The organism is Bifidobacterium catenulatum DSM 16992 = JCM 1194 = LMG 11043 (assembly GCF_001025195.1).
Taxonomy (GTDB): Bacteria; Actinomycetota; Actinomycetes; order Actinomycetales; family Bifidobacteriaceae; genus Bifidobacterium; species Bifidobacterium catenulatum.
Map to the genome: position 1 here is coordinate 1,265,024 of NZ_AP012325.1, position 57,671 is coordinate 1,322,694.

47 protein-coding genes and 3 pseudogenes (2 of these 50 running past the window's edge) are annotated in these 57,671 nt (G+C 54.7%); 19 read left to right on the forward strand and 31 right to left on the reverse strand.

What is annotated here, in order from left to right; genetic code table 11:
- Window positions 1–1,194: the 5' portion of a C1 family peptidase gene (locus BBCT_RS05445; RefSeq protein ID WP_003834554.1), read on the reverse strand. It extends 222 nt beyond the left edge of the window; only the first 1,194 of its 1,416 coding nucleotides appear in the window; the start codon lies at window positions 1,192–1,194; the stop codon falls past the left edge of the window.
- Window positions 1,195–1,490: 296 nt separating this feature from the next.
- Between BBCT_RS05445 and BBCT_RS05450 the strand changes: the two genes are divergently transcribed.
- Window positions 1,491–2,468: a GmrSD restriction endonuclease domain-containing protein gene (locus BBCT_RS05450; protein ID WP_003834553.1), complete on the forward strand. Its 978-nt coding sequence runs from the start codon at window positions 1,491–1,493 to the stop codon at window positions 2,466–2,468.
- A 136-nt stretch (window positions 2,469–2,604) separates the two neighbouring features.
- Here BBCT_RS05450 and BBCT_RS05455 read toward each other — a convergent pair whose 3' ends face one another.
- The 4 genes from BBCT_RS05455 to BBCT_RS05470 form a co-directional block, all read right to left on the reverse strand.
- Window positions 2,605–3,330: a potassium channel family protein gene (locus BBCT_RS05455; protein ID WP_033513389.1), complete on the reverse strand. Its 726-nt coding sequence runs from the start codon at window positions 3,328–3,330 to the stop codon at window positions 2,605–2,607.
- 65 nt (window positions 3,331–3,395) lie between these two features.
- Window positions 3,396–4,388, reverse strand: coding sequence for a D-2-hydroxyacid dehydrogenase (locus BBCT_RS05460; RefSeq protein ID WP_003834549.1), 993 nt, complete (start codon window positions 4,386–4,388; stop codon window positions 3,396–3,398).
- A 53-nt stretch (window positions 4,389–4,441) separates the two neighbouring features.
- Window positions 4,442–4,921 (reverse strand): D-aminoacyl-tRNA deacylase, encoded by a 480-nt coding sequence (gene dtd, locus BBCT_RS05465; protein ID WP_003834547.1) that lies wholly within the window; start codon window positions 4,919–4,921, stop codon window positions 4,442–4,444.
- 17 nt (window positions 4,922–4,938) lie between these two features.
- Window positions 4,939–5,598, reverse strand: coding sequence for a hypothetical protein (locus BBCT_RS05470; RefSeq protein WP_407921698.1), 660 nt, complete (start codon window positions 5,596–5,598; stop codon window positions 4,939–4,941).
- Between the two features lie 131 nt (window positions 5,599–5,729).
- On the opposite strand from BBCT_RS05470, the pseudogene BBCT_RS09325 reads away from it, so the two are divergent.
- A pseudogene (locus BBCT_RS09325) lies at window positions 5,730–5,807 on the forward strand (RarD protein); the annotation flags it as partial.
- Window positions 5,808–6,068: 261 nt separating this feature from the next.
- Here BBCT_RS09325 and BBCT_RS05475 read toward each other — a convergent pair.
- From BBCT_RS05475 to BBCT_RS05485, 3 genes are all read right to left on the reverse strand, one after another.
- On the reverse strand, window positions 6,069–6,266 hold the full coding sequence (locus BBCT_RS05475) for a hypothetical protein (RefSeq protein WP_033513455.1): 198 nt from the start codon (window positions 6,264–6,266) through the stop codon (window positions 6,069–6,071).
- A 282-nt stretch (window positions 6,267–6,548) separates the two neighbouring features.
- Entirely contained in the window at window positions 6,549–7,040 is a 492-nt protein-coding gene (locus BBCT_RS05480; protein WP_033513453.1) for a HEPN domain-containing protein, read from the reverse strand.
- Window positions 7,041–7,058: 18 nt separating this feature from the next.
- Window positions 7,059–8,192: a DUF262 domain-containing protein gene (locus tag BBCT_RS05485; protein ID WP_003834536.1), complete on the reverse strand. Its 1,134-nt coding sequence runs from the start codon at window positions 8,190–8,192 to the stop codon at window positions 7,059–7,061.
- 115 nt (window positions 8,193–8,307) lie between these two features.
- Between BBCT_RS05485 and BBCT_RS05490 the strand changes: the two genes are divergently transcribed.
- From BBCT_RS05490 to BBCT_RS05500, 3 genes are read left to right on the forward strand one after another with little or no spacing between them, the layout of a single operon-like run.
- A complete protein-coding gene (locus tag BBCT_RS05490; protein WP_033513451.1) occupies window positions 8,308–9,285 on the forward strand; it encodes a hypothetical protein in 978 nt (325 codons plus the stop codon).
- Window positions 9,282–10,247: an Eco57I restriction-modification methylase domain-containing protein gene (locus BBCT_RS05495; protein WP_003834532.1), complete on the forward strand. Its 966-nt coding sequence runs from the start codon at window positions 9,282–9,284 to the stop codon at window positions 10,245–10,247. The genes BBCT_RS05490 and BBCT_RS05495 overlap by 4 nt, the downstream gene beginning before the upstream one ends.
- Complete coding sequence (locus tag BBCT_RS05500; RefSeq protein ID WP_003834531.1) at window positions 10,247–13,606, forward strand: DEAD/DEAH box helicase family protein; 3,360 nt, start codon at window positions 10,247–10,249, stop codon at window positions 13,604–13,606. The genes BBCT_RS05495 and BBCT_RS05500 overlap by 1 nt, the downstream gene beginning before the upstream one ends.
- Window positions 13,607–13,690: 84 nt before the next feature.
- On the opposite strand, the gene BBCT_RS05505 is transcribed toward BBCT_RS05500, so the two are convergent.
- Window positions 13,691–14,515 carry a hypothetical protein gene (locus BBCT_RS05505; protein WP_033513461.1) on the reverse strand — a complete coding sequence of 275 codons (825 nt, stop codon included), beginning with the start codon at window positions 14,513–14,515 and terminating at the stop codon, window positions 13,691–13,693.
- A gap of 510 nt (window positions 14,516–15,025) precedes the next feature.
- Here BBCT_RS05505 and BBCT_RS05510 point away from each other — a divergent pair.
- The 3 genes from BBCT_RS05510 to BBCT_RS05520 all read left to right on the forward strand — a co-directional run bounded on the left by BBCT_RS05510 (window position 15,026) and on the right by BBCT_RS05520 (window position 17,977).
- Complete coding sequence (locus BBCT_RS05510; RefSeq protein ID WP_003834526.1) at window positions 15,026–15,472, forward strand: hypothetical protein; 447 nt, start codon at window positions 15,026–15,028, stop codon at window positions 15,470–15,472.
- A gap of 102 nt (window positions 15,473–15,574) precedes the next feature.
- Window positions 15,575–17,041 (forward strand): hypothetical protein, encoded by a 1,467-nt coding sequence (locus BBCT_RS05515; RefSeq protein ID WP_003834525.1) that lies wholly within the window; start codon window positions 15,575–15,577, stop codon window positions 17,039–17,041.
- 180 nt (window positions 17,042–17,221) lie between these two features.
- Complete coding sequence (locus BBCT_RS05520) at window positions 17,222–17,977, forward strand: hypothetical protein (protein ID WP_047750645.1); 756 nt, start codon at window positions 17,222–17,224, stop codon at window positions 17,975–17,977.
- A 425-nt stretch (window positions 17,978–18,402) separates the two neighbouring features.
- Here BBCT_RS05520 and BBCT_RS05525 read toward each other — a convergent pair whose 3' ends face one another.
- A complete protein-coding gene (locus BBCT_RS05525) occupies window positions 18,403–18,810 on the reverse strand; it encodes a cupin domain-containing protein (RefSeq protein ID WP_033513358.1) in 408 nt (135 codons plus the stop codon).
- Window positions 18,811–19,156: 346 nt separating this feature from the next.
- Window positions 19,157–19,870: a GNAT family N-acetyltransferase gene (locus tag BBCT_RS05530; protein WP_033513357.1), complete on the reverse strand. Its 714-nt coding sequence runs from the start codon at window positions 19,868–19,870 to the stop codon at window positions 19,157–19,159.
- A gap of 185 nt (window positions 19,871–20,055) precedes the next feature.
- Here BBCT_RS05530 and BBCT_RS05535 point away from each other — a divergent pair, with 185 nt between their 5' ends.
- Window positions 20,056–20,805: a YdcF family protein gene (locus BBCT_RS05535; RefSeq protein WP_033513361.1), complete on the forward strand. Its 750-nt coding sequence runs from the start codon at window positions 20,056–20,058 to the stop codon at window positions 20,803–20,805.
- 134 nt (window positions 20,806–20,939) lie between these two features.
- On the opposite strand, the gene tig is transcribed toward BBCT_RS05535, so the two are convergent.
- From tig to BBCT_RS05575, 8 genes are all read right to left on the reverse strand, one after another.
- The gene (tig, locus tag BBCT_RS05540) at window positions 20,940–22,301 is read right to left on the reverse strand and encodes a trigger factor (RefSeq protein ID WP_003834513.1); all 1,362 of its coding nucleotides are present in this window, start codon (window positions 22,299–22,301) and stop codon (window positions 20,940–20,942) included.
- A gap of 52 nt (window positions 22,302–22,353) precedes the next feature.
- Entirely contained in the window at window positions 22,354–23,649 is a 1,296-nt protein-coding gene (locus BBCT_RS05545; protein WP_003834511.1) for an HRDC domain-containing protein, read from the reverse strand.
- Window positions 23,642–24,274: a DUF3000 family protein gene (locus BBCT_RS05550; RefSeq protein WP_033513355.1), complete on the reverse strand. Its 633-nt coding sequence runs from the start codon at window positions 24,272–24,274 to the stop codon at window positions 23,642–23,644. Before BBCT_RS05550 ends, BBCT_RS05545 begins: the two co-directional genes overlap by 8 nt.
- A gap of 194 nt (window positions 24,275–24,468) precedes the next feature.
- The gene (pflA, locus tag BBCT_RS05555; RefSeq protein ID WP_033513353.1) at window positions 24,469–25,350 is read right to left on the reverse strand and encodes a pyruvate formate-lyase-activating protein; all 882 of its coding nucleotides are present in this window, start codon (window positions 25,348–25,350) and stop codon (window positions 24,469–24,471) included.
- Between the two features lie 119 nt (window positions 25,351–25,469).
- Complete coding sequence (gene pflB, locus BBCT_RS05560; RefSeq protein WP_003834505.1) at window positions 25,470–27,845, reverse strand: formate C-acetyltransferase; 2,376 nt, start codon at window positions 27,843–27,845, stop codon at window positions 25,470–25,472.
- Between the two features lie 189 nt (window positions 27,846–28,034).
- On the reverse strand, window positions 28,035–28,229 hold the full coding sequence (locus tag BBCT_RS05565; protein WP_003834504.1) for a hypothetical protein: 195 nt from the start codon (window positions 28,227–28,229) through the stop codon (window positions 28,035–28,037).
- Window positions 28,230–28,275: 46 nt separating this feature from the next.
- Window positions 28,276–29,973 (reverse strand): NAD+ synthase, encoded by a 1,698-nt coding sequence (locus BBCT_RS05570; RefSeq protein ID WP_003834503.1) that lies wholly within the window; start codon window positions 29,971–29,973, stop codon window positions 28,276–28,278.
- Between the two features lie 77 nt (window positions 29,974–30,050).
- Window positions 30,051–31,199: a M20 metallopeptidase family protein gene (locus BBCT_RS05575; protein WP_003834501.1), complete on the reverse strand. Its 1,149-nt coding sequence runs from the start codon at window positions 31,197–31,199 to the stop codon at window positions 30,051–30,053.
- A gap of 132 nt (window positions 31,200–31,331) precedes the next feature.
- On the opposite strand from BBCT_RS05575, the gene BBCT_RS05580 reads away from it, so the two are divergent.
- From BBCT_RS05580 to BBCT_RS09270, 6 genes are all read left to right on the forward strand, one after another.
- Window positions 31,332–32,132, forward strand: a complete 801-nt coding sequence (locus tag BBCT_RS05580) for a Cof-type HAD-IIB family hydrolase (RefSeq protein WP_003834499.1) — start codon at window positions 31,332–31,334, stop codon at window positions 32,130–32,132.
- Between the two features lie 195 nt (window positions 32,133–32,327).
- Window positions 32,328–33,173: a MetQ/NlpA family ABC transporter substrate-binding protein gene (locus BBCT_RS05585; RefSeq protein ID WP_003834498.1), complete on the forward strand. Its 846-nt coding sequence runs from the start codon at window positions 32,328–32,330 to the stop codon at window positions 33,171–33,173.
- Window positions 33,174–33,260: 87 nt separating this feature from the next.
- Complete coding sequence (locus BBCT_RS05590; RefSeq protein WP_003834496.1) at window positions 33,261–34,079, forward strand: methionine ABC transporter ATP-binding protein; 819 nt, start codon at window positions 33,261–33,263, stop codon at window positions 34,077–34,079.
- 1 nt (window position 34,080) lies between these two features.
- Window positions 34,081–34,761: a methionine ABC transporter permease gene (locus BBCT_RS05595; RefSeq protein WP_003834493.1), complete on the forward strand. Its 681-nt coding sequence runs from the start codon at window positions 34,081–34,083 to the stop codon at window positions 34,759–34,761.
- A gap of 204 nt (window positions 34,762–34,965) precedes the next feature.
- Window positions 34,966–35,376 carry a hypothetical protein gene (locus tag BBCT_RS05600; RefSeq protein ID WP_003834491.1) on the forward strand — a complete coding sequence of 137 codons (411 nt, stop codon included), beginning with the start codon at window positions 34,966–34,968 and terminating at the stop codon, window positions 35,374–35,376.
- A gap of 77 nt (window positions 35,377–35,453) precedes the next feature.
- Entirely contained in the window at window positions 35,454–35,591 is a 138-nt protein-coding gene (locus BBCT_RS09270) for a hypothetical protein (protein WP_167335213.1), read from the forward strand.
- 30 nt (window positions 35,592–35,621) lie between these two features.
- Here the strand turns inward: BBCT_RS09270 and BBCT_RS09460 are convergent, their stop codons facing one another.
- The 5 genes and pseudogenes from BBCT_RS09460 to BBCT_RS05615 form a co-directional block, all read right to left on the reverse strand.
- The gene (locus BBCT_RS09460) at window positions 35,622–36,182 is read right to left on the reverse strand and encodes an Abi family protein (protein ID WP_231858044.1); all 561 of its coding nucleotides are present in this window, start codon (window positions 36,180–36,182) and stop codon (window positions 35,622–35,624) included.
- Window positions 36,183–36,701 carry an Abi family protein gene (locus BBCT_RS09465; RefSeq protein WP_231858045.1) on the reverse strand — a complete coding sequence of 173 codons (519 nt, stop codon included), beginning with the start codon at window positions 36,699–36,701 and terminating at the stop codon, window positions 36,183–36,185. It lies immediately after the preceding gene.
- 304 nt (window positions 36,702–37,005) lie between these two features.
- A pseudogene (locus tag BBCT_RS05610) lies at window positions 37,006–37,709 on the reverse strand (IS3 family transposase); the annotation flags it as partial.
- Window positions 37,702–37,923, reverse strand: a pseudogene (locus tag BBCT_RS09470) (helix-turn-helix domain-containing protein); the annotation flags it as partial. The pseudogenes BBCT_RS09470 and BBCT_RS05610, both read right to left, overlap by 8 nt.
- Before the next feature lie 563 nt (window positions 37,924–38,486).
- Window positions 38,487–38,900 (reverse strand): hypothetical protein, encoded by a 414-nt coding sequence (locus tag BBCT_RS05615; protein ID WP_003834480.1) that lies wholly within the window; start codon window positions 38,898–38,900, stop codon window positions 38,487–38,489.
- Between the two features lie 336 nt (window positions 38,901–39,236).
- Between BBCT_RS05615 and BBCT_RS05620 the strand changes: the two genes are divergently transcribed.
- On the forward strand, window positions 39,237–41,888 hold the full coding sequence (locus BBCT_RS05620; RefSeq protein ID WP_231858046.1) for a X2-like carbohydrate binding domain-containing protein: 2,652 nt from the start codon (window positions 39,237–39,239) through the stop codon (window positions 41,886–41,888).
- 146 nt (window positions 41,889–42,034) lie between these two features.
- Here the strand turns inward: BBCT_RS05620 and BBCT_RS05625 are convergent, their stop codons facing one another.
- Window positions 42,035–43,414 carry an MATE family efflux transporter gene (locus BBCT_RS05625; RefSeq protein ID WP_003834477.1) on the reverse strand — a complete coding sequence of 460 codons (1,380 nt, stop codon included), beginning with the start codon at window positions 43,412–43,414 and terminating at the stop codon, window positions 42,035–42,037.
- A gap of 342 nt (window positions 43,415–43,756) precedes the next feature.
- Here BBCT_RS05625 and BBCT_RS05630 point away from each other — a divergent pair, with 342 nt between their 5' ends.
- Window positions 43,757–44,296: a peptidylprolyl isomerase gene (locus BBCT_RS05630; RefSeq protein WP_003834472.1), complete on the forward strand. Its 540-nt coding sequence runs from the start codon at window positions 43,757–43,759 to the stop codon at window positions 44,294–44,296.
- Between the two features lie 119 nt (window positions 44,297–44,415).
- On the opposite strand, the gene BBCT_RS05635 is transcribed toward BBCT_RS05630, so the two are convergent.
- The 3 genes from BBCT_RS05635 to BBCT_RS05645 all read right to left on the reverse strand — a co-directional run bounded on the left by BBCT_RS05635 (window position 44,416) and on the right by BBCT_RS05645 (window position 47,662).
- Window positions 44,416–46,737: a RelA/SpoT family protein gene (locus BBCT_RS05635; protein ID WP_003834470.1), complete on the reverse strand. Its 2,322-nt coding sequence runs from the start codon at window positions 46,735–46,737 to the stop codon at window positions 44,416–44,418.
- Window positions 46,738–46,892: 155 nt separating this feature from the next.
- Window positions 46,893–47,369 carry a dUTP diphosphatase gene (gene dut / locus BBCT_RS05640; protein ID WP_003834468.1) on the reverse strand — a complete coding sequence of 159 codons (477 nt, stop codon included), beginning with the start codon at window positions 47,367–47,369 and terminating at the stop codon, window positions 46,893–46,895.
- The gene (locus BBCT_RS05645) at window positions 47,369–47,662 is read right to left on the reverse strand and encodes a DUF4193 domain-containing protein (protein WP_022245122.1); all 294 of its coding nucleotides are present in this window, start codon (window positions 47,660–47,662) and stop codon (window positions 47,369–47,371) included. Before BBCT_RS05645 ends, dut begins: the two co-directional genes overlap by 1 nt.
- A 149-nt stretch (window positions 47,663–47,811) precedes the next feature.
- On the opposite strand from BBCT_RS05645, the gene sepH reads away from it, so the two are divergent.
- Window positions 47,812–48,849 (forward strand): septation protein SepH, encoded by a 1,038-nt coding sequence (sepH, locus tag BBCT_RS05650; protein WP_003834463.1) that lies wholly within the window; start codon window positions 47,812–47,814, stop codon window positions 48,847–48,849.
- Between the two features lie 15 nt (window positions 48,850–48,864).
- On the opposite strand, the gene BBCT_RS05655 is transcribed toward sepH, so the two are convergent.
- Window positions 48,865–50,091 carry an alkaline phosphatase family protein gene (locus BBCT_RS05655; protein WP_003834462.1) on the reverse strand — a complete coding sequence of 409 codons (1,227 nt, stop codon included), beginning with the start codon at window positions 50,089–50,091 and terminating at the stop codon, window positions 48,865–48,867.
- 85 nt (window positions 50,092–50,176) lie between these two features.
- Between BBCT_RS05655 and BBCT_RS05660 the strand changes: the two genes are divergently transcribed.
- The gene (locus BBCT_RS05660; protein ID WP_003834461.1) at window positions 50,177–52,864 is read left to right on the forward strand and encodes a DNA gyrase/topoisomerase IV subunit A; all 2,688 of its coding nucleotides are present in this window, start codon (window positions 50,177–50,179) and stop codon (window positions 52,862–52,864) included.
- Between the two features lie 151 nt (window positions 52,865–53,015).
- Here the strand turns inward: BBCT_RS05660 and BBCT_RS05665 are convergent, their stop codons facing one another.
- Window positions 53,016–57,632: a DEAD/DEAH box helicase gene (locus BBCT_RS05665; protein WP_033513260.1), complete on the reverse strand. Its 4,617-nt coding sequence runs from the start codon at window positions 57,630–57,632 to the stop codon at window positions 53,016–53,018.
- A gap of 29 nt (window positions 57,633–57,661) precedes the next feature.
- On the reverse strand, window positions 57,662–57,671 hold the 3' end of the coding sequence (locus tag BBCT_RS05670; protein ID WP_003834459.1) for a helix-turn-helix domain-containing protein. It continues 179 nt past the right edge of the window; the window shows 10 of its 189 coding nt (coding positions 180–189); its start codon lies beyond the right edge, outside the window — the gene reads right to left on this strand; the stop codon is at window positions 57,662–57,664.

A 57,671-nucleotide genomic window follows, 5' to 3' on the forward strand; every position in this document is an offset into this window, starting at 1 on the left:
GTTTACGCCGGTAATGGTCATGGCATGGTTGCTCGGGCTGTCACCGTATTCGAGGCCGTGCACCTTGTCGAAATCGAAATCGGTGCCGAACAGCTGGTCCACGCGCACGCTGTCGCAGTCGAAATAGCCGGCCGCGCGTAGCGAGAATTGGGTGCAGTCGCAGGCGAACCAGATCGGATGGCCGGCGCTGATCTGGTCGACGGCGGCCTTCTTGAACACGTCGAGCGGCACGTTGATGAATTCCATATCCTCCGCTTCGGCGACATTGGCAGTGTAGCGGATGCGGTAGCGTTTGTTGAACGGACGGGATTTCATCGGCACGTTGCACAGCGTCACCAGATCATCGACGTCCACCGGCACGTATTTCCTGTAGAATTCCATCGGCGTGATGCCGGTCTCACGGATCTGCCTGCGCTCGTCCTTGCCGGTCTTTGGATTGTCGGACTTGCCTTCGTCGGCTTTCTTGTCGTTTTTCTTGTCATCGTCGCTCACGCGGGCCAAGAAGTCGAACCTCTCCGGCGGCTCACCAAGCGAGATGGCGCACATGCGGTACACGGTGGACATGTCGTCTTCCTTGACAGACCGCAACTCTTCAATCGAAGCTCCAGCGGCATGGCGTTCGCGCAAATCCGCCGCGAACTGACGCAGCCTGCTGTTGAGATACTGTTTGAATGCGTCGGAATCCTTGGAATTGGCGGATTCCGGATATGCGTTCTTCGGCACAAGACCGTACTTGTCAACAAGGGCGGCGAACATCTGCCACCAACCGCCATCGTCGGCCGGACCATAGTTGATCTCCTGGAACAGGCGGCTGTCGGTCGGCTCGTCGAGCGTGGAAAGCACGTTCTCAAGATATGCGTTGGATTTCTCCATCGCATCCCAGAAAAACAGGTAGGTTTCGGAGAATTCGAAATCGTCAAGTCCCCATTTGTGCATGAGCTCATAACGCAGGGTGTTGAGGGACGCGAACATCCAGCAGCGGCCCGATCTACGTTGGTTGGTGATGGAGCCCTGCTTCAGTTCTATGGAGAAGTCGCGCGGCAGCGAGCGCTGACCCTTGTAATCAGTGGCAGCTTCGAGCACGCCCGCAGATATCGCCGCGTTGGCCGCCACGAGATTGGCGCGGTCTGCGTTGAAGTCCTTGGCGTATTGCATGAGACGTTCCGATTTGATTGCCTTGTTACTGTTTGTCATATCGCCGATATTCGCCGTATGCCTTGACAGAAAGGCACGTTTCAGCCCCCATTTCGTCCTGTCCCAATTCCATTTCGCTTATATGTGGCACTTTCTTTCACGCCAGCACCTCCATAACCTCGGAAAAATACCCCCTTGTACGGTTTTTCCCAAAAGCATCTGCCACATATAAGCGAAATGACATCAGGCGGAATGGGAAATCTGCCACATATAAGTGATTTGACTTCGATTTGCGGGTACGCTGATAGCGTGTGAGAGTTTGGAGATGAGGAGATATCATGCGTCGTCACAATTCGATGATGTCCGTATTGTCCGGATTGCTGGCCGTGGGGTTGGTTGTCGGCTTATCGGTTGGATCCGCGTTGGCCGTGGAACCGACCGATAATACCGGTGCCGGCCAGAGTGCCACTCAAATGCTGGATTCATTGGAGGTCAAAGGCCGCGCCCCGAAGACGGGGTATAAGCGCACGCAATTCGGCAAGGCATGGGCCGATGTGGATCGCAACGGTTGCGATACGCGCAACGACATCCTCAACCGTGATCTGACTGACGTGAAGCATAAGGTGCGTACGCACGATTGCGTGGTGGAATCCGGCCAACTGCATGATCCGTATACCGGCAAGGACATCGCGTTCAAGAAGGGATGGAAGACTTCCACAGCGGTACAGATCGACCATGTGGTGGCGTTGAGCGACGCATGGCAGAAGGGCGCGCAGAAACTCAGCCAGACGAAGCGTACCGAACTGGCGAATGATCCGTATAATCTGCTGGCAGTACAGGGAAAGGCCAACCAGAAGAAGTCGGATGGCGATGCGGCCACGTGGTTGCCGTCCAACAAAAGTTTCCGTTGCGAATATGTGGCACGTCAGATTGGTGTGAAGCACAAATATTCGCTGTGGATCACGCAGGCCGAGAAAGAGGCCATATCCAAGGTATTGTCCTCCTGCCCGACGCAGACCGTGCCCGATTACACGGGAGTCAAGGATTCTACAGTCGAGAAGACCACCGAATCCGAGCAGACAGAACAGACGCAGACCGAACAGCAGACCGAACAATCAGCTGAGCAGGCCCAGCAGAATCAGCAAACGACACAGGCACCTGCACCCGAACCCGCTCCGGCTCCAGCTCCCGCGCCCCAGCCAGCGCCACAGCAGGACGTCTACTACCAGAACTGTGCCGCGGCACGAGCCGCTGGCGTCGCGCCTATCTATCAGGGACAGCCGGGCTACCGTTCACAACTGGATCGCGACCATGACGGAGTCGCCTGCGAATAAATCCAATACAGTGTCTCCACCTTCCGGTTGCGAGACGTATGGTGCTGAGGCATAGGAAAAGCGCCGGATTATTCATCTGGCGCTTTTCCTATGCCTCAGCATTTTCCGTATTTCCGCAGTGCAGGCATGAGAACCGCTATATCCTGCGCAGCTGCGCGATATCATCGCGCAGCTGGTTGACGGTGTCTGTCAGTTCCCGCACATTGTGACGCAACTGTTCCGTTTCCGATTCCGCCTCATCCGCACGCTTGTCGGTCTCGTCACGAACACGGTCGACGATCCATGAAGCCAGCGTCGCGGTGACGATGCCAATCAGGGCAACGCCGGTTATCATCAGTCCGATGGCGATGCATCTTCCCTGCCATGTCACCGGGGACAAATCGCCATAGCCGACTGTGGTGACGGTCACGAACGACCACCATATCGCTTCACCGAAATCGGTGATGGAAGCGCCTGGAACCCCACGTTCCACATCCAATTCGGCAAGGGCGCCGATATACATCAGTAGTGTCACGCTGCAGCATGTGTACAGTGTGATGCGCCCACGCACCGCCATGCCACCGGTACGATTGAGCACGTTGAGCACTGCCACCAGACGCAGCAGTCTCAATGGCCTGAAGACGGGCAATGCGATGGACACCAGCATCAGCAGATTGTCTTTGAACCAGGTTTTCTTGTCTTCCGCCAGCAGGATCGAAACGACGTAGTCGACGATGAACGCCATCCAGATGATGTTGATCACCATTTCACACAGCAGGATATGCGTCCTCGCCAGCACTTCCCACGAATACGCGAACAGGAACATCAATGCCAATGCCGTCATGAACCATTCCGTCGCACGACGCCATTTGTTCAATGTCATACCCTTTCCTTTCTTTCCGACTGCCATCGACTGCCATCATGCGGATCTCCCCGCACGCGTGGCCGTCAGCCTTTAAGAGGCATGCGATTGTCAAGCGACTGACCGTTGGCGTAGCAGCGGACATTGCCCAATGCGATGGAAATGATGCGGCGCTCGGTGATCTCAAGATGATTGCCTCCCGCCACATGTGGTGTGATGAGGCATTTCGGCTCGCGCCACAGCGGCGAGTCGGCCGGCAACGGCTCCGGTTCGGTCACGTCGAGCGCGGCGCCACGGATTCGTCCTTCCGCGAGCGCGTCGGCAAGTGCCTGGCTGTTGATGGCGTTGCCGCGGCCAGCGTTGATGATGATGGAGTCAGGTTTGAGAGATGCAATGCGTTCCGCATTGAGCAGGTGGCGTGTTGCCGGAGTGGATGGCACGCTCATGGCGATCACATCGGCATATTGCAGCACGTCGTCGAGGGAATCGAAACCGACCATATGATCGACGCCCGGCGCTTCGACGGCGGGATTACGGCGAATACCGATGGTTGTCATTCCGACGTTTTTGCAGAGTCGTGCGAAGTGTGATCCGATGTCGCCGGTTCCGATGACAAGCGCCGTTTTTCCGTTGGGGCTGATGGCGCGGCCCGCGTCCTGCCACATGGCGTTCGGATTGCTTGCCGCGTAGATGTGCAGGTTCTTCATGATGGCCCACATCATGGCGAACATGTGTTCGGAGACGCTTTGTCCGTAGGCTCCGGTGGCATTGGTGAGCATGGATCCGGGCTGTAGAATGCCGGGTCGCTGGTATTTGTCGACGCCGGCACTCCAAGTTTGAAGCCATTCGAGTTTAGGGCATTGCGCGCATTCCTCGGGCGCGATGTTGCCGATGACCGCGGTGGCTTTGGCTTTGAGTTCCTCCGGTACTGCGGCGGTCCAGCTCATGCTTCCCCGTTGGGTCGAATCGCCGACGAATTTCTGTGGTATGTCTTTTGCGGCACGTATGAATTGTGCACGTTCGGATTCGGTCAACGGCAGGCAGTTGACGATCAGTTTGCGGTCGTTCCATATTCCCATGCGTTTTACCCTATGGCAATCGTCGGATATAGGGTTTCACGTTGGGTTTTGGGTCAGACGCCGAGTTCGTCGGTGTCAAGGATGATGGTGACCGGACCGTCGTTGGCGAGCCGCACGCGCATGTGGGAGCCGAATCGTCCTTCTTTTACTTCGAGTCCTTGCGCGCGCAGGGCGTCGTTGAATCCGTGCCATGCTTGTTCGGCGTGCGCGGGCGCTCCGGCTTTCACGAAGCTTGGGCGGTTGCCTTTGCGCACGTCCGCGTATAGCGTGAATTGGGAGATGGACAGCACACTGCCGTTCACGTCGTGGATGGAACGGTTCATTTTGCCGTTCTCGTCTTCGAAGACGCGCAGGTTGGCGATTTTGCGGGCGAGCCAGTCGATTTGTTTCGCTCCGTCCGTGTCTTCCACTCCGACAAGCAGCACATAGCCGATGCCTATATGCTGTGGTTCGAATGTGGTGTCGACTTCTCCGCTTGTCTCGTCGACCACGTCGACGGATCCTTCGCTGACCTTCTGCAATACGATGCGCATATTCCGTCCCGTTCTTTTCAGCCGGCGTAGTCGACGATGGCCTGCGTGACCTGTTTCAGGTAGTCGAGTGACGTCTGCCAATCGTCCGGCACTTCGATGGAATGGTTGGCACCAGCGTACGTGCGCACATGGTCGGTGAGCAGATGCGCTTTGGCGTCATCGTAGTATGGGTCGGCGTCACCTGCGCAGATTAGCGGCATCGGGCTGCCGGCGGTTCCCGGCAGCGGCGCGGGAATGACCGACTTGTGCTTGTCGAATGGCGGCGGGTTGAGTACCGGGGTGAGCAGCACCACGCGCAATCCTAGTTTTGCGGAATGCGGATATGAGAGTGTGGAGAGCGATTTGGTGACGACCAGCAACTGCGGCTCCTCACCCGATTCGGCAGCATGTTCGAGCGCCGCCTTGTGCCATTCGTCGACCACGCGTTCCATGCAGGCGATCATTTCCGGAAACTCGACGCTTTCCGTCAGTTTCAGGTCGAGACGGTCCACGAACCAGCCATTGGTGGCGAGCGCTTGCGCGGCCCAGTACAGCAGCGGTCGGTCTACGGTGTATCCAATGCCCGGCATGATGAGCACGTGCTTGCCGGTTTCGGTGTTCTTCACACGGTTCTTACCCCATGGTGTGACTGCTGGTGTGACGTTTTTCGTTGTTGGTTGCGTGCCGTTCTTGCCCATGCTGTGTTTGATTCGCCTTTTCGTGTGTTCCGTCCGTCTTGGCCGGTCGTTGTGGCCGGCGTCGTTTCCCATATTGCATGCTAGGCGGCGCCGGCTACAATCGTTTCCGTCAGTTCACCACGCATTGGTTGCCGAACTACGGACCGACCTATTACGCCGCTTTCGTGCACGATCCGGAAGGCAACAACATTGAGGCCATGCTCGCCTGAGTGTCCGACAGCTCAACAGCGACAAAACCAGATCCCGCCATACGTAATGTTCTCATGGCGGGACCTGTCATATTCCCAGAGAATCAAACATCTCAGCAGCCGTATGGAAACGCGGGCCGTTCTCCGCTGAATATTCATGGACTTCCCGCAAGGCAGAAAACGTATCAGTAGGAACGGCGCTCTGTTGAGGAAGGTCTAATGAAAGTCGGAACTCGTACGTGCCTGGATTGGAACACATGTGATTTCCCCCTTTAGCCCTAGTTACTTGAACAGGTCGAACAGGCTGAACGTGGTCTTCTTGTAGATGGTGTTGTACAGCTTGCGCTTGGGGCGCAGCCAACCCATGCCCTTCTTCCCGTAGCCAGGGATCAACGCTTTCTTGACCGCACGGGTGGCACGCCCCTTCGTGCGCGCGGACAGGCTCTTCTTCCAGCTGGGTTTTCTCATTCCGTATTTCATGGCGGCCTCTTTTCGGATGACTACGTTCATTCTATAGGTGACCGCACCTACTCAAGCCTGCACCGTTAAAGGACGGCAAGAACGGTCTAGCGAATTGAACAGAACAGCTCTTAGTTTCCAACTTGGAGTAGATAATAAATATTGGAAGTCATGCAAGCCGATGTGTAGCCATCGTGATGATGTGGCTGATTTTCACCCCGCATTCACTCTAAATCAATAAGGAATAATAGCACCAAATAATTTCGATATTTTATCAATATACGAAACACAGAATTTAATTAATTAAAAAAAATTATTTAAAAACCAATCACCTATTTTTATAGCCAATTTCCCTTGCTCAATCGACCGTCTTTTAGTGCAATTATCACTACCCCCGTGGGCAATTTTATTCCGACTCTTCACCAAGCTATCTAAATCGTCACCATCTCCCAACAATTCTAAAAAATCATCACACAATTTAGAATCTAACGTCTTTAAAATTTCTTTTACCTTCTCACGCTTTGGATTAAGTCCCCTTGCAAATCGAGCGTTGTCAACCAGTTCACGAACCCCGACTCCAGCTTTTCTTTCCACGTAAAAACAAACTGACCGTCTGAAAACATGCTCTACATAGCCACACGCTCTAAGCATAAGAAAACGAGTGAGACAATTCTCAACAGCATCGTCAGATTCACCATAATTTTTGAAATTATCAACTGTTTCAATTAACTCATTAAGAGACCTTCTTTTATCCTCCAGTTCCCTCTTCACATCGCTTTCAACAACAGATTCCATTTTATTCACCATTACTGCTCAGCTTTGAGAAGAGTAATCATTAATCACATTCCAAGCTTCTTGGAGTCTTGCACGAACTTTTCCTTCATTCGTTGTACTTTCTGCGCATGAATTAACGTATGTTTCGGAAGACATTAGTTTTTCAGCAGCAGGAAACAACGTATCAACAGAACAGTCTCTCCCCGCCTTACGGAGATGCATTACTGAAACAATGAAAGACTCCATAACCGCAGTGCTTACCCTTGGGTTATTACTTTTAAGTACCCTAATGAGACAATCATTGTCCATTCGTTCAACAGACCATTCGAACATCTTCTCCGCAGCTCGAATATTCTCTCCCGATCCTCGATTCTCCGACATAAATCGATTTAAGAAACTCTTTAACGGAGCAGCATAATTTTGAGCATTCAAATACAAAGCAATGATTCGCAATATAAGCTCATGATCCCTTAGCCTTCGATTCTTTGGGCCATAAATCGAACGCCAATGCTCATTATCATTCAATATTGACAATTCTTGCACAAGTGAACCAGTGAAAATAGCAACACGAATTTCATGCGCAGTCAACTGAGTCCCACCCGAATTCAACCTTTCAAAAATCTGATAAACAGCCTCTCGTGATTCAGGATTCTCGTCCATGTTGACAACAGTTGCCTGTATGAAAGCGTTATCAAATGCTCTTCTCTGGGCATCGGATAATTTCTCATACGAAAGCCCTCTAAATTGTTCACAGACATTCTTTAGCTCAAACACCCTCTTGTTATAGACGCCCTTCTTGAAACTTTGCAGAGTCAGTAATCGCTGCTGACCATCTAAGACTAAAAGACGTTTATCGCTTTGCTGCTTCACAAGAAAGATACCAGGCACAGGATACTCAAGCAGTAAGGTCTCAATGAACCTATCCATTTGTCTTTTTGACCAGACAAACTCCCTTTGGAATCCATCAACCTCAACAGTTCTATCTGAAAGACCAAATCGAGGAATAATCATATCTCCATTATCGAGGCGCCTGACAAGTCCATCAACATCAAAATCTTGCCCAGAGTATGTAATCGGAATAACCGTTTCATCAGCGGCTTCCAAATCTTCTCTTTCTTCTTGAGTCAGCACATTTTCATTATCACTCACATTCAGCTCTTCAAGATCATCCATCTATGGTCCTCACATTACGTAACTATATGTTGCTTATCCCGATTATAGATAAGCAACATACTTTTTGCACTATACTTAACCAATCAATGAGTGACCTACCCTTTTGAGGATGAATATGACCGATACCGATAAAATCCAGTGCACAACGCTCATTGACTTCAATGCATACCCGGTGAAAGACGTACTGGGTATTCTTCTGCAAGACAAAAGCACAAAGCAGAACATCATCTACGCAACTGATGCGTACGTGGACGCCGAACCGACCGCCACGGAAGCAGCACCGATACTTGCCCAGCAGATTTCAGGCGAGACCTCCACCGTATGCATTGTGCCGCGCGTACAGAAAACCCTAGATGAGCAGACAGGCCGTACCAAGGCAAAAGCCGAGGTATTCACACCATCATGGATGGTGAACCAGATGGTCAATAACCTTGATGAGGAATGGTTCGGAAGAAAGCACGTGTTCAATACGGAGCAGGAAGACCATTCCTGGATTCCTACGGAGGGAAAAATCACGTTCCCCTCTACGAAAAAACACGGCTGGCATGACTATGTGGACAGCCGCCGATTGGAAATCACCTGCGGTGAAGCCCCGTTCCTGGTATCGCGCTACGACGCCGCTACAGGAGCAATACTGCCTATCAGTCAACGCATTGGCCTGCTCGATCGCAAACTACGTATCGTAGATGAGCACACGGAAAATGACCTGATGTGGTGGAAGTGGACATTGCGGGCATTCCAAAGCGTATACGGCTACGAATTCCAAGGCGACAGCCTGCTGATCGCACGCGCAAACCTGTTGCTTACCTTCGTAGATCATTACCGCAACAGATTCGGCACCGACCCGGACAAGAAGCATCTCAAGCAGATTGCGAATGTAATCGTCTGGAACCTCTGGCAGATGGATGGACTGACCGAGACGATACCATTCCGTAAGCCGCCTGAGCAGAAGGTCGAATTCGACATGCTCGACATGCTGACCATGCTTGATGAACCCAATTCGCAAGACGTACCGGCATTTGTCCGGTTGTATGACTGGAGAGCAAAAACTTCGTTATCATATAGCCAACTGTTGAAGGGAGCAGAACAATGAAGTTTGACTATATAATCGGCAATCCTCCATATCAGATGGAGGACGGCGGAGCGGGAGCCAGTGCAACTCCCGTCTATAACAAGTTTATCGATGCTGTCAAAGAGCTTGACCCCTCTGTGCTGAGCTTAATCATTCCGGCCAAGTGGTATTCAGGCGGAAAGGGCCTAGATCAATTCCGTCAGGAAATGCTCAATGACTCGCATATTCGTCGCTTGGCCGACTACACCAATTCGCTCGACGTATTCCCCGACGCAGATATCGCAGGTGGAGTGTGCATTTTTGTACGCGATAAAAGCTATGAGGGGGGGGGCTGCCACTATTCCAACACGCATAACGGAATTACTACGAAATGTCAGCGAAAATTGGACATGTTCGACACTTTCATTCGATATCCTCTAGCCGAATCCATTATTGAAAAAACCACTGCACTAAAAGAAATAACACTTACAGATTTTGTCTCAACGCAAAAACCTTTTGGCTTGCGCACCTATGTAAAACCTTCAACAGAAGGTGAACTACTATTACGATACAACAAAGGCGTTGGCCCATTCCGTAAAGAAGACGTTACCGCTGGGTTTGACATGATTGATAAGTGGAAGATCATTATTTCCTATTTATCTGCCGAACACGCTGGGCAACCCGATAAAAACGGACAATTCAGAATCCTCTCTACTACGGAGAAATTGCCACCAAAGTCAATTTGCACTGAGACTTATCTCGTAGCTGGAGCCTTTGACACAGAAGCCGAAGCTGACAATTACATGGCATATTTGAAAACAAAATTCGTTCGGTTTCTTCTTGCCCAAGTGGTGGTGACCCAGCATATCAGCAAGGCATCATTTGTGTTTGTTCCCGCTCAAGATTTCACCAAGCAATGGACTGACGAGGAGCTGTTCAAGAAATATAAATTGACCTCCGAAGAAATAGCCTTCATTAACAATATGATCAAGGAGATGAACTGATGAGCGTTTCCGATATCACAGGCAAGGTCAAGAGCACTCGACCGGCACTCCCCCAGATTTATGCATACACTACTCCAGAAATCCGCCGTCATGACGGCTGGACGAAAATCGGTTATACCGAGCAGGATGTAAACGTCCGTATTGCGCAACAAACTCATACGGCAGATGTCATCGCGAAACTCGAATGGCATGGCAATGCCACTTATGAGGACACTGGCGAAGTGTTTCATGACACCGATTTCCATACCTATCTGCGCAATCTCGGCATCAATGATCAGCCCGGCACCGAATGGTTCGAGATTAATCCCCCTAACGCGAAGGATAGATTCCATGAGTTTCGTGAGAATCATGGAATTCTTGACGGCCTCGGAGCCTCCGATTATGAGTTGCGTGCAGAACAGGAAGCTGCGGTCAGCAAAACCCTGGACTATTTCCAGCTGCACGAGCAAGGCGAATTCCTATGGAACGCGAAGCCGCGTTTCGGCAAGACCCTTGCCACCTATGACCTCTGCAAGCTCCTTCCCACGCCGGGAAAGGACGGTAAGGCGAAACGCATTCTCGTCGTGACGAATCGTCCCGCGATTGCGAATTCCTGGTATGACGACTATGTCAAGTTCGTCGGCACCGATTCCGGCTGGCGGTTCATCAGCAGTGTGGACGCTTTGGCTGGCAAACCATATTGCATCAGCCACGATGAATACCTGCATCTTGCGAGCAAGGGCAAGCTTCCGAACTCCGTCGAGTTCATCAGTCTGCAGGATCTGAAGGGCTCCATCGAGTTCGGCGGCCATTACGACAAGCTAAAGTATGTGGCGGAATACGAATATGACCTGCTCGTCATCGATGAAGCGCACGAAGGCGTGGACACGTACAAGACGGACGTGGCATTTGACCATATCAAGCGCAGGAACACACTGCACCTGTCGGGAACGCCATTCAAGGCCATCGCGAACGACAAGTTCCCCGAGAACGCGATCTACAACTGGACATATGCGGACGAGCAGCAGGCCAAAAGGGACTGGAACGATCCGGAACTGCGCAACCCATACGAGAACCTGCCGAAACTCAACATGTTCACCTACCAGATGTCCGACATCATCGAGAACGAAGTAGCGCAGGGCATGCAGATCGATGGTGAACAGACCGAATACGCATTCGATCTGAACGAATTCTTCGAGACAAAGGATGGGCGATTCGTTCACTATGACGATGTGAAGCGTTTCCTCGACGCTCTGACCACACAGAAGAAATACCCGTTCTCCACGCCAGAGTTGCGCGATGAGCTACGCCACACGTTCTGGATGCTCAACCGTGTGGATTCCGCCCGTGCCCTTGCCAAAATGCTCCGGCAGCACGAAGTGTTCAAGTACTACGAGATCATTCTTGCGGCCGGCGACGGCAAGATCGACGATGACGAAGAAAACGAGAAGTCGTTCGACAAAGTTCGCGACGCTATCGCCAAGGCAGAGAAGGGCGGAGAAAACGCCAAGACGAAGACCATCACCTTGTCAGTCGGCCAGCTGACCACAGGCGTGACGGTTCCTGAATGGACGGGCGTGCTCATGCTGTCGAACATGAAGAGCCCGGCACTGTATGGGCAGGCCGCATTCCGCGCGCAAAACCCTTGCTTGTTCAGTAGGAACGGCAAATACCAGCGCAAGGAAAACGCGTACGTGTTCGATTTCGATCCGGCACGTTCGCTAACCGTGTTCGAGGAATACGCGAACGACCTGTATTCCGGCACCACGTGTGGCGGTGGTGACACCGACTCGCGTAAGCAAAACGTGCGCCGGTTGCTGAACTTCTTCCCTGTGATCGGTGAGGATGAAAACGGCGAAATGGTGGAGCTGGATGCTGAGCAAGTGCTCTCCATCCCACGCAAGATTCATTCACGCGAGGTTGTGCGCCGCGGCTTCATGTGCGATTTCCTGTTCCAGAACATCAGCAACATCTTCCATGCTCCGGCCGAAGTGATTGAGACCCTGCAACAGCTGGAACCATACAAGGCTCCGAGAGAAGACCTCGGAGTCAAAGCAGGAACCGCCGATGAACTCAATCTCGGCGAAAACGGCGAAGTGTCCATCCCAGATGAACAGGTCATCGGCAAGTCCAAGGATCTGTTCGGGGACAAAGTGTATGGCAATATCAACAACGAACTTAATTCCGTGATCGACTCCCTTGTCTCCGAGAAACCGGAGAATCCCGAAGAGGATTTCCTTGCCGATCTCCAGAAAGCTGTTGGCGTCAGCGTCGCCGAACCGTTGGTCGAAGCCGCCAAGCAGAACTACGGCTCCGATATGAAGGCTTCCCAACAGAAGAAGGTCGAACGTAAGATCAAGGCCGATGTGAATAACCGTATCAACCGCGAGTACGGCGACTACAACATCGAGAAGAACCGCATCGAACGTGACCGTGCGCAAGCACTCGAAAACGCCAAGAGCCAAGCTGAGGAAGAGCAAATCAATCAGGCACACGACGAACGGATTGAAACCGCTCGTCTGACTCTTATCGATAATCTCAAGCAGTCGCGCAGCGAAATGGTCCAATCTGCCGGCGAAACCGTGGTACGTGAGATCGAGACCGCGAAGAAAGAAGCTCAGAAAAACAGCATCGAAAACGGCATCCGCGACCATCTGCGTGGTTTCTCCCGCACGATTCCTTCATTCCTGATGGCCTACGGAGATGAGAACACCACCCTTGAATCGTTCGACAGCATCATCCCGGACTACGTGTTCAAGGATGTCACCAGCATCACCGTAGATCAGTTCAGACTCCTGCGCGACGGCGGAGATGTGACGGACCCTGAAACCGGAGAAAAGGAGCATTTCGACGGTCACCTGTTCGACTCTGTTGTCTTCAACGATTCGATTGTGGAGTTCATTCATCTGCGCAGCAGACTCGCCGACTATTTCGATGAGTCCCACAAGGAAGACATTTTCGACTATGTGCCGCCCCAGAAGACCAACCAGATTTTCACCCCGCGCAAAGTCGTGGTGAAGATGATCGACATGCTCGAGCAGGAGAACCCCGGCTGCTTCGACGATCCGACGCACACGTTCGCCGACCTGTACATGAAATCGGGCATGTATATCACCGAAATAATCAAGCGCCTGTACAACAGCAAGGCAATGCGCCGCTACTTCCCGGATGACCATATCCGTCTGGCGCATATCCTCGAACACCAGGTGTATGGCATCGCGCCTACCGAGATTATCTATCAAATCGCGACCCACTACATCCTCGGATATGACAACGAATTGGGTAAGGGGCTGCACACGCACTTCGCAATGTCTGACTCCGCCCAGCTCGCGAAAGAAGGCAAACTTGCTGAGTTCGTGGACAAAGCGTTTGAAGAATAGCGAAGCACTTTGAGTCGATGACAAAGCTGATGGGTTGGGTGGCTAACAGACAACTACTCTGCTAGCCACCCAACCCACCGTTTTTCAGTCGTCTATCTCGATCTCATGAATCGTGACTTCCGTGTCAGCATCTGCGGTATTGGCTTTCTTGAATTCCGGTCGAAGTTCCATACCGGTCTCATCGAACTCACCGTTTAGATTGCGTACCAGCACATCGGCCAATCGGCCACCCATGGGTTTGAACGTCGCATAGGTTATCGCCCCGGAAATGGCGCCGCCGACAACGGGCACAACCTTAGCAACGGCTTTCCCAACCGACTCCTTCACCACCTGTTTGCCGACCAATGCACCGATCTTCTTGAGCAATGGATACCAGGTCGTTTTCGTCAAAGCCTGTTGCGTGATCTTCTTGCCCATGTTCTTGCCGACTTCCCTGGCAAGCTTTCCCACCAACATCGCCGAACCTGACGCGCCGAGCATCACACCCAAATACGCAAGGACTCGGACTTTGGCACCTTCATTCAGTTCCGACTCGTCGGTGAACAAATCATCCTCACCAAAAAGATAGGCGATTTTCTGCGCCAGATTGATCGCGAAACCAAAGTATTGGGCCACATCGGCACTTCCAGCGGCAACGGCGGCAGGTCCGCCGGGAATTCCTGCCACAAAGGCGGCAAGAGTGGTCTGATTCGTTGATTTCTTGATCACCCCATCCGCCTTTTTCCGCAACGACTCCACCGTATATACATGTTGCGGGCCATGCTGCAGAATTTCATCGAGATATTCCGAATCGGCGAATTGCTGCCGCAGAAACGCTTCCCTATCAACCCTGATAACCGGAAGCTTCGCAACGCTTCCGATCATATTTATCGCCACATCGTAAAGCTCTTCGTCGGTTTTCTTAGCCATGTTCTCTCCACTCTGATAAGACGCATTGTGCTTAATGCCCATGGTATTCGCTCCTTTGTTTGCTCGATGGATAACATGCGGACGATCCGCATTCACCATGAGCCATGTTTTCTTCGCGAGCGCGACGGGCTTTCAACAGATAGGATCTGCTTCCAAGTCAGCAATTCGTCAGAATGCGTCCGCGCGCTTTTACGCACTCTCAGCACTCTCATGCATCTACATCTCAATTACATACTTTGTCGCTCATGCGGCATGTTCAATCACCAAAGAATGTACAGCCTTTTATATCAGCGCCCATCCAAGGCTACGTTACGTCCTGAAATACGGTGGGCCTCCTTTTCTATCTCATTGCTGCTACGAGTAGCAGCAACAGCTTCCAAGCCTCTTAGCAATGCTCAAATCCAGGGTCTCTTCCTTCTACCAAGCCACATAGGCATGTATAAATCAACATTCCGCCTTCTCTGAACTACACTGTTCCTAGAAAAGTTTCAGCATTGAAAGGGGTAACCAATGGCGCGCAAAGGTGGATTTCTGAAGGGGATCGTCACATCGGCGGCGACCTATGCCGTCAAAACGGCGGTCGATATCGCGGTCAACCCGGAGAACATGCAGAAGGTGGCGCAGCTTGTCAGCGAACAACAGGTAGGCAGCAAACTCAAGCAGGCCGCCGCGAGCATGCATCTGCCGGCCGCGCTTAGCCCATCCGCAAGAGTCACCAAGCAACTTGACACCATCGAGGAGACACTGGAGCAATACGCCGACCAATTTCCCGTAAACGCACCAGTCGAACGATGGAAAAGCACCCTGCAAAGCCTTCGTCTTATGGACACCATGAACAGATCCACAAGCGGCAGCGAGCATAAGATCCGCTTGGAAAAGCTCCAGGCACAAACCGAGGCCCTGTTCAACGAGATTTTCCAGTCCCTTGACTCGGGCGATGCCCAGATCGAAGACTGACCACTTCCCCACCGCTTTCATACCTGCTCCCCGCCACTCCCAAGCGCACCGACACGTCTGCCGGTCGTATACTGCTACCAAGTGGATTTGAAGGGAATAACCATGATCGACGACGATTCCAACGAACTCATCCCATTCGAAGGCGGAGACGGTGATGCCGATGCCAGCACCGGGAACAACAATCCAGACGACGCGCAAAGCGTCACCATCATCCAAGACGAACAAGGCATCGTCTTCCTCGGCGACGCCGGTACCATAGATCTCTGGCTCAAGGATGAAGGCTTCGATTCCAAAGCATTCAAAGCCAAAGCCATACAGACCGTCTCCTCGGCCAGCAAAGGCGCACAAACAGTCGGCAACGCCATGGCCGAAAGCGGGCGATGGGTAAAACTCACCAAGGAATCAGCTGAGCTGGTCGCCAAATACGGCAAGAACTGCAAGAAAGGACCGTTCCAAGCCGGTGTTGTACGGCAACCGAACGGGCGCATCATCAAACATTTGAAATTCACCCAGCCAGGGCAGCTCAGCCCCGCTCTACTCACCGGTGTCAGCGGCGTCATGGCACAGATGGCACTGGAACAGGCCGTCTCCGAAATCACCGACTACCTGAAGGAAATCGATGCGAAGCTCGACGACCTGCTGCGCGATCAGAAAGACCAGACCGTCAGCAAGCTCGCCGGAATCTCCCACATGATTGACGAAACCATGCTCATCTACCAGCAAGTCGGTTCAATCAGCGAGACCACATGGTCCAAGATGTCAGGCTGCCCACAAGACATCGCCACCCTCCAAGCGTATGCAATCGCCAAAATCAAGGGCCTCACCGAGAAGGTGGAACGCGAGCAGGATCCCAAGCAGGTTCGTCCGCTGACCCAGCAGATTCGACAGGAGATCCACCAGTGGTTGGGCATGCTCGCATCCGCAGTCAGGATGCAGGATCAAGTCTCCTGCATCGAGCTCGCACGCGTATGCCAGGAGGAGCCGGAACAGCTCGAAGCACACAAGAAGGGCATCGTACTTGCCAGGAACAAGCGTCTTGCGGAAATCGAGCAGTCACTCAACGCATTGGGCAGGCAACTGGAAACGAAGGCTGGAATCGTAGGTGGGAAGGTGCTGCTGAACCCATACAGTTCACCTCATGCCATTGCCAACATCGAAAGCATCACCAGCGATCTCAATGCATTCGCCAGCACATTGCAACTTGAGCACATTCATCTGCACGTCGAAGACGGGCCTACTTGGATCGAGGCCGCAGGCAAAGCCGTAGATGATACCGGCAAGGTGCTGCAGAATGCCGGGCAGAAGACCGCACACGCCGTCCAAGATGCCGGCAATGCGATAGCGAAGGGCGCTCAAGGCACCGGTGCCGCCGTTGCCAAGGGAATGCAGGACGCCGGAAACCAGGCCGCGCACATCGCGCAGGATGCGGGCGACGCCATCGCGAAAGGCGCTCAGGACGCAGGCGCCGGAATCGCCGACGGAGTGCAGCAGTTTGGCAAAGGAATAGCAGACGGATTGAAACAGCTCCCGGAGATCAAACTGCCCAAGTTCGGGTGGGGCAAGAAATAAGCCGGAGAGTCACGCCGTAAGCACCGAGCTTCTTTTGTCGTTTCGCGGGACTCTTCCATCTGATCATCATCAACACGTGCCACAAACAAGCCAACAAGCATTTTGGGGAGGGCTATTCGTGCGATGTTGCGCTCTATCATTGATAAAAGCATCCAGCAACCGCATATCGTAAGGAATCATATGCGCTATTTCACTTCGGACACGCATTTCGGCCATCCACTGGTCACCGCGCTGCGCGGGTTCCTGAACAATGGCAGGCTACGTGCTGAGTACCTCGACATCTGGCAGACGCAGACCCGCGCCGCCGCACACGCGTGGATCAAACAATATGTGCACGACAATCAGACATCGTTCAAAGCGATCTGCGACATCGCACGTCATGAGAACACCATCATCGACAATATCAACGAGATCGTCGGGCACGACGACGAACTGTGGATTCTCGGCGACCTCTCCTACCGTTGCACCGTCGAGCACACGCTTGAATGTCTGCGCCGAATCAACTGCCAACATCTGCATCTGATCATCGGCAACCACGACCGCAACTTCCGTCTCCGATTCAATGACATGCTATACGAAGACGTGTTCGAGACCATCGATGACTACTGCGAAATCGACATGGAACTTCCCGTTCTCGATGAATCCGGCAAAATAACGGTGGCGACCACGCAGCAAAGCATCGCCATGAGCCACTTCCCCAGACTCTCGACATTGGCCGAAGAACACGGCGATTGGCCGAGCAACTGGAACGAGTTCGCCGATATGGCGCCTACCACCGAAGGCTGGCTGCTCTACGGCCATACGCATCAGGACGTTCCCGACGGCACCGATCCGCGAAGTGTGAACGTGGGACTCGACGCATGGGATTTCAAGCCCGTCAGCGAACAGCAGATCCTCGCCTGGCTTGTATCCCGGTGTGCCGACCAATCAAAGTGAATTCCACCCTGAGCATGGATCCGGGCTGTAGGATGCCGGGTCGCTGGTATTTGTCGACGCCGGCGCTCCAGGTTTGCAACCATTCGAGTTTGGGACACTGTCGGCATGTTCCCGGATCAACATTGCCGATGATGGCGGTGACTTGAGCTTTGAGTTCTTCGGGGATGATGGCCATCCATGCCATGTTGCCACGCTGCGCCGGATCGCCTACGAATTCTTGCGGCACACCTTTGGCTACACGCATAAACTGCGCTTGTTCGGATGGCGTCAACGGCAGGCAATTGACGATAAGTTTGCGATTATTCTCGATTCCCGCCTATCCCACCTTAGGACAGATATGAGATAAGCCTTTCACATGTGAGGGGCGAATAGATTCAGCCGGGTCTGACTTGACCCGGCTGAATCACATGTATGCGCCCGTCTGTTCAGGCAAGGGACTCGTACGCTTGCGCATCGACCGGTTCAAGCCATTCGTTGCTCATCGCGCCAAGGTCTCCTGCCGGAACCATGAACGCCAGGTGGGAGAAGGATTCGCCAGGAGCCGCACCATGCCAGTGCTTGGTGTCTGCAGGAATGCACACGGCTTCGCCAGCTTTGAGTTCCTTGGGTTCCTGGCCTTCGATCTGGTAGTAGCCTCGACCACCCACTGCGATGAGCACCTGGGCTCCGCCGTGATGTATATGCCAGTTGTTGCGGCATCCCGGCTCGAAGGTGACGTTGTGGATGGAAAATTCAGGAGTGTCGAGCACCGACGCGAGATAGCTTTGACCTACGAAATACTGGGCAAAGCCGTCGTTCGGCTCTCCCATGGGAAATGCGCTTGGATTTTCCATAATGGTCCTTTCGTTGTAATACGCGTTCATTGAACCTCGCCGAAAATGCAATGTCTAATGAGCATCGAACATGCTTCTTCATACAACAGACACATATTATCATTAGGTTCATTCACAACCAAGCGGTACTGCGGAAAGCAACATTTCATACATGCAACGGGCAAAGGAGCTCCATTCAATCATGACAGACATGAAGTACGTGTCACCAGGCTGGTCTGGCATCGAAGTGTCCAAAGTATGCCTTGGCGGCATGAACTTCGGCAAAGCCTCACCAGACTTCCATATCGGATAGCCAATGAACTCAGTGATTCGATCACTCACCTTTCACAGTGATGGGCAGAAACGTTCAGCAGCGCCCCTCGTACAGGAAGAAGGAAAGCGAACCGTCTTCCAAACCACCTTGAGTAAAGGAATCCCTGCGTATGGTACGTTCCGCTTTACGCGTCAAACCACGGTAATCATAAAAACCGTAATCGCAGGTAGTGTCAGTGAAGAGGAAATACTCGTTCATTCCAGCATCACGAAACACGTCAAGCATGTGATTGAACAGCTTACGGCCAACACCCATGCCCCGCGCTTCCGGAGAAACCACGAACAGCGTTACCTCAGCCTGATAGCTTTTGCCAGTATCTCGCTTCAACACTTCATCGGCCTGCAAAATCGCAATCTGATCGGCAAGTCCTCGACGACCATCCTTGCTTGCCAACAAGGGCAACGCCAAGCAATTTCGCGTAATAGCATGACGTATCCTCTGCGCTGTGGTAACACGGGACCTCAACGATCCCAATACCACGCCAAGCACCCGACCATCACGTTCAGCGACCGTAGCCTCGGTGGTGCGAGAAAGAAAATCATGCATGTCGATTGCCGCAAGTCGGTGCATATTGCGCAGACGAATCGCCTTGCGCAGCTTGTACTCACGCAACTCGCGCTCATCGTTCGGAACATTCCCGTTATTATCCGACTCATCATCCGCATACCAAGCCTGTCGAACAAGCTCTTCAAGCGCAGGAAAATCCGTGCGACGCATCGTCCGAAGCATAATCGTTTCTGAAGTCATGCTCCCCCATCCTAGCCGCAGCCATGCCAAAGCTCCGTTCATGGATGGCATAATGCACATAGTATTGCAATAGCAAGAATGCGCAGGATTTGTTGGCATTGGCGTGCGACGCTTGGGAGTCTAGGGGCCACGCGCTTAGGATGAGACAGGATTGCGTGCGACACGCAATGAATGAGAGGTTCATCATGGCAACGTTGATTAGACGAATCACAGGCACTCTATGCTTAGTACTTGCCGTGGCATGCGCATGTTACGCTTTCGCCGTGCGCAATACGCATTCCGGCACGAGTTTCTGGATTGTTTGGCTAGCGTTCGCAGCTTTGTTCGCGATACTCGGATTCGGTCTGCTCTTCCGGTGGTGGACGATATTGCCAAGACTGGTCAGAGGCATATTGATTGCGGTCGCGTGCATTGGTCTGGTCGCGTTCGGCACAGTGGAAAGTTGCATCGTCAGTAAGATGCATGCGCAAGGCAAACCGGATCTTGATTATGTGGTGGTGCTCGGCGCCCAGGTGCGTAAGTCCGGCCCAAGCCTTGTACTTCGCTACCGTCTCGACAAGGCCATCGAATATTTAGATGAGAATCCGAATACCATCTGCATCGTTTCCGGCGGAAAAGGACCGAATGAACCGTTCCCCGAAGCCCAAGGCATGGCTGACTATCTTAAGGAACATGGTATTGCCGAACAACGCATTCTTGAAGAGTCGGATTCAAAAACCACTGAGGAAAACATCGTCAACAGCAAGAAGATGATCAACGACGATAATGCTTCCATAGGCGTGATCACCAATAATTTCCACATGTTTCGCGCGTTGCAGATTGCCGACAAATATGGCTTAGACAACGCCCAAGGCATTGCGGCTGGCTCTCCCCCGGATATGCTCGTCAACAATATGGTTCGTGAGTTTTTCGCCGAAATCAAATTCCTGCTGTAACTCACGTTTCGGCAATCTCTTTGCTCTGGTTAAGGATCCGAATACGGAATAAATTGAGGGGTGGAGTCCATACTGGATTCCACCCCTCAGCGCCCTAGAAAGATGACTCTAACGAGTCAGGCATTAAGAGAAGCTCACTCTTCGGAAGCGAGTTCGTCAGCCACAGCGGCGGCTGCGGAAGCAGCTTCAACGCTCTCGGCTTCTTCATCTTCAGCGGCTTCGCCGAGGAAGGCGCTCAGGTCCAGGGTTTCACCCTCGGACTTGAAAGTCACGGCACGCATGCCGGCAAGCAGGCCCTTGGAACGGCCGACTTCCTGCACTGCGGAGCCGAGCTGGCCGTTGCGCATGATGGCCTGAATGAAGGCGTTCGGATCCATGCCGTACTGCTGGGCGATGGAAGCGAGGAAGTTGAACACGTCGGCCTGGGAGACCTTGATGTCCAGCTTCTCGGCGAGCACGTCGAGCACCATCTGGTCGCGCAGTTCCTTCTCAACGGTTTCTTCGGCTTCTGCCTTCTGCTCCTTGGTGGCGTTGGCCGGATCAGCGGTCACACCCTTGAGCTGCTGCTCAACCATTTCAGCCTTGACGCCCTTCGGCACCGGAATCTCCAGGCCTTCTTCGAGCTTGGCGATGAAAGCGTCGCGGGCTGCGGTGGCCTGACGGCCTTCGGCATCCTGGGAAGCGGCCTTCTTGAGGTCTTCCTTCAGCTCGTCGAGGGTGTCGAACTCGGAAGCTTCGGAAGCGAAGTCATCGTCGAGTTCCGGCAGCTCTTCAGCCTTGACGGAGTTGACCTTGACCTTGACCTGGGCCTTTTCGCCCTCGTGCTCGCCAGCTTCCAGCGTGCCTTCGAAGGTGGTCTCTTCACCGGAGGACAGGCCTTCGAGGGCCTCATCCAGACCGTCAAGCATGGTTTCGGAGCCGAGCTCGTAGCTCACGCCTTCCTGGGAGTCGACCACTTCACCGTCGATTTCGGCGGTCAGGTCGATGTTGGCGTAGTCGCCCTTGGCGGCCGGGCGGTCCACACCCACGAGGGTGCCGAAACGCTGACGCAGGGCTTCCAGACGGTTGTTGATGTCTTCGTCGGTGATTTCAGCCTTGGCGACCTCGATCTCCATACCGTCGATTGCCGGCAGTTCGATGTCCGGACGGCGCTCAACGGTGGCCACGAACTTCAGCTTGGTCTCGTCCTTAGCGGATTCCGGCACTTCCTGAACGTCGATTTCCGGCTGGGCCATCGGGTGGATGCCCTTTTCTTCGAGAGCCTTGGAGTACAGCTCCGGCACGCCGTTGTTCACGGCTTCGCCAGCAACAGCACCGAAACCGATGCGCTGGTCGATGATCTTGCCGGGCACGTGGCCCTTACGGAAGCCAGGCACGTTCACCTGCTTGGCGATTTCCTTGCGAGCATTGTCGAGATACGGGTTGAACTCTTCCGGATCAACGGTGACGGTGAGCCTCACCTTGGTCGGCTCAAGATTCCTGACGCTGATTTTCACGCTTGCGCTCCTGAAAAATACGGTTCTTCACATTTCTGCCGTTAGGCAACCTCTACATAATAGCGCGACTCACGGACTCTGCAACCAGCGCGACCTGCCACGCCCTCGCGCCCTGTTCGGTGAGGAATTGCGCGACATCACGTTCCTGCGGCTCATCCGTCCAGCAGAGATTACGCAAATACTGCGGTTTGATGATGACTTCCGCGGGTGTGCGCGTATCTTCCGCTATCTGCGCCACCACCTTGCGTGCCTTGGCAAGTGTGGCGAGGCGTTCCGGATAGCGTTCCCTCCAGACTCGTGTCGCACGTGGGGCGGATGTGGCTTGCGCTTCTTGATTCTGAGGATTGCCGTTGTCTATGACCGGCCACTCGCTTTCCGGTAGATCAAGCGCCTGCTGGATTATTTTCTTCCACATGCTTGGCTTGATTTTGCGTTGGATGGGCGCGTAGCGTTCGAACATTTTCTCCTGTTCGGCGTCGGCTTGGATGCGCACACGTTCGTTGATGGAACGCACCGCCCTGAATTGTGCGGCATTGTGCGGCTTGCGCTCCGCCACTTCGATGATGGTTCTGTCGGCAAGCAGCAGCGTTGGCGAAATATCGTATTGGCGCGCCAGCTCGTCTCGCTTGGTCCATAGTGCTTTCGCCACAGCCAAGGCCTGACGGTCCTTCATGATTTCGGTGATATGCGAGATGCGCAGCCATGGAACGGGATGCTCTTTGCGTGGCGCGGTTCCTTCGCGCAGCGCGTAATCGAATTCCTCCTCGGCCCATTCGATTTTGCCTTGACGGCGCAGTTCGGCGCGCATGATCGTTTCCAGCTCGATCAGCAATTCAACATCCAACGCCGCATAATTGCGCCAGTCACGCGGCAACGGACGGTATGACCAATCGGCTGCGGAATGCTCTTTGGCAAGTGTCAATCCCAAGTAATGCTCGGTGACGGCGGCCAAACCGAACCGTTTCATGCCGAGCAGTCTCGCGGCGATCTCGGTGTCGAACAACCGCTGCGGCTTCAATCCAAGGTCATTGAATCCCGGCAGATCCTGCAGAGAATCATGCAGAATCCATACCGCGTCGCCTACGGCAGCATTGAAATCGTTCCAATCAACACCTTCAGCAGTCAATGCCTGCGGATCAAGCAATCCTATGCCGGCACCGTCCCTTTTGAACTGCACCAACCAATCGTCATGACCGTATCGGAAACCGGATGCTCGCTCCGCATCGGCAGCAAGAGACCCGTGTGAGGACGCCAAAGCGCTGCAGTACTCGCGAAATGCCGGTAGGGTGTCGATCACATCGGGCACGCCCTCACGCGGCTCGGCCTGCAACCTTGGCTCGTCAGTCAACGGAATAATCCTCCTCGGATTGCGTCATGGACCGGAGGAATTCCGCCCATGCACCCACCTGAGCGCCTGCGTCAAGACCTCCATCGGCATAGTCTAATGGCGTCCAAGACACACGAATCTCACATCCGGTTTCTGGAGCGTCGGATTGCCCGCCAAATACCGTGCTTCTCGTAACGGTGACGGTTCCTGAAACATGTTCGACACCGTATGCGCCGATCTGGTCCACCATCGCATCCCAATACATGGATGGCGTCAGGCAGTCCCTTTCGTTGCCAGGCAATGGCAACGCGGCGAATGCGGCGCAACGCCAATGCGAATGCCAGTCGTTTCGGTATTTATGCGAATACAACACCATGATCCAACCGGTGGAACGCGTCTCATCGCAGTCCATTTCGACGCCGATGCCGAAACTCGCCATGGCGCATGGTACTGGAATCTCACGATATGACACACCTGATAATCGTGGCATGCGTTCCACGGAAAGCACGGCATCCCACACTTCGTCTGGCACGCCAGAGGGTCGAGTCAACATTGATTCAGGAGGGGCTGCGCAGGCGCACGATCCCCTACCTGTGGTGCGCGCTTCGTTGGGTGCACCTTGAGGAAAAGCATAGATGTCCACCATGATTCAAGACTACGGCAGCGACACCGTTTCCATGGTATTTCACAGCATTTCGCCACGCGTCGAATGTGAAGATTTTTCCGCGTGGCGAACGCTGGTTCAACAGTTGCGCGAATATTCCTTTTTTCGATCGCTGAGGCACTTTCAAACGATTGATTTGCCTGGGATCGTTGGCTGGAATATGCGAGACTTTCCGTTTAGTAGACGGTAAAGCCGTGCGATTGGAATTGTTCCACTACACGCTGTTTCATTGCCGCGGACGGCCCTTTCTGATCTTCCAGCGGGTAGGGAATGTCGAGCATATGCCATTTTGGGCGGCCCAGCTGATGGAATCCGAGCACGTCGATATGTTCCACGGCGTCGCCGAACGATTCGCAGATCTTCGCCACGTTCTCAACGTTTTCCTCGGACGAGGTGAGCCCTGGTACGAGTACGAAACGCACCCAGATCTTCTTGCCTGCTTTGGCCAGTCGTTGTCCGAAATCGATTGTCGGCTGCAAAATGCCTCCGGTAACCTTCTTGTAAGTTTCCTCGTCACCGGACTTGACATCAAGCAGACACAGGTCGATATCGTCCACCATGTCGTCGGTATAGCTTGCGCCAAGGAATCCGGAAGTATCGAGGCATGTGTGCACACCCATCTCCTTGGCCGCATGGAACACACGGGAGACGAATGCTGGTTGCATCATGGATTCGCCGCCTGAGAAGGTAATGCCGCCATGCGTCGCCTTGAAAAGGTCAGCATAACGTTCGATCTTTTTGACCATGGCTTCGTAGTAGACGGGTTTGCCATCACGCATTTTCCACGTGTCTGGATTCTGGCAGTACTGGCAGCGCAATGGGCAGCCGCTCATGAAAACGGTCATACGTGTTCCCGGACCGTCGACGGACGTGTTAATGTCCCAAGAATGCACGAAACCGATATCACCGCTTTTCAGCGCGTTGATGCGATCGCGACGATCTAATCCGATCGGCGATTCAAAGCCTGACAATCCTCCCATAAGCGTCTGGTTGACGTAGCTTTGCGATTCTCTGAGCATGTGCCTGGTTGTGGAGCGAAAATGTACGTTCTCAGACATCCGTGTCCTTTCGTTGTATCTCTCCAATGGGTTTCCCATATTGTACGGGGAAAACAAGGGGCGGAGCTTTCACGCTCCGCCCCATTGTCGTCTACCGTTTCACGCGGTGCCGTTCAGTCTCAGTCAACGACGGCGCCCTGGTGGAACGTACGGGAAATCACGTCGAGCTGCTGTTCCTTGGTGAGCTTGACGAAGTTCACCGCGTAGCCGGAGACACGCACGGTCAGGTGCGGGTACTTCTCCGGGTGATCGACGGCATCCTCGAGCTGTTCCTTGCGCAGCACGTTGATGTTGGCGTGGTACAGACCATGGCCATTGCCGGCGTCCAGAATGCCCACAAGGTTGCCGATGCGCTCGTCCTCATCGCGGCCCAGACCGTCAGGGGTGATGGTGTTGGTCAGCGAAATGCCGTCAAGAGCGTCGTTGTAGTCGATCTTGCCGACGGAGAACATGGACGGCAGCATACCGTGGGAGTCCATGCCATTCTCCGGATTTGCGCCCGGAGCGTACGGGGTGCCCTTCTTGTGGCCGGACGGGAAGGCACCGGTGGCCTTGCCATATTCCACGTTGGAGGTGATGGTCAGGATGGACTGGGTCGGGACTGCTCCGCGGTACACCGGCAGGCGCTTGACCTGGCCCATAACGGTGGAGACGACCCACTTGGCAATCTCGTCGGCACGATCATCGTCGTTGCCGTACAGCGGGAACTCGCCTTCGGTGCGGTAGCCGACGATCAGATCGTCATCGGCACCTTCAACGTACTCCTCCTCGTGGCCCGGGGTGGTCTTGGCGTCTTTGTTGTAGATCGGGTAAACCTTGGCGTACTTGCATGCGGACAGGGAGTCGGCTGCGATGGACAGGCCGGACATACCGCAACCGAGGGTACGGTACACTTCCTTGTCGTGCAGAGCCATCTCGATGGACTCGTATGCATACTTATCGTGCATGTAGTGGATGATGTTCAGGGCCATGACGTAGGTCTCGGACAGCCATTCGAGAGCCTTCTCGTAATTGGCCTTAACCTTCTCGTAATCCAAGGAGCCATCGGCTTCCGGCTGAATCGGCTCGATAATGCCCTTATCGATAACCTGCATGCCGGTCATCTCGTCGCGGCCGCCGTTGATGGCGTACAACAGAGCCTTGGCGGAGTTCACACGAGCTGCGAAGAACTGCATCTGCTTGCCCACACGCATTGGGGAAACGCAGCATGCGATTGCAGCGTCATCGCCCCAGTGGGAGCGGATTTCCTTGTCGGACTCGTACTGGATTGCCGAGGTGTCGATGGAGATCTTGGCGCAGAAGCGCTTGTAGGCTTCCGGCAACTTCGGATCCCAGAAGATGGTGATGTTCGGCTCCGGGCCAGGTCCAAGGTGCTCGAGAGTCAGGGTGTTGAGCAGACGGAACGAGGTCTTGGTGACCAGAGTACGGCCGTCATCGCCGAAGCCTGCGTCGGACCAAGTCGCCCAGTACGGATCGCCGGAGAAGATCGCGTCGTAATCCTTGGTACGCAGGAAGCGCACGATACGCAACTTCATGACCAGGTTGTCGATGATCTCCTGAGCGTCGGTCTCGGTGATCTTACCGGACTTCAAGTCACGCTCGAAGTACACGTCGAAGAAGGTGGAGACGCGGCCGAACGACATTGCGGCGCCATCCTGGCTCTTGACGGAAGCGAGGTAGCCCATGTAGGTCCACTGCACTGCTTCCTGAGCGGTCTGTGCCGGGCGGGACAAGTCAAGACCATACTCGTTACCGAGGTTGATCAGCTGCTTCAGGGCCTTGATCTGCTCGTCATGCTCTTCGCGGAAGCGGATCCAGTGCTCGATCTCCGGCTCGGTGAAGTCGTTGCGATACGGCACGGAGTCCTTGTCACGCTGCTTGAACTTGATCAGGGCGTTCACACCGTACAGTGCCACACGACGATAATCGCCGATGATGCGGCCACGGCCGTAAGCATCCGGCAGGCCGGTGAGGATCTTGTTGTGGCGGGCAACCTTGATCTGCTTGGTGTACACGCCGAAGACGCCGTCATTGTGGGTCTTGCGGTACTTGGTGAAGATCTTCTTGATTTCCGGATCCGGCTCCTTGCCGGCTTCCTTGATGGCCTGCTCGACCATACGCCAACCGCCATTCGGCATCATGGCACGCTTGCAAGGAACGTCGGTCTGCAGACCGACAACCACATTGTCAACTTCCGGAGAATCGATGTAGCCGGCGCCGAATGCGTCAATACCAGCCGGGGTGTGGGTGTCGACGTCGTAGACGCGCTGCTTGCGCTCTACTGCCAGATACTTGTCATCGAGATACTGCCACAGGTGCTTGGTCTTCTCGGTGGCGTCAGCCAAGAAGGACTCGTCGCCCTCATAAGGCGTGTAGTTCTTTTGAATGAAGTCACGGACATCAATGTCCTTCTGCCAGTTGCCCTCAGCGAAGCCTTCCCAAGCCTTAGCCTGAAGCTCTTCCGGGGAGACTGCCGTCGCATCAACTGCTGCCATTTCCACTCCTTCTGGGTGTTGGTTTGGCGACGCATCGTTACGTCGTCGCTAGTTACCGATTCTAGCTGCACGAACCTGTAAAGAACCTGAGTTTGAGAGGAAATAAAAGTGACATATGTCACAATTGCGAAGTATAAGAAAAATCGCGGTGTCGTAATCCAGACACCGCGATTTCATATATCGAATCAACTACTTTTCATCGGAAGACCAGCGTTTCCATTCACGATCCTGTTCTTCCCATTTGATGTTGCGTTCCTGCACAATCTTCCATGCATCGAGCGCGTCTTCCCTGGTTTTGTATGGTCCCATACGATGGCTCGCCGGTGAGATCATACCCAGTTCAGGCTGTTCGGTGACCGTATTGAAATACCATTGCTTTTCCATATCATTCCCTACGAAGCGTGTAACGAAACAATAGTTCGCCGCTGTTTTACTCGCGGAATGCGTTGGTGATCGGCAAGCGGCGGTCACGTCCGAACGCCAATGCCGTCACCTTTGGCCCAAGTGGGTATTGACGACGCTTCCATTCGGCACGATCGACCAGTCGCATAACCGTGTCGACGGTGGTTTCATCGAAACCGTCAGCCAAAAGATCCTCACGACCATGCGCATGTTCAATGTACATGGCCAGCACCTGGTCGAGCAGCTCGTACTCCGGCAGAGAATCGGAATCCTTCTGCCCTGGGCGAAGCTCGGCGGACGGGGCTTTCTCGATCGAATTGACGGGAATCATCACGCCATCCGGCAATGGCGTTCCTTTAGAGCCCTGTTCGTTGCCCACAACATGCAGTCCGCCGATGCCCATGCCCTCGGCGGCAGCCTTATTACGCCAGCGGGAAATCTCCCACACGCGAGTCTTCAACAAATCCTTGATCGGAGCGTATCCGCCGACCGCATCACCATAAATGGTGGAATAACCGCAGGCAAGCTCCGACTTGTTGCCGGTGGCGACAGCCAGAAGTCCCTTGGAATTCGAATACGCCATAACGATCACGCCACGAATACGCGCCTGCAAATTCTCAGCAGCCACACCTTCAAGATCAAGCTGCTTTTGGAAGGAGACGAACAGCGGCTCAATAGGCTGAACATCATAATGCGCACCAATGTTCTTCGCCAAATCGGCAGCATCATCCTTCGAACCGTCAGACGAATACATGCTCGGCATGGAAATGCCATACACGTTGGATCCACCCACGGCATCAGCAGCCATGGCTGCCACCAATGCGGAGTCGATACCTCCAGACAAGCCCAAGCACACGCCCTTGAAATGGTTCTTGGCCATGTAATCTTTCAAGCCGAGCACGCAGGCGGTGTACACTTCCTCATCCGGATCAGGCTTGGCCGCGATAACACCGACCTGCTGATGTTCGGCGGCAGTATCCAAATCAAAGAAGCTCAAATCCTCCATGAACATCGGAGAACGTTCCAGCAGTGTACCGTCAGCGTCAACCACGAAACTGCCGCCATCGAACACCAGATCGTCCTGACCACCCACCTGATTGAGGTAGATCATCGGCGCGTTCACTTCAGCCGCACGGCGTACCGCAAGATCGAGTCGAGTATCAGTCTTACCCTCCTCATACGGAGAACCGTTCATGGTAAGCAGCAAATCAATATGCTGCTCGGCAAGTTCTGCCACAGGACCGCCATCCTGCCAGATATCCTCGCAAATAGCCACACCAATACGTGCGCCATCCACATCAAGCACCATGGACTTATTGCCAGGACTGAAAATGCGGAATTCGTCAAACACACCGTAGTTGGGCAAGAAGTGCTTGTCATAGCCAGCCCAAACCACACCGTCATGCAACACAACAAGTCGATTACGCGGCTTAGACGTTTCACGATCAGTACCGACCGTGCCAACCACCACAAACAGGTCACCAAGCCCATCGGCAGCCAGTTCAGTAGCAAGCCAGTTGGCTTTGTTCCATGCGGCTTTGCGGAAGGTGGCCCGCAGGGCGAGGTCTTCAATCGGATAGCCAGTAAGCGTCATTTCAGGAAAAACCACGACTTGCGCATTGTTGTTGGCTGCAAGGTGCGCGTAACGCATGACCTTGTCTGCGTTGGAGTCAAGATCTCCCACACAAGTATCGATTTGAGCGAGTGCGAAGCGAATGTCTGTCATAGCTGCCTAACCTACCGTTGATTTGTTGAACGTTTTATTTTCTTACGATCGCGAATTGAAAGTGGACCGCACGCGTGTCACGAAAGTTCGTTGAGCACCGTCAGCGCCGCGTTGGCGTAGAATTCCACGCCGGCCTGCAGTGATTCATCTAGACCGACGAAATGCGGGCTATGCCAATCGGGGCAGCCTTTCTCGCCATTGGAACCGATGAAGGCGAACACCGGCATGGTGACGGGCATGAAATCGCAGAAATCCTCCCCCGCCATCGAAGGATGGATTGGCTCGAGCTGCGCGTAGTCGCGCACGTTGTCAGCGACGATTTTGGATAGTTCCATGTCGGAGACGAGCGGATTCTGAAAGTCATCCCAGTCGATGTCTGTGGTAATGCCGTAGCCCGCGGCGATGGATTGGACCTGCTGCTTGAAACGTTTCTCGACCAGTTCGCCGTCGGACTTATGGAAGTAGCGTACGGTTCCTTGGAAGCTGGCCTTGTCCGGCACGACATTCCACACGTGGCCACCGTGCAGTTCGGTGATGGACAGCACGAGCGGATGGAATGGTGAGACATTGCGGCTGACGATGGTCTGCAAGGCGAGAATCATTGTGGCGAGCGCCTCGATAGGACCAGTGCCCTTGTGTGGATATCCGGCATGTGAGCCGGTGGCATGCAGCGTGACGTGGAATTTCACGCAACCGGCCATCATCGGGTCGGGGCCTACGGCGATCTGTCCGGGCGCGTAATTCGGATTGTTGTGGGCGCCGATGGCGGCGGATACGTCGGCGAGCAACCCCGCATCGACCATAGCTTTCGCGCCGAGACCGAGCTCCTCGGCAGGCTGGAACAGCAGTTTGATGGAGCCTTTGATGCGCTTGCGGCGTTTTGCGAGCCAGAATGCGGCTCCGAGCATGTAAGACATGTGCAGGTCGTGGCCGCAACCGTGCATCACACCGTCGTTGACGGACGAGAACGGCAGGCCAGTATCCTCTTGGATGGGCAGACCGTCGATATCGGCGCGCAATGCGATACGTGGGCCTGGTTGCTCGCCGCGGATCAGGCCGACCACGCCGGTTTCAAGCGGGTTGTTGAGCACTTCGATGTCGTGCGCGCGTAGCAGTTTCTCGATATAGGCACTTGTCTCGTATTCCTTGAAACTGCGCTCGGGATGTGCGTGCAGATAATGACGGATCTCGATGATCTCCGGCGTGATCTCAATATGTTCGCTCATGGTTGACGATTGTAGGCGCAACCGGACGTTTTTCCTATTTTCGTGTTCGTTTTTCGTGCCGACAATGGCGTTTTCCGCAGAGTTTCCCCGTAAGCTGGATGACGTTTTGAACGGATTCACGGGGAGATCGGCATGTCATCGGACATCAAGGCTGCGTTTTTCGATATCGACGGCACTTTGACGAGTTTCGTCACGCATGTGGTGCCGCGATCCACCATCGACGCATTGCATGCGTTGCAGAAAAAAGACGTGAAGGTGTTCATCTGCTCGGGGCGCGCACCCTCCTATATGGGTGTGGTGCTTGACACCATTCCCGTCGAATTTGATGGCATTGTTGGCCTTAACGGCCAGTTCTGTACAACACGCGACGGCCTCGATTACCGTCATCCAATCGACCTGCACGATGTGGAGATCATCACCGACTGGCTGCAATCGCATACCGATGTCGTCGCCAATTACGCGGAAAGCGACTACGGGTATTTCAATCGCATCAACGCCGCTTTGGAACGTACGTGGAACAGCCTTGGCAAAACCGCGCCGAAAATCGACATATGCAATCCGCGGCAACGTATAGGAAACCATTGCACATTCCAGATCAGCCCATATGTGGATAAGGCAACGGAAGCGGAAATCGCCGGCATGTGCGACAACGTGCGCGGTGTGAGGTGGCATCCCGACTTCACCGACCTGATTCCTGCGGATGGCGGCAAGGCGGTCGGCATGCAGGTCGTGCTTGAGCATTTTGGTTGGTCGAAGGACAATGCGATCGCGTTCGGCGATGGCGGCAACGACGTGGATATGCTACGTTTCGCCGGCATAGGCGTGGCTATGGGCAACGCCACTGACGAACCGAAGACCGTGGCCGATTACGTCACCGACAGTGTCGACGATGCCGGAATCTCGAATGCGTTGCATCATTTTGAAATTCTGTAGAAAAGGTTTTTAAGAGTTTTCTTGCGATTTTTAAGACGGTTTTCGCGAATTTCTGCGTTTTTCATGCCCTTTATAAGTATTTTCAATAAGCAAACGCCGTGTTGCCGTCGATGGTTCCTCTATATTGGTCAATCGTTGGGTCCGCCGCGCGGCAAACAGGCGGCTCGTATAGCGAATTGAGAGAGGAATTCAACCATGCGTAACAAGAAGCTTCTCGGCGCACTGCTCGCCGTCACCACGCTCGCGACCTTCGGCTTGGCCGGCTGCGGCGACTCTGGCTCCACCGGCGCCGCCTCCAAGGAGGATGACAAGACCATCACCGTGGCGGCCTCCCCGACCCCGCACGCGGAAATCCTAAACAAGGCCGTCAAGCCGCTCGTCGAGAAAGATGGTTATAAGCTCGAAGTCAAGGAGTTCACCGATTACGTTCAGCCGAACACCGCCACCGAGGACGGTGAAGTGGACGCCAACTACTTCCAGCACAAGCCGTACCTCGACAACTTCAACAAGGAGAAGGGCACGCATCTGGTGTCCGTGGAAGGTGTCCACTTCGAGCCATTCGGTCTATACCCTGGCAAGACCAAGGATTTGCAGAATCTGCAGGACGGCGCCACCGTGGCCGTGCCGAACGACGCCACCAACGAGGCCCGTGCTCTTCTGCTGCTGCAGGATGCCGGTCTGATCGAGCTGAAGAATCCGAAGGACATCAACGCCACTCCGAAGGACATCACCTCCAATCCGAAGAACCTGAAGTTCAAGGAGCTTGAGGCCGCCGTGGTCCCGACCGTCATCAAGGATATCGACATCGCGGCACTGAACGGAAACTACGCCATTCAAGCCGGCTTCGACCCGACCAAGGACACACTGGTCACCGAAAAGGCCGACGGCCTGGCCGCGAAAACCTACCAGAACATCCTCGTGGTGAAGGAAGGCAACGAGAACACCGCCAAGACCAAGGAGCTCAAGAAGGCTTTGAAGTCCGACGAGGTGCGCGACTACATCAACAAGAACTACAAGGGCGCTGTGGTGCCGGTCTTCTAAGACCCGCTTCGGCTGCAAGAATTCAATGCCGCAGGTATACTACCCTGCGGCATTCTTGTTATGGAACATCAATAGGAACAGGACATTATGACGATTCAGATCGACCATCTGCACAAAAGCTATGGCAGTGGCGCCGAGGCGCATGAGGTGCTGCACGACATCAACCTGACCATCGATTCGGGTGAAGTCTTCGGCATCCTCGGCTCCTCCGGTGCGGGCAAGTCCACGTTGGTGCGCTGCATCAATCTGCTGGAACGTCCCACTTCCGGCAAAGTGCGCGTCGATGGTGAGGACATCACCGACGCGAAAGGCAAGGAGCTGGCGGACGTGCGTGCCGGAATCGGCATGATCTTCCAGAATTTCAGCCTGTTCCAGCAGCGCACAGTGCTGCGCAACGTCACGTTCCCACTGGAGCTCAACCATACGCCGAAAAACAAGCGCGAGGAGCGTGCCCGCTATCTGCTTGACCTGGTTGGATTGGCTGATCTGGCCGACCGCTATCCGAGCCAGCTGTCCGGCGGCCAACAGCAGCGCGTGGCCATCGCACGCGCGTTGGCCAACAATCCGTCCATCATGCTGTGCGACGAGGCCACCAGCGCACTCGACTCCACCACAACTGCGCAGATCCTTGACCTGCTGCGCCGCATCAACCGCGAGCTCAATGTGACGCTGGTCATCATCACGCATTCGTTGTCCGTGGCACGCAACATCTGCGACCGTGTGGCCATGATTGATGGCGGACGCATCGTGGAGATGGGCGACACGGAAGAATTGTTCTCCAATCCGCAAAGCGACATTCTGAAAACACTGATCACCGATGCGAAAGTGGAGAACCATCGCCATAAGCATGATTCCGCTTCGTCCGATGAGCAGACGGACGCGCCGACCAAGGAAGAGGTGAAGTGAAATGGGACAGATTATCTCGCAATTCATCGCCGATTATGGCGAACTGCTGGTCGAGGGAGTACGTGACACGATCATCATGACCGCGGTAGCGACGCTACTCGCGTATGTGATCGGCCTACCTGTGGGCGTACTGCTCATCACCTCGGCAAAGAAGGGCATCCGTCCGAACGCGACACTCAACACCGTGCTCGGCTGGATCGTGAACATCGTGCGTTCCGTACCATTCATCATTCTTCTGGTGGCCATCATCCCATTGACCCGACTGATCGTCGGCACTTCGCTCGGCGTGCCGGGAGCCATCGTGCCGCTGGTCATCACCGCGGCGCCGTTCGTGGCACGCGTGGTGGAGCAGTCGCTCGCCGAAGTGGACGGAAGTCTGGTGGAGGCCGCGCAAAGCTTCGGCGCCAGCAATCTGCAGATCGTGTTCAAAGTGCTGCTGTTCGAAAGCCTGCCGTCGCTGGTGCGCGGCGCAGCACTGACGTTCATCACCCTGTTCGGCTTCTCCGCCATGGCCGGCACCGTCGGCGCAGGCGGTTTGGGCGATATCGCCATCCGCTACGGCTACCAGCGTTACCAGTACGACGTGATGACCGTGGCCGTGATCCTGTGCGTCATCCTCGTGCAAATCGTGCAGACTATCGGCGACGTGATATCCAACCACATCGACCATCACGAGCGCTAAACCGACGCTTTCATGCTCCTATATACAAGAATCGGGTCTGAATAATTGTGTTCGGACCCGATTCTTGTATGCGAAGACACTGCTACGTGTTGCGCTTACTTGTTGAGTTCAACAACCCAAGCTATGATATAACCCCGAACCATCCAGAACATCGATAAACTACTTCAAAGACAAAAGAGGCGCGGCACGATTGCAGGGGCATTGATGACAGGAACACTACCAAAACAGCATAAAGCGGCGCGCATCATCGAGCATATCGTCCTTGTACTCGCACTGGTCTGGGCCGGCGGCTGTACCCTCATATGGACGCAAATAGACATGCCCCACAGCATCGTGAACACGACATCCTCTGACAGCACCTGCGAAGTGGCCATCGGCGAACTAGGCTCGCCCATGTTCTTCGGCCCAAGCACCATCACGATCAAAGTCTCCTGGAACACCGATCCCAATGTCATCGGAGCCGAGAACGTCACGGAAATCAAGACGGACCTTCACAACGACGGCAAATCATTGGACTCGGACAACTTCACCGTAACCTGGCACGGCAACATCCCGACCGTCACCACCCACGGCGAGGAACAATCGGACCAGAGCTACACGTTTAACTGGAAATAACCACCCCGAACATCACGTCTCTCCGAGAATAGTCCTCACGGCCGAGCAGATCCCACAGGGGCATAAGCATGAAAATCATGACTACCATCATCATGCGCACCTCTGATGATAATCGCGTGTGGTCGTTTTTGGCTTTGTTCCAAGGTTTTCAATTTTTGGGAAACCTGCCGATCAGTCTCGTCTTCCACGAGGTACCTACAGGCACCCAAAAATAATCCGGGAACGTTCCACCACCCTGCCGGCGCTCAGCGTCTTCGCCGACCGGCACGGAAAAGTGCAATACCCCCTGTGGTTTCATGATGTTCCGCATGGGTGGTGCAGAAGCATTCGCCCGGCAGCACGTCTCCATGGCGGACAATAGACAGAACGATACGCGGCCCATACAACCGTCCCAGCCGCCAATGGCATCCCAAATCCATCCCGAATCCCACAGGCCTATTGCAGACAGCCCAGAATGGCATGGCGGAGGTCGCCCGTGCGACCAATGCGGAGAAGCGACCGAACAATTCCAAGTAATCGTCCTTGTCAAGCAAATAGCCAAGATCACCGATGGCCTGGTACACGTTCTCGTTAGCGCGCCCATCGTACCGGACACAATAGCAGCGCTCGTCATGCGCGCACAGGTTGCGGTAGAACACCAGTCTGCTGAAGATGCTGTCCAACCGCTTGATGGTGATGCGTCGCGGCCCGTCGTGCGTGTCCGCATACAAACCGGTGAAACTTTCGGCGACCGCCAATCGGACGGCCGGGGACTGGACTTGGAAGAACCATACCGTCTGGCCGAAAGAAAGATCGTTGGCCAGCACTCACAACGGGACCTGGCCGTTGTGGTCTTCCATGCAATGGCGGATATACGCCTTGCCGCCATAGTCGCCCCTGTTGCGCGGGCTGCCGTCCAACTCAGGTATCCGCTTGAAGACCTTGTCGATCAACGCCACGGCGCTCGGACGGCGCCTGGAATCATAATAGTCGGGATTGAGATACGGGTTGACCTCGTCGGGGTGCAGCCTGGTGAACTCATGCGCGCATACTGCCTTGAGCGCGGCCTCCGCCCGTGTGATGGCGGAAAACAACAGTTCACGCAACTCACGGTCGAACAGGAACAGGGCGTACAGATCATCGAAACGCGCGCCCGTCCCGTACCGGTCATCACCAGCGGTCAGACATGCCTTTCGGTCGAGGAACAAATCCTTGTAACCATTGACGATCGGATAATAGCCCTCGCGCCTGAGCACATGACCCGCACCGGCATCGACAGCCATGCCACGGGAGCGCAAAATGCGCAGCTGTTCGTCCACACTCCTGTAGGGCTTGCGCAACGACATGAATTCGACCTCCCCCAATCCGGCGATGAAAGCACTGAGGCCACCCCGCATCCACGGGATGGCCTCAGCGAACCGAACGAAGTCCAGCTTATTTCGCTGTTACAGAATAGCGCCGATCCTCGCGAATGCAACCCAGCCGGACGTCGAATGAGATGAAACCTCCATATCATTATTCCAAAGGCACACGCCGATCTATCAAGGCCACCACCAGAAAAACCCAAACGCCTCCAAAAAGAGACGACGCACGCCTCCACGAGACTGAATTGCGCCCCGTTTGTTGGACGTTGTTAATTAGGATACAGCCCTAGACCGCGAGGGACATGCTCCGGAACTCCTCCGGGGTATGTCCCTCGAGTCGTATCTGGCACCGTCTGGTGTTCCAATGGATGATGTAGGCGTCCAGTTCGCGTTTGAACTGTTCGTACGAGTCGAACTCTCCCGGCCTCGGTAGAACTCGTCCTTCAAGTGGCCGAACACCTGCTCGGCGGCGGCGTTGTCCAGGCAGTTGCCCTTGCGGCTCATGGACTGGCGGATGCCGAGGCGTTCGAGCTCGCCCCGCCACCATTGGTGCTGGTACTGCCATCCCATGTCCGAGTGCAGGATCGGCTCCACGCCGGCGGGCAGGCGCTCCGCGAGCATGACGAGCAGGCGCTTCTGCTGCCCGAGGTCCGGACTGCGGCTCACGTCCCAGGCGACGATCTCCTTGCTGGCCATGTCGTACACGGGCGCGAGGTACGCCTTGGAGCCGGCGACCTTGAACTCGGTGACGTCGGTGCCGAGCTTGGAGAACGGACGGGCCGAGTCGAAGTCGCGTTTGAGCAGGTTATGCACGTGATCGCCCGTCTCGCCCCTGTACGAGTCGTACCTCCTCCACGGGTTCCTGGAGCGGATGGCGCATCTCAGTCCCATGCGCCGCATGACCCCGGGCACGCTCTTGGCCGACACTCGTTGCCCGAACTCGTGGACCAGGCACATGCGCACCTGCCGGTGGCCGCACCCGTTCGGCGAGCTCCTGCTCGCGCGTCGGTTCGGGCTTCGGTTTGGATTTCGAGCCTCTGGGCCTGCCCTTGGGCCTCGGCCCGAGCGCCTCCGGACCTCCGGCCCGGTACTCGCGGCACCAGTGTTCCAGGGGTGCGACGCTCGCGATCCCGTGCATGGCCATGACCTCCGCCTTGGTCAGACCGTTCTCGACGTGGTCGCACGCCGCGGCGACCTTCGTCTCCCCACGTATACCGTATAGTCAGGAACGCTTTTATACCTGTTCTTATCTTCCGTATGAACCACATACACCGTTGGATAATGAAGACGCGTTCTCTCGGACATCGATACCCCCTCTTATCCCTATCTCGCTTATGTATGGCAGATACACCTCAGAAAAGCGTATTTAGGGGGTATGAGAACAGCTGTTATGACAACCTGACCTGCCATATATAAGCGAGATGTCTCAGGATAAAGCACGGAATCTGCCATACGTAAGCGGGATAACCAAGCTTAAGCGCTCGTACGACACATTTTTGTGCACAAGACATTCCTCCGCAAGCGTCATCCGACCGCCTGGTGGCACGTTTCATATGCACAGAGAAAACACAGCCCGCAAACGCCACACTCGAAGCATGACGCCAGTGGTTTTAAGGTGAAACCACGCCGATTCTGCTTGCTGATTAAGGTAGACGATACGGGCTTTCTCTGGCATTCGTTGTCGATGGAAGCCCACTTGGCAGATTGCATGTTCCTCCCTTTCGGGTATGGAGGGAGTGTTCGGGCACTGGAGTGAGCATAACGTAATCATGAGAGAGCAGACAAAATAACTACGGCAGCTTCGATCTTGCGCGTTCCGCCCCTCTCGGTCTTCCCTCGGCGCATCTCTACGAAGTGCTTGACGGTAATTTCTTCCAAGGTGAAATCAGCTAGTGGGGGCAAGTGTTTCTGTATCTGTGCATTCTTGGACCATCCGTGTTCATGATCAGTCTCGGGTCGAATCTGGTCTTCTCCGACGCCAACCCTCGCAAGATTGTAAAACGAGGCTGCACCACGCTCATCGCTTTTCTTCTGTTGAATATCGTGCGCGATGGGATTCCCGATGTAGTCGTTGCATTGACTGGCCACCCCAGTATTCTCGACACGTTTGGATACGATATTTTTGCGTCCGATATTCTGGGATTTGCGGGTTTCGTATTCCTGTTTTTTCGCACTTGTCAAACATTTTTACATTGCTTCATTGGCTACGCCGCTGATTTCGTTATGCATGTTGACGGTTAACGATCTGATTCCGCCATTGCACAATGTCCATTGGACTTTACGTGCAGAAGCGGCTTGTCGCACGCGCTTCTAAAGCCTGATTTCGCATGCGCACATCCGCAAAGTCACGCAAATACTAGTTAGCGCAACACTATTTGGTGGGATTTGTTCCCGATGTTTTCCGTATAGTACCTTAGGTCACCCCTTTTTGGTATTTTTTTCTGTTGGATATGCCACACAAGGGAATATCTTTTCGGAGTATATGAGATTAGGGAAAATATGGTCAACCACCATAAAATGATTAATGCTGCAATCGCAACGCTTGCGACTTGCGCCATGTTGCTGCCGGTAGCGGGCAGCGCCAATGCTAATGAATCCTCAAATACCGCCGTACTTGGTGCCGGCTATACGGCCACCAAGATTTCGCACCCCAATGCAGGGCTGGGCGAAGATGACGGTATCGTAAACGTTTTGAACGGCGAATCCACTGATGATCTCACGCAGGGTTCGGCCGAGCGTGGCCAGAACTATTCATGGTCTTCGGTCGGTTATGGCGATTGGATGTATGTGGGCACTTGCTATTCCGCAATGGGTTCCACACTGAAGTACATGGCCAACACCATGGGCACCAAGTATGCCAGCATCAAGGCCGCTTTGGATGTTGCGTTCAACGGCGAGCTGTTCCTCGACAATGGCGAGAATCACAGCTTGCTGCTCAAGATCAACGTCAAGACCGGTGAAGTGAAGATCATCGTCAATGCGATTGGCGGAGAGCATGCGGTCAACGGCTATCGTGCAGCCGTTGAATTCCATGACAAGCTGTACTTTGCTGCCGCCGCAAAGGGTCAGCCGTACCTGCTGGAAGTTGATCCGAACAGTGGTGATGCCACTGAAATCGTGTATCGTTCCGCTGCCATGACCACTGGTCTGAAGAAGGGCTACACTGCTGGTATCCGTGGTTTGACCGTGGTCAACAATCAGCTTATCGCCAGCATGATCACCGATAACGGTGCCACTATTGTGGCTTCTTCCAACCCGTCAGCAGGCCAGGATTCTTTCGCCACTATCGCTACCCAGACCGAGGGCCTGTACAACTATCCGGCATGCGCTGTAACTGATGGAGTGTTCGGTGGATGTGTGTGGGATATGGTCGGCTTCAAGGGCAATCTATATGTCACTATGGTGACTGGAACCGCGAAGAACAACAAGCAATCCTTCGCACTCGTGCGCGGCACGCAAGATAAGGAAACCGGCAAGTGGACCTTCAAGCCGCTGGTCGGCGATCCGGCAGACGGCGCCAAGTACGAGTGGGGTTTCGGAGCGAGTCGTTCCGGCGCAGCCAACATGGTGGTATACAAGGGCCACCTGTACATCGGCGGCTACAACGATCCGATGAACGCTTTGGAGAAGGCCATGCAGATGGATTTCTCCGACCTGTACAAGGATCTGGAGAGCCCGGTCAACCTGTGGCGTATGGACGTTGACGAAGACGGCAATGAAAACTTCGAAATGCTCGCCGGCGAAGCCAACAACAAGTACTTCGGCGATTCCAAAGGCACCATCGATGGCAATACCATGCTGTCCGGCTTGGGCGACAGCGACGAGCAGAGCCGTCACCTGAACCAGTATGTGTGGCGTATGCAGTCCTACAACGGCAAGCTGTACGTCGGCACCTTCGACATCAGTGATCTTGCATACCCGGCAACCCAGTTCGCCAACGGCGACATTCTGAAGCGTACTCCGGAAGAGTGGAAGAAGCAGATCGAATACATCAAGATCTTCTTCGACTCTCTGAAGAAGAATGACCAGAACGGCACTTCCGGTACTATCGGCACGGACTCTCAGGAAGCCTCCAAGCCTTCCGAGTCCGAATCTCAGGAAACCACCAAGCCGAGCGATGATGACATCATGCCGTTGAACGAAGGCGAAGCATCTGAGAGCGATCAAGCTGCACAGGCAGTTGAAGAAGCCGGCAAGACCGACGAAGTGGCCGCTGACGTGGCTACCATGCAGCAGCTGCTGGAGGACATGGGCGCTGATCTCAACTCCAAGCAGACCGACGTGGTCTCCCCTGACGGTGTCGCTCCGCAGGCCGCTGAAACCTACACGCTCGACGATCGTTACCAGTTCCTCACATCCCTGCAGCGGCTGCTCGACCTGTACAACAAGAACAAGCAGTATCTGCCGGAATTCATTACCAACGAGCTCGACAAGTGGCTTACCGAAGAGAATCTGGAGAACTTCATCGACTTCGTGGGCGTGCTCAGCTACCTGCATTACTCCAACGATGAGACTCGTGGCTTTGACCTGATCGTCTCCTCCGATGGCACGAACTTCCAGACCATCAGCCGTAACGGTTTCGGAGATAACAACAACCACGGTCTACGCGTGTTCGCCGTCACCGATTCCGGTCTGGCAATTGGCACCGCAAACCCGTACCATGGCACTCAGGTGTGGCTGCTGAACGATGGTGAAATCAAGAATGCTGAACTAACGAATGGCGATGCATTCGACTACGACAAGTATGATAGCGATAAGAAGAGCGCCAACGCCAACGGTCTGACCGTTGGCATCAACCCCAATGGCAATACCGTGGAAGACGTGCAGTACGACTACCAGTCGCTGACCGCCGGCACGGATTACACCGTGGCTGATGACGGTTCCATCGTGTTGAGCAGCGCATTCCTCAATGGTCGCGAAACCGGCAGCACCGGTTCTGTGGTGGTGTTCTACAACCAGGGTGCACGCGTGCGTTTCACTGTGGCCATCAAGGACAGCACGCCGAACGCACCGAAGAAGGATGATGACAAGCAGAATACGAAGCCTGCCGCACACAAGAAGGCAAACACTGCCAACACCGGTTCCAACGTAATCGGCGTTGTTGTGGTGGTCGCTGTTCTGGTTGTCGCAGCAGGGGCATTGTTCGTGTTCAAGCGCAAGCGTTCCTGAATTGCCATCTGTTCTTAGGATTCATTCCTAAGTTCGTCCGCATATGACAATCCCGTGTGATCCGGTTCGTCGGAATCATGCGGGATTTTTTATTTTGCAGGAATTACCTATCTCACGTCATGTCAAACTGCTATCACAAGCTGATTTCAACGTGCGATATGCAACCATGTGGAAGTTCCGATACGGAAACCATTGAAAATGGCACGCAATCCTACAAATAACAGATTCACGGCAAGCCACAGCAACGCCATACGCAGCGCAGAAGAAGCCTGCATCGCGTCGCATATCCAACCAATCGCAGCAAGACAGGGCACATATATTGCAGCCGTCGCCGCACACGTCAATGCAAGATACCGGTAATCCCCTGCCCCAATCAGAATGCCATCAACAGCCCACATCCAACCAGCCAACGGCAATGTCACGCCAACAACCATCATGCCGACGGTGAGCAAATGCTGAATCTCAGTAGACTGCGCAAACAGCGGGGACGCACACCATCCGGCAATCATCAAACCAATACCGATTACCGTTCCTCCGCATAATCCTGCCTTGCCAGCAATTCTTGTCAAACGCATGGCCTCGTCCTCTTTGCGGGCACCAATCTGCGCGGCAACCAACGTCTGACCGGCAATACCAATGGCATCAAGCATGTTCAACACAAAATTCCAACTGGAATTCACCACCTGATATGCAGCCAACACTTCCACACCCATATGCGTGGCCAGCACCACATTCGCCACCAGGCATGCACGCAACGCAAGCGTACGCAAAAACAACACCGCACCATCGCCAGCACTGTTCAACACTCCTGACAAACGCGGCCGCAAACGGGCACCTTCCGCACGAGTCCACAACACCGAAGGAACAATAAGCACCACTGCCATGAACCATTGCGAAATCAGCGTGGCCACTCCAGAACCAAACACACCCCAACCGAATCCGAGAATAAACAGCAGGTCCAGCAACGTATTGAGTATCGCACCCACCATAGCAGCTATCAACGTGATGCGAACCTTCTGCAGTCCGCGGAAAATACCGTTGGCCGCATACACCAGCAACATACCGGGAATGCCGAACACCACTGCGCGAACATAGTCAACCGCGTTATGCAGTACACCCCCCTGGGCTCCCATGGCCGTGCACAACGGGCGTGCAATAACGAACAGCGCCACAGATACCACCACGCCAATGATTCCAGCCAACCACAGGCCATCAATGCCTGCTTCCAAACCTTCACTCCGTTTGCCGGCGCCCAAAAGACGTCCCACCTGCGTTGTGGTGCTATACGCAAGAAACACACATAGCCCCACAACAGTGAGCACAATGGTTGACCCGACCGACAGACCGGCGAGCGCTTGCCCGCCAATATGTCCGACGATGGCGGTGTCGATGAGCACGAATGCTGGTTCGGCGATAAGTTGCCCGAACGTTGGTATGGCCAGTGTGAGAATGGTGCTGATGGTGGTGCATGATGCGTTGTTTGCGGTATCTGTTTCGTGAGTATTCTGCGAAGTTGATGTGGTCATAATCGTAAGCGTCTGGCGTGTTGGGAACTGTATGTGCAGTGTAAGGTCACGTGTTTCACCATCGCCGTTGATTGCTCAGATTTTGACTATGCCTGTTTTGCGCTATTGAGAATGTCGTTGAAGGTTTTCGCCGGTTGTCCACATAAAGGTAGAGGGGCGGATAATTTCCGAACCGCTCATGAAGCATAGTCCAAGCTCCTTGCGATACCCATTCAAGCCCATCCAACCCCTGGGGATTCCCGAATCCGCCTTCACAGTAGTACTTCATGTAACCGTCGAGCTTAGTCCCGAACACGTCGATAGGCTGCCGCCCGGTCTCAAGCCCATGAGACACTTGGAGCCATGACTACCATCATCATGCGCACCTCTGAAGGTGACATCAAGATCAACCTGTTCGACGACAAGACCCCGGAAACCGTGGCTAACTTCCTTGGCCTCGCCACTGGCGAGAAGGAATGGGCCGACCCGTTCACCGGCCAGCCTTCCCATGAACCGTTCTACGATGGTCTGACCTTCCACCGCATCATCAAGGATTTCATGATCCAGGGCGGCTGCCCGCTGGGTACTGGCACCGGCGGCCCGGGCTACAACTTCGATGATGAAATCGTTCCAGGCCTGACCTTCGATCGCCCGTACCTGCTGGCTATGGCAAACGCCGGCCTGCGTCGCGGCGCGGACGGCAAGATCCACGGCACCAACGGCTCCCAGTTCTTCATCACCACCGTGCCGACCGAATGGCTCAACGGCCATCACACCATCTTCGGCGAAGTCGCGGATGACGAGTCCAAGGCCGTTGTCGACAAGCTCGACTCCGTGGCAACCGACCGTTCCGATGCTCCGCTCGAGCCGGTCGGCATCACTTCCATCGAAGTGCTGAAGTAAGTTCCGCATCAACAAGCTTCATGGCAAAACAATGAAAAGCCCCTCACTCGAGGGGCTTTTCATTATCTCCGAGAGAATCTACAGCAGTTCAGATGAGTCTCACGGCCTCACTAATCGTGTCAGATTTTGCGTAAGCGAGGTTCGGCGGAATCCTTGGCACCGGTGATACGGTACACATCGAACACGCCTTCAATCTTGCGCACTGCGGCAAGCAAAGTGTTCAAATGCTGGGGGTCGGCCATTTCGAAGCTGAACTGGCTGGTGGCCACACGATCGGTTCCCGTGGAAATGGAACCGGAGATGATGTTCACACCATGGTCGGAAAGCACGCGAGTCACATCACTCAACAAGTGCGGGCGATCGAGCGCCTCCACCTGAATCTTGACCATGAACACGCCCTTGGTGCTGGTCCACTGCACGTCGACCACACGTTCCGGCTGGCGTTTCTGCAAGTCCAGCATGTTCTGACAGTCAACACGATGCACGGACACGCCCTGATTGCGGGTGATGAAGCCAATAATCTGATCTCCTGGCACCGGCATGCAGCATCGGGCAAGCTTAACCCAAATGTCTCCCACGCCTTTAACGGAAATGCCCAGCGAACTAGTGGTCTTCTTGGTGCGTTCCACCTGCTTGAGCGGTAACGCCTCCTGTTCCACTTCTTCGTTCACTTCGTCACTGCCCGCATCTCGAACCAGATGCGAGATGACGTTCTGTGTGGAAATCTGACCCTCACCGATTGCCACGAACACAGCCTCGGCATTGGCGAGATTCAACTCATCAGCAATACCGACCAACGCTTCGGGAGTCAACAATGTTGCGATCGGAAGGTTGCGCTTGCGCATGGCTCGCGTCAGCTCATCGCGACCTTCTTCAATGGCTTCGGTTCGGCGTTCCTTGCTGAACCATTGGCGAATCTTGTTACGGGCTTTCGGGCTTTTCGCAAAGCTCAGCCAGTCACGAGATGGACCAGCAGATTCAGACTTCGATGTAAGCACTTCAACGGTATCGCCGTTTCCAAGCTTGGTGTCGAGCGGCACCAGACGGCCGTTCACACGAGCGCCCATAGTGCGATGACCGACCTCGGTATGCACCGCATAGGCGAAATCAATCGGCGTCGCCTCGGCGGGAAGCGACACAATCTTGCCTTTCGGCGTGAACACGTAGACTTCGGCGGCGCCCAAGTCTTCCTTCAGAGAGCCCAGGAATTCGTTGGAATCCGGAGTTTCACTCGTCCAGTCGGCAAGCTGCTGAATCCACTTGAGATTATCGGCCTCGCTCAACTCCTGATTCTCGCCACGCTTACGATCGGACTTATCAGGCGAGCTCAACGCGCGACCGGCCTGACCATTCTCCTTGTACTTCCAATGCGCGGCGATGCCAAACTCAGCACGACGGTGCATGTCCCACGTACGAATCTGAATCTCGACAGGCTTGCCGCCAGGACCAACCACCGTGGTGTGCAGGCTCTGATACATGTTGAGCTTCGGCATGGCAATGTAATCCTTGAAACGACCTGGAACAGGGTTCCAACGCGCATGCACCGCACCCAACGCGGCATAACAATCCTGAATCGTATCGACGATAATGCGCACACCCACCAAATCGTAGATATTCGCAAAATCATGTCCGCGTACGATCATCTTCTGATAAATCGAGAAATAATCCTTCGGACGCCCCGTCACATACGCCGAAATGTTCTGCTCGTCAAGATCTTCGTTGATCTCAGCAAGAATCTGCTTCAAATACACGTCTCGCTGGCCCGCACGACGTGCGACAAGCACCACGATTTCGTTATAGATCTTCGGATAGAGCACTTTGAAGCTGAGCTCTTCCAATTCGGTTTTGATGGCGTTCATACCAAGACGATTGGCGAGCGGCGCATACACGTCGAGCGTTTCATGCGCTTTCTTCTGTGCGCTCGGTGTTTTGACGTAACGCCACGTACGCGCATTATGCACGCGATCGGCAAGTTTGACGACCAGCACGCGCACGTCACGACTCATCGCGACCACCATCTTGCGAATGGTTTCGGCTTGTGCGGAATCACCATATTCCATCTTGGAAAGCTTGGTGACACCATCAACCAGACCGGTCACGGTGTCTCCGAATTCAGAACGACACTCGTCAAGCGTGTAGTCGGTGTCTTCAACTGTATCGTGCAGCAAGCCGGCGGCCACGACCAGCGGCCCCATGCCAAGGTCCGCAAGAATCTGCGCCACAGCCAGCGGATGGATGATGTACGGCTCACCCGATTTGCGCCGTTGTGAAGAATGCTGCTTGACCGCACGCTCATAAGCACGTTCAAGAATGCTCATATCCTCATCAGGATGATGGTATTCGCACATCTTCAGAATCGGCTCAAGCGGATCAAGCGGATTCGTGCTAATCTCACAGCCCAACATTCGGGCAGAATGAACCTCGTGCTCAACGTCTCCCATCGTCCACCTCCTCGCTCGCAATGCTCCCTATACTACCCGCGCATCACGGTATGTTCGAGGTATCCGACCGCGTGTTGCACAGCCAGATACCCCCGAAAAACATTGTGCCGCCAACGTTTGCTGATTCTTGGCGCTTATGCCTCCGCATGCTCGGTTCAGGAGGCCACACCGGTGGATCCGAAGCCACGCTCAGCACGGTCAGATCCGGGCAGCGTCTCCGCTTCGATGAACTTCGCCTCGACATAACGCTGGATGACCAGCTGCGCGATGCGGTCTCCCGGGTGGAACGTCACGGTGTGTTCCGAATCAAGATTGATCAGCGGTACTTTGATTTCGCCACGGTAGCCCGCGTCAATGGTTCCAGGCGCATTCAACACGGTAACGCCCTGTTTGACGGCAAGACCAGACCGTGGATGCACCAAGGCCACATAACCCGCTGGAAGCGCGATCGCCACTCCCGTAGGCACCAGCGCCCTCTGGAACGGCTTCAACGTGACTTCCTCAGTGGTACGCAAATCGGCACCCGCATCCCCGGCATGGGCATAGTACAGTTCCGCCGGCTGGTCGGGATTCAGCGACTTTACCAGAACCTCGACGTTTTCCGGCTCGTTATATGTTTCATCAAACGCCATCAGGCAGCGCACTCCTGACACACCGGCTGACCATCGTCAGTAGTGTAAGCGAGCTGGCTGCGATGCTTCACCAAGAAGCATTCGGAACAGATGAACTCATCCCCCTGCATAGGAATGACAGTCACCGAAGCGTCCTCGTTGCTGAGATCCGCGCCCGGCAGCTCGTAATCCTCGGCGATGGCGTTCTCGTCATCGTCCATGTCGTTGGAAGTGTTCTGGGAGCTCTTTCCCAAAGCCTGGAGCGACTCCTCGTCCTCGTCCTTGTTACGCGGGGAATCATAATCCTGTGCCATCGAGATTCCTTTCGTCATCTATGGTGCTTATGCGCCATAGGATACATGACTTTTACCCCGCATAGGATACACGATTCGAAATACTCGTAAAATCCGACACGTGGGGCACAATAGAATAAACAGTAATTCTTGAAGGAAAGTGGTGTGTTGTGCCTGAGAATTCACTCGAGGAAGCGCGGTTCGATCATGTCAGTGATACCGGTGAACTCGTCTTTGTTTCAGGTGCCGGAAAGTTCTCTGTAAAGGTCGATGAAGCGCTTGAAAGAGCCATTTTGGAGGCCAAGCAGATTCGTTCCGAAGTGCAGGAAAAACAGCAGACGCACATTCCTATCACCCTGCCGATTTCGCAAATTCAGTCGTTGATTCGCGCCGGCGCCGATCCCGCGCGTGTTGCGGAAAGATATTCGTTGAGCGAAGCGCTCGTTCGGCGTTTCTCGGCGTCGGTCGAAACGGAGAAGCAATATGCGATTGAGCAATTCCTCGCCGTTCCAGCACCGAAAGAAAGCCGTGTACGTACGCTTTCCGAACTGATTGAACGCACATTCGCGGCGGCACGGGTGCGTTTGGAAGACGTGACTTGGAAGGCTACCAGGCTTGGCTTGGAACCTTGGAAAATCAGCGCTCAGTTCGTTTCCTCCGGCCATACCATCTGCGCGGAATGGTCGTGGAACATGCATGACAACGCCGTAAGCTGTTTGAATTCCGCTGCACGCAAGCTCATCGGGGAACAAGACGCGCCAAAGGAAGGACACGCCGAGAAACACGCCGACGAGAATTTCCTCGCTTCGCTGAATCTTCCGGGAAATTCCGCCCGATCGGCGCGAATCGAACAGACCGTATCGGCATGGAACACGCCTGAACCGTCCATGCCGGTGGCGCGCCCCTCAACGGCACCTTCCGTTCCAATCGCGCCAATCGGCGTGTCTAACGAATTCGGCACGCCGAACACATCGAGTATGGCCGCCGACATCTCTCTGCCAAACCGGTCGGAAGACGCCGTAACGAAAACCGACGTCAATGCAACAGGCGATGCTCAGAACACCATCGCGCCCGCATCGGATACCGCCTCGAACACCGCAAACACGAATCAAACACCTGATCCGCACAGCCAAAACACCACCAAATCGAAGCGGCGCGCAGGACGCTCCGCCGTGCCAAGTTGGGATGAGATTCTGTTCGGCGACTGAACCAAACCCTGCATGTTAGGCCACGTCGATCAGACAGGGGATATCGGACTCGAGCATGGTGAGCGAGCCATGCACGCTCGGCAGATGCATCGCCTTTTCCGCCTGAGTGCGGGAATCCACGATGGTGACGGCCTTCGTGGCCGATACAATCACATCACCAATCATCGGTTCGACGCGCGAGACCACAGGTCCGTACACACCCTCCGCAATCGCCTGCGATCGCGTACGCACTTGTGCCCGGTCTCCCAGCACATCACGCCACCGCGCGGCGATGTTTTCCGGTGCCTCGCCCTGTTCCGCATAGAGCATGACGCAACGCGGTTCACCACCGACATGGACGACACCCTGCATGAGCCGCTGATCCTGCGCAATATCAATCACGGATTCGGGATCAGTGGTGATCATACCGTGATCCGCTACAATCACAATCAATGTGCCTTTGGGCACGCTGCGGCGAAGAAGGCCAAGCTGACCGTCAACACGCTCGTACGTGCCAATCCATTTATCGGAATCCCAGCCGTAGTTATGCCCGACCTTATCGGTATCACGCAGATACAGGTATGTCAGTCCGGGATTTTTCGCCGCTTGGGCCGCGACTGCGACACGCTTGCGCGGATCATCGTTGGAAATGTAGTCACTGCCACGTAAGGCAGCCTGCGTCAACGCGGAAAACGCGAATTTCGGCAATCCAGAACTGGTCACACGAACGCCTTGTGCGCTTAGCCGTTCGAACATGGTCGGCTGCTGCTGCAACTCAAGCGGAGGAACCGCATTCCTGAAGGAAATCAGCTGACATATTTCGCCGGTTTTCGGATTGAGCTGCGTATAGCCGGTCATACCCGTCATACCGGGGCATGTTCCCGTACCAAATGTAGACATGGCTGCGACGGTAGTGCTCGGCATGCATGTGGCGATGGGACGCTGATTGGCTGACTCGTTCATGAGGGACCGCAAGTAGGGCGCATGCCCCAGTCTCATGTTGAGGTTCCAGTAGCCGAGACCGTCCACGAGCACTACGACCGCGGACGCCGCGTCCGGCAGCCCAAGCGCTTCCTGCAGACCTTTCGGGTCAGAATGAATGTCCGTTGGCATGGGGCAGCCAATGGCGTTGGAAACCGCAGGAAGTACCGACGACAGGTGCAACGCTCCCCCACGGATCCCTTCAGATGGCATGCCATCTCCGTAGCATGCCGGTTCGGTCATGGTAAGCAGCTCTTCGTCGCTTGGCACTTCAACACTCATGACTCCTATTCAAGCACCGCGGTGGTACCGGCTGGTAACATTGCTAGGTTGATTACCATTACTTTTCCGTGAGGAGATTCACCGCATGGTGTCGCACCGCAAATCGGTAAAACCAGCCTTTGACCCGCGTACGGTCAAAGAGAACATCGTCGAAACACCGTTGAACGAGGAGATGAGCAAGTCCTTCCTCGAATACGCGTATTCGGTGATCTATGCCCGCGCGTTGCCCGATGCCAGAGACGGTTTGAAGCCGGTGCAGCGCCGCATCATCTACCAGATGGGTCAAATGAACCTCAATCCGGATCGTCCGTACATGAAGTCGGCCCGTGTGGTCGGCGAGGTGATGGGTAAGCTTCACCCGCATGGCGATTCCGCGATTTATGAGGCGATGGTCCGTCTTGCGCAACCGTTTGCCATGCGTCTGCCCCTGGTAGACGGCCATGGTAATTTCGGATCCCTTGATGATGGTCCGGCAGCATCGCGTTACACCGAGGCTCGCATGGCCCAGGCTGCGCTTGGTATGAACGCGAATATCGCCGAAGATACAGTGGATTTCACACCGAACTACGACAACAAGCTGCAGGAGCCAACCGTTTTACCTGCCGCGATTCCAAATCTGCTCGTCAATGGCGGTTCCGGCATCGCCGTCGGCATGGCCACGAATATGGCGACGCACAATCTGGGCGAAGTGGTTGCCGCAGCCAAATATTTGATGCATCATCCTGATGCCACGTTGGAAGAGCTTATGCGCTATGTTCCCGGCCCTGATTGGCCGAGCGGTGGCGTGATTGTGGGACGCAAGGGCATTCGCGAGGCCTACGAAACCGGTCGTGGCGCGTTGACCACGCGTTCGGTAACGCATATCGAAAACGTAACCGCTCGTAAGAAGGCAATTGTCGTAACGGAACTGCCGTTCATGGTCGGCCCGGAACGTGTGTTGGAACGTATTTCCGAGGGTGTGAAAAATCGCAAGCTGGAGGGTATTTCCGGCGCGATCGATCTGACGGACCGCCATAACGGCACTCGCCTTGTCATTGAAATCAAAACCGGTTTCGACCCGAACGCAGTACTGGCGCAACTGTTCAAGCACACACCGCTGCAAGACAATTTCACCATCAATAACGTGGCGTTGGTCAACGGTCGCCCACACACCATGGGTTTGAAGGAAATGCTTCAGGTGTGGGTAAATCATCGCCGTGTGGTGATTCGCCGTCGTAGCGAATTCCGCAAAAAGAAGGCGCTGGAACGTCTGCATTTGGTTGAAGGCCTTCTGCTTGCGATGGTCGACATTGACGAAGTGATTCAGGTGATTCGCTCGTCTGACGATGCCGAAGCCGCAAAGACGAAGCTCATCAAGGTGTTTGATCTGGATGAGATTCAGGCACAGTACATTCTTGACCTGCGCTTGCGTCGCCTGACGAAAATGAGCCGCATCGAGCTTGAAGCAGAACGCGACGATTTGAAGCAACGTATCGAGGAATTGGATCGCATTCTCGCCTCCGCTGAGGCGCTTGACGACGTGGTGATTGCCGAAATGGACGAGGCTGTTGCCACGTATGGCACGCCACGTCGCACTGTGCTGTTGGATGAAGACGCTGACGGCAGGCTTGTGCCTGTTGCAGCGCATGGCGATGATGGCGTATCCGCCTCCGCTGTGGCTGCGGCACGCGCTGCAGCCACAGTGTCGTCCGCCGCCGCCGATGTCGCCGCCGCCGCGAAGGCCGCGAAAAAAGCCGGTGAAGACAATGCCGCAGCCATGGCTTTGCAGATCGACGACGAGCCGTGCGCGGTGATGTTGTCGGCCACTGGTCTGATTGCACGCACCTCCGAAGACGCGTTGGAGCGTTGGGAGAATCGCTCTTCTGCCGACCAGCGTGTAAAGGATGATCAGATTATTTCGATCTTCCGCACGACTACGCGTTCCTCATATGGTTTGATCACATCTGCCGGCCGTCTGATTGTGGCGCATGTCGTGGAATTGCCGGTTGTGTCTGCGGATGGGCCGCTCCACGTGACTGGCGGCGTTCACGCCGAAGAGTTAATCGGCACGACGGAAAACACCGATCCAATTCGTGGTGAACGTGTGATCGCTGCGATCGCCATGCCATCCGCCGACGATTCCGGTGATAATGCCGTAGAGCCCACTCCTCTTGCATTGGGTACGCGCAATGGTGTAGTCAAGCGTTGGAATCGCGAATCGCCCACCACCATGGATTCATGGAGTGTCATCGATTTGAAGGATGATGATGAAGTTCTGGCTGCCGCTGAAGCGCGTGACGAGGATCGGCTGGTGTTTGTATCCACCGACTCCTCCCTGCTGACGTTCGAGGCGAAGAACGTACGCCCGCAGGGACGCACTGCCGGAGGCATGGCAGGCATTCGCCTGGCTGAAGGCTGCTCAGCGGCTGCGTTCGCGGTAGTTCCCGCCAGCAAGGTGGCGTGGAATTATGAAGAAGGCGAGAATGGCCTGTTCTCCGCGTCTGGAGCTGTGGTGTTGACGGTTGCGGGCGATTCCGAAGCGTTGCCGGGTACGGAGAATGGTTCTGCGAAGGTAACCCCGTTGGAAATGTATCCGACGAAGGGCCGCGGTACCGGTGGCGTTCGTTCGCAGCGCTTCCTCAAGGGACAGGATACGTTGGTTCTCGCATTTGTGGGCGCATACCCAGTACACGCCTCCACGCAGGGCGGTGCCGGCGTGGAATTGCCGAAGCCGGATATGCGTCGAGATGGCTCTGGCACGGAGCTTTCCGCACCAATCGCCATCATCGGCTAACTTGTTTTTCATTGACAATGCCCGTATCTTGCGATGGCTGGGATCGTTTTGGTTTCGCCTGTGCTTGCAAGATGCGGGCATTGTTGTTGTCGGCACGGTTCTGCCAGTGCGTCCGTTTCGTTCGCTTTGGCTCAGGCAATGTAACACCAAGCTAGCAGTAGAGCTTCATGCCTTGCGGGCTGTCGACGAAGCCGGCCGCATGAAGGATCTGCCGATTCGCATTCCGTTCCTTTAACGACATACCGTTCATTTCGCTGAAACTGATGCTGCCACTGGGCTGTCGTTGCAATGCGTAGGCAAATTCGGCGCAAGCTGGTTTCAATATTGTCTCGTCAGTTACGAAGCTGACGATTTTATGACTCTTTGGCACGGCAAACAACACGGGTTCGCCTTGTCTGAGTACGATGACGGAGCCAGATCTACGTGCCGGTTTGAGGTAATCCTGTTCTGGCCAGGCGATTGCGGAGCCAATAAGATTGGCGGGATCAGTCACATCGAGTGCCGCGCAGGACTGACTATGCCATTGCGTATCGCTACGAAGTGCGTCGATGGTTTCTCGCTCCGCGAATTGTGCCGCGCCGAAACCTTTCACGAACATGCCTCGGACCAGTGTGCCATGTTCTTCCATTCGTTTGAGTACTGGATAGAGTGATGAAAATCCTCCGGCAATCCGTTCCTTATCAACCAAAGGAGCGGCAATCACCCCATATCGATCCAGCAGCGAGTCGATGAGCGCCAACTTACGCTCCTCCACACTTGCTGCATGCGCCGCATCATCAATGCCGGTATCTCTGTTTTTAGACATGGCAGGCTCGATGACACTGTCTAGCGTTTTATTTGATAGAACGGTTCGCCCATCACCACAAGCTACAGCGGACCATAATCCACTCAAGCTCAATGGTGTTGGAGGACGCATGGTGACGCGCCTACGTGCGACACGACGAGGTGTGCGAACAGTTTTGCCTCCGTGTAGGAGCGTTCGCACTGGCGTGAACGAGCCGTTCGTCACTTTTCCTTGCCATACCAGTGACCATAGGGCTTCCTCGAACTGTTGCTCGCCCCATGCGGGGAATATGATTTGGCCTGTTTCAGGGTTCACCTGCACTTCGGCATGCTGCTGCCAGATGGTTTTGGCTGCGGCTGAAAGCTGTTGAATGGGGAACGCTCCACCACCGCTCAATGCTGCTAGCACGGCTTCCGGCATAGTCAATGTTTCATTATTTTTTAGTTCTTCTAATGTCGGTTCAGATGGGTTGAGCAGCAAAGAACCCGCTGGATAGAAGGCGATATCACCAGCTTCTTTGGCGTTGGATCCACTCGCTTTCGAGCCGACCCACACCACATCCGATGACGAAATGAGCTCGTCGAGCATGCTGGGCTGATACTCACGCACACGTGCCGGGAATACCGTGGATTCCCATACCGAAGCGTTCAGGAACACGCCTTCCAACTGTTCGATGACACGCATCAGACCATCGACGCCTTCGTAGCGTTCACCTCCAACAGGACCGACTCCTTGACGATCAAGCAGAAAAGCCTGATAGACGCTCGGATCGACCGGTTTGACGGCTTTTCGGGCCCTGGCAAGAGACAACGATCGAATACGCCGGAAAACATCTTTGTGGAGCCATTGCTGAATAGCACTCTTTTCGGAAGTCTCACCTAAATCAGTGAACCTTCCTTTGATGAGTTCACCTCGAGCATCCAGCTCATCAAGCGCATGCACCGCTTGTGCCGCGTCAACATCAAGTTCGGCAATCATCTTGTCGGAGGTGAATGGGCCATGCGTCTTGGCGTATCTCGCTACGCGCCCGTTGATGTCTTCTTCGGCAAGATCATTCCAGAATGTTCGTTTGGCAAGCTCGTCTTCCACCTGTGTAACGGCTTCGGAATCCAACAATGATGCCATGTTCGTACTCCCTAAGAGCCGTTCCAGCACTTCCGGATCCATGGACAGCAATTGTGTGCTTCGTTCGGCCTGCGGCACGTCATACTGGTACATCACCGAGCCAACGAAACCAAACAGCATATTCTCCGCGAACGGAGACGGCGTTTCGGTAACCACTTCCGACAACAGTATCGTCCCAGTATTCAACCCGTTCATAATCGTGTGCAATGCGGGAAGATCATACACATCCTGCAGGCATTCGCGCGCGGTTTCCAGCAGTAGGGGAAAATTCTTACGGGTACGGGCCGCATTCAATAGTTGTGCGGCCTTCAACCTCTGCTGCCATAGCGGCACACGCTTACCTGGACGAGTGCGCGGCAGAAAAAGTGATCTGGACGCGCATTCGCGGAATCGGGCCATGTAGAGCACGCTTTCACCGACCTGTGTCTCAACGATACGTTGCAATTCATCCACGTCGAACAGCAGCAGCTCATGCATCGGCAAATCGCCATAACCGTCCGGCAATCGTAGAACAATGCCATCGTCGGCCGCATACACTTGACCATCGAAACCAAACCGCTGTTTGATTCGAGTGGTAATAGCCAACGCCCAAGGCTCATGCACGCGCCTACCGTATGGCGAGTGGATGATAATGCGCCAATCCCCACCTTCATCCTGACAACGTTCCACCACGAAATCACGATCCGAAGGAATCACACCGGTCGCCTCACGTTGTTCGTCAAGCAGTTTGGCAAGATTGCTTATGGCATTGCGATCAAGACCATCCCGCTTCAAACGTTGTGTGGCCTCACGGTCGAATCGCACTTCCGATACAGTTTGGACCGTATTCTGATCACCATTCTTTGCTGGTTCATGTCTGTGCAATCTTTGGCTGAGTTCGCGTGTCAAACGTCCTTGTGCCAATCCGAAACCATAATCGCGCCCGTCCTGGTCCCCATGCCAGAATGGCAGGCGTGCAGTACGGCCTGGTGCGGGAACCACCACTACCCTGTCCCGTGTGATCTCTTGGATCTGCCAAGTCGAAGTCCCCAAGGTGATGATGTCTCCCACACGGGATTCGTATACCATTTCCTCATCCAGCTCACCTACCCGTCGAGGGCCCGGACCGGAGCCTTCCTCCGGAAGCACCACCGTGTACATGCCACGGTCAGGTATGGTACCGCCGCTGGTCACTGCCAAACGTTGCGCTCCTGGACGTGCGGAAATCAGCCCCGCTTCTTCGTTATATTGCAGCGGCGGGCGGAATGCGGAAAAGTCCTCACTGTTGTATGCGCCTGTCATCATGCCGATAACCGCATCGAACATGGACCGATCGAGATCTCGGAAAGGCGCGGAACGACGCACGCGGTCGTACCAATCATTCGTAGAAAGATCTCCCATGGCCGCGGCCGCAACGGTCTGCTGTGCGAGCACATCCAGAGGATTGCGGGGCATTCGTAATGGTTCTATAACCCCTTCCCGCATACATTCCATGCTGGCTGTTATGCCAATGATCTGCTGTCGGGTTATGGGGAAGAACAACGCATGAGAGACTCCCCCGACATTGTGGTCGGCACGGCCCACTCGCTGCAATCCCGATGCGATCGACAATGGGGCGGCCACCTGAATCACTAGATCCACAGAGCCCATATCGATGCCGAGTTCCAAGCTGGAGGTGGCCACCACACAACGCAACTGGCCGCGTTTCAACTGCTCTTCGATCCGTTTGCGCCGATCTTTTGACACGGACCCGTGATGTGCCATGGCAATCACATCAACATCGTCATGCGATTCAACCAACATGGTGGTGGCCCCCACCACCGAATCGTAATGCCCGGCAAATTGCTCACGGCCTTCCGGCGAGCCCAAATCACGGTGCTCACTCAAATCGGTCGCCTCCGAGCCCTGTTTCGACTCCGCATACATGTCGTTGAGCCGTGCAGTAAGCTTCTCTGCCAATCCACGCGAGTTGACGAACACCAATGTGGTTCGGTGCCGCAACACCTCATCGAGAATGGACCGTTCAAGAGCCGGCCATACCGAACCACCTGTAGCGCTAGTGTCAAGCATATTGCGCAATGGTTCCACGGCTCTCAAGTCCATAGCCGGAACAGCGCCGGGGTTCACCACCGTTACCGGTTGCGAACCTCCAAGGAACCGCGCTACTTCCTCAACGGGATTAACAGTTGCCGATAACCCTATGCGCTGCACTGGATGTCCGATCATATCGTCAAGGCGTTCAAGACTTAATGCGAGATGCGCGCCTCGCTTCGAACCCGCGACCGCATGCACCTCATCGACGATCACCGTCTCCACACCCGCCAATATGCTGCTCGCCTTGGAAGTAAGCAGCAGGAATAATGATTCCGGCGTGGTGACGAGAATATCCGGCGGATGGCTGACGATTTTTCGACGTTGTTCAGGTGTGGAATCACCGCTGCGCATAGCCACTTCAACATCGGGGACGGGCAGTCCCATCGCCTCGCACTGTTGAGCAATTCCCCGCAATGGCAATTCAAGATTCTTCGTCACATCGACGCCGAGCGCCTTCAACGGCGAAATATACAGCACTTTGACGTTACGCTTCGTTTTCTTGCGGGAACCTTTCTTCACAGTCCTTCGTTCCGCATGGCTCTCGGTTGCCGCGGTTTCGCCATGAACGTTCACTCCTGCGGAACGCACTCCGCCCGCCATAAGCCGGTCAAGAGCCGAAAGGAACGCACAGAGGGTTTTACCCGACCCAGTGGGCGCCACAACGAGCACGTTCTCGCCGGAATGGATGGCCGGCCACGCCTGCTGCTGGGCTTCGGTGGGCCGGTTGAACGCATGTTTGAACCATGCTTTGGTCGGCTCCGAAAACAAGTTCAAACATTCGCACATACGTTCGATTATCGCATCACCGTAAGACGTCACTCGTCT

Excerpts from the sequence above, each read along its gene's own strand:
- BBCT_RS05450 (WP_003834553.1), top strand. The coding sequence starts at position 1,491 with ATGATGTCCGTATTGTCCGGATTGCTGGCCGTGGGGTTGGTTGTCGGC.
- BBCT_RS05455 (WP_033513389.1), bottom strand. The coding sequence starts at position 3,330 with ATGACATTGAACAAATGGCGTCGTGCGACGGAATGGTTCATGACGGCA.
- BBCT_RS05460 (WP_003834549.1), bottom strand. The coding sequence starts at position 4,388 with ATGGGAATATGGAACGACCGCAAACTGATCGTCAACTGCCTGCCGTTG.
- dtd (WP_003834547.1), bottom strand. The coding sequence starts at position 4,921 with ATGCGCATCGTATTGCAGAAGGTCAGCGAAGGATCCGTCGACGTGGTC.
- BBCT_RS05470 (WP_407921698.1), bottom strand. The coding sequence starts at position 5,598 with ATGGGCAAGAACGGCACGCAACCAACAACGAAAAACGTCACACCAGCA.
- BBCT_RS05475 (WP_033513455.1), bottom strand. The coding sequence starts at position 6,266 with ATGAAATACGGAATGAGAAAACCCAGCTGGAAGAAGAGCCTGTCCGCG.
- BBCT_RS05480 (WP_033513453.1), bottom strand. The coding sequence starts at position 7,040 with ATGGAATCTGTTGTTGAAAGCGATGTGAAGAGGGAACTGGAGGATAAA.
- BBCT_RS05485 (WP_003834536.1), bottom strand. The coding sequence starts at position 8,192 with ATGGATGATCTTGAAGAGCTGAATGTGAGTGATAATGAAAATGTGCTG.
- BBCT_RS05490 (WP_033513451.1), top strand. The coding sequence starts at position 8,308 with ATGACCGATACCGATAAAATCCAGTGCACAACGCTCATTGACTTCAAT.
- BBCT_RS05495 (WP_003834532.1), top strand. The coding sequence starts at position 9,282 with ATGAAGTTTGACTATATAATCGGCAATCCTCCATATCAGATGGAGGAC.
- BBCT_RS05500 (WP_003834531.1), top strand. The coding sequence starts at position 10,247 with ATGAGCGTTTCCGATATCACAGGCAAGGTCAAGAGCACTCGACCGGCA.
- BBCT_RS05505 (WP_033513461.1), bottom strand. The coding sequence starts at position 14,515 with ATGGCTAAGAAAACCGACGAAGAGCTTTACGATGTGGCGATAAATATG.
- BBCT_RS05510 (WP_003834526.1), top strand. The coding sequence starts at position 15,026 with ATGGCGCGCAAAGGTGGATTTCTGAAGGGGATCGTCACATCGGCGGCG.
- BBCT_RS05515 (WP_003834525.1), top strand. The coding sequence starts at position 15,575 with ATGATCGACGACGATTCCAACGAACTCATCCCATTCGAAGGCGGAGAC.
- BBCT_RS05520 (WP_047750645.1), top strand. The coding sequence starts at position 17,222 with ATGCGCTATTTCACTTCGGACACGCATTTCGGCCATCCACTGGTCACC.
- BBCT_RS05525 (WP_033513358.1), bottom strand. The coding sequence starts at position 18,810 with ATGGAAAATCCAAGCGCATTTCCCATGGGAGAGCCGAACGACGGCTTT.
- BBCT_RS05530 (WP_033513357.1), bottom strand. The coding sequence starts at position 19,870 with ATGACTTCAGAAACGATTATGCTTCGGACGATGCGTCGCACGGATTTT.
- BBCT_RS05535 (WP_033513361.1), top strand. The coding sequence starts at position 20,056 with ATGGCAACGTTGATTAGACGAATCACAGGCACTCTATGCTTAGTACTT.
- BBCT_RS05550 (WP_033513355.1), bottom strand. The coding sequence starts at position 24,274 with ATGGTGGACATCTATGCTTTTCCTCAAGGTGCACCCAACGAAGCGCGC.
- pflA (WP_033513353.1), bottom strand. The coding sequence starts at position 25,350 with ATGTCTGAGAACGTACATTTTCGCTCCACAACCAGGCACATGCTCAGA.
- pflB (WP_003834505.1), bottom strand. The coding sequence starts at position 27,845 with ATGGCAGCAGTTGATGCGACGGCAGTCTCCCCGGAAGAGCTTCAGGCT.
- BBCT_RS05565 (WP_003834504.1), bottom strand. The coding sequence starts at position 28,229 with ATGGAAAAGCAATGGTATTTCAATACGGTCACCGAACAGCCTGAACTG.
- BBCT_RS05570 (WP_003834503.1), bottom strand. The coding sequence starts at position 29,973 with ATGACAGACATTCGCTTCGCACTCGCTCAAATCGATACTTGTGTGGGA.
- BBCT_RS05575 (WP_003834501.1), bottom strand. The coding sequence starts at position 31,199 with ATGAGCGAACATATTGAGATCACGCCGGAGATCATCGAGATCCGTCAT.
- BBCT_RS05580 (WP_003834499.1), top strand. The coding sequence starts at position 31,332 with ATGTCATCGGACATCAAGGCTGCGTTTTTCGATATCGACGGCACTTTG.
- BBCT_RS05585 (WP_003834498.1), top strand. The coding sequence starts at position 32,328 with ATGCGTAACAAGAAGCTTCTCGGCGCACTGCTCGCCGTCACCACGCTC.
- BBCT_RS05590 (WP_003834496.1), top strand. The coding sequence starts at position 33,261 with ATGACGATTCAGATCGACCATCTGCACAAAAGCTATGGCAGTGGCGCC.
- BBCT_RS05595 (WP_003834493.1), top strand. The coding sequence starts at position 34,081 with ATGGGACAGATTATCTCGCAATTCATCGCCGATTATGGCGAACTGCTG.
- BBCT_RS05600 (WP_003834491.1), top strand. The coding sequence starts at position 34,966 with ATGACAGGAACACTACCAAAACAGCATAAAGCGGCGCGCATCATCGAG.
- BBCT_RS09270 (WP_167335213.1), top strand. The coding sequence starts at position 35,454 with ATGACTACCATCATCATGCGCACCTCTGATGATAATCGCGTGTGGTCG.
- BBCT_RS09465 (WP_231858045.1), bottom strand. The coding sequence starts at position 36,701 with ATGTCGTTGCGCAAGCCCTACAGGAGTGTGGACGAACAGCTGCGCATT.
- BBCT_RS05620 (WP_231858046.1), top strand. The coding sequence starts at position 39,237 with ATGATTAATGCTGCAATCGCAACGCTTGCGACTTGCGCCATGTTGCTG.
- BBCT_RS05625 (WP_003834477.1), bottom strand. The coding sequence starts at position 43,414 with ATGACCACATCAACTTCGCAGAATACTCACGAAACAGATACCGCAAAC.
- BBCT_RS05630 (WP_003834472.1), top strand. The coding sequence starts at position 43,757 with ATGACTACCATCATCATGCGCACCTCTGAAGGTGACATCAAGATCAAC.
- BBCT_RS05635 (WP_003834470.1), bottom strand. The coding sequence starts at position 46,737 with ATGGGAGACGTTGAGCACGAGGTTCATTCTGCCCGAATGTTGGGCTGT.
- dut (WP_003834468.1), bottom strand. The coding sequence starts at position 47,369 with ATGGCGTTTGATGAAACATATAACGAGCCGGAAAACGTCGAGGTTCTG.
- BBCT_RS05645 (WP_022245122.1), bottom strand. The coding sequence starts at position 47,662 with ATGGCACAGGATTATGATTCCCCGCGTAACAAGGACGAGGACGAGGAG.
- BBCT_RS05655 (WP_003834462.1), bottom strand. The coding sequence starts at position 50,091 with ATGAGTGTTGAAGTGCCAAGCGACGAAGAGCTGCTTACCATGACCGAA.
- BBCT_RS05660 (WP_003834461.1), top strand. The coding sequence starts at position 50,177 with ATGGTGTCGCACCGCAAATCGGTAAAACCAGCCTTTGACCCGCGTACG.
- BBCT_RS05665 (WP_033513260.1), bottom strand. The coding sequence starts at position 57,632 with ATGTGCGAATGTTTGAACTTGTTTTCGGAGCCGACCAAAGCATGGTTC.